Raw genomic sequence first — 57,671 nt, 5'->3', positions numbered from 1 at the left:
GGAATACCAAAGGCACCAGTTTTTCCAGTGCCAGTTTGAGCAGAGCCTAGAATATCTTTGCCTAAAAGAGCAAGTGGTATTGCTTTATTTTGTATGGGTGTGGGTTTATTAAATTGCATCTTTTGTAATGTATTAACTAAAGCTTGCGGAAGCTTCATATCTTGAAATGTATTCATTATTTTTCCTTAATTTATAATCGTTGTATTGAGTTGCAAACTTAGCAAGCTCAAACGCTTTTTTTTAACGGTGTATACTGCAGTTTAGAGTTTCAAACTTTCTATAGCTGAATGTGGATCGCAGAAATATCGCCTTGATCGGATTTTATTTTGTATGTAACTTTTTGCCCTTTGTAAATTTGGCGTTGATCAAGACTGGAAAAAACTTTATTGATCTTAAAAAAAATATCTTTTTTTATATTATTCTTATTAGGTCTAATAAAACCATAATCTTTTATTGTACTTATCCAACGAATTGTTCCTTCAAATATCATTAACGTGCTACCCATCTGTATTAAAATTTGAGCTTACATAAAATTAAGCAGCACCATGCTGCTGTATAAACTCTCTTATTTAAATACCTGGTATCAAAAAGTGTTAAGATAATTCTTAGATGACTTTTAAAGAAAGTGCACTGTGTATACTGTTCAGTGCTTGTAAAACTTGTCAAGACAATACCTTATACAAACAACAAAGGAAAGTGAATACTGAACACGGCTTTTTCAAACCCAAGTTTGTTTGCAAGCTGTGAGTATCAATTCAACTGAGTTAAGATATCTATCCTTTAATCCACGACCTTTTTAACAAACTCAGACTTTAAAGCCATAGAGCCAATGCCAGGAATTTTACAATTGATGTCATGATCACCATCAACCAGACTGATATTTTTGACTTTGGTTCCCACTTTTACCACCAAAGATGAACCCTTCACTTTTAAATCTTTGATCACGGTTACTGTGTCACCATCATGCAGTGGGGTGCCGTTGGCATCTTTCACACTGTTTTTGGAGTCATTTTTAACTTCAGATGTACGCACAGACCATTCATGTGCGCACTCAGGACAAATTAAAAGATGACCATCTTCATAAGCAAACTCAGACTGACACTGAGGACAGTTAGGAAGCTTACTCATGATTTAAACTGCTCATATCAATAACAAAGCGATGCGCAACATCACCCTTGTTTAAATGAGCAAAGGCGTTATTGATTTCTTCGGCAGTAATGATTTGGCACTCTGGATGAATGTTATGTTCAGCACAAAAATCAAGTACCTCTTGCGTTTGCTTGACTCCACCAATCAAAGATCCAGCCACTCTTCTTCTACCTAAAATTAAAGGCATCGTTACAGGCTCTTCCAAGGGGCCCACTTGTCCAACAATCACCAAAGAACCATCCACATCTAATAATGGTAAGTAGTGACTGACATCATGCTTAACCGGTACCGTATCAATAATCAAATCTAGGGACGACATAGCTTTTAGCATTGCTTCTTCATCCGTTGAAGCTATCATAGCTTTAGCACCAATGCTTTTAGCTTGTTCTTCTTTACTTTTTGAACGACTGATCACCGTTACATCTGCGCCCATGGCCACAGCAAGTTTAACGGCCATATGGCCGAGACCACCTAAGCCTATGACACCCACGCGTGTTCCTTGACCTACATTCCATTTTTTAAGCGGTGAATAGGTGGTAATCCCTGCACATAAAATGGGGGCCGCTTTTGATAAACCCAATTGCTCAGGAACATTCAAAACAAATTCTTCACGCACCACAATATGTTTTGAATAACCGCCCTGGGTTGTTTCACCCGATACACGATCAGGCGAACCATAAGTACCTGTCATCCCATGCCTACAAAACTGTTCTTCACCGTGTTGATTGCATTGGTCACAATCTTGACAGCTATCCACCATGCAACCCACGGCCACATTCTGACCCACAGTATAATGTTTAACCTCAGGCCCCACTTCAATCACTTTGCCCACAATTTCATGTCCGGGCACCAATGGGTACGGCTGTTCTCCCCAGTCACCATTAACCGTATGCAAATCTGAATGACAAATACCGCTGTATAAAATTTCTATGGCCACATCGTTGGCTCTTAAATCTCTGCGTTCAAAATGGTAGGGACTCATATGAGCATCTGTACCACGAGCAGCATATCCTATAGTTTTCATATTTAACTCCTTAAATTGGGGATTTTATTTTTCTGCAGGGAGATCATTGCACAGCCTAATTATTTAGCCAAGTATTTGATGCGATCCACTTTTAACTCAAATTTTTAAGATACTGATCTGCGTCTCTCCAGTTTGGCATCACTTTATCTAGCAACTGATAAAAACATTGACCATGACTAAAATACTGTATGTGGCATAACTCATGATAAATGACGCTTTTTAAACAGATCTCAGGCAAGTGCAGTAGTTTTAAATTTAAAGTAACCTTATGCTTTTTTTTACTGTAATTGCCCCATTGCCGCTTCATATTTTTAATATTCCATTGTGGATAAGTCGTATCATAATGGTTTTTAAAGTGAGTAAAACAGTTTTGCAAATAAGGCTCAAACATAGCCTTGGATAGTTCTAATAAGGTTTTATCAAAATAAGTTCTTTGGTTTTTTTCCTCAACTCGCTGTGAGCAATAAAAAATAAGCTGTTGTCCACTAAGTTTTATTTTGGTTTGTTTTGCAGGAACCACCAGTAAAACGTAGTTTTTTCCAAGTATAGGAATTTCCTGACCACTTTCAATTTGACTCGTATACAAATAGGCATGCTTGGCTAGCTGTATTTTTCTTTGCTCTATCCATTGCTGATGTCTAGCAACAAACTGATCAATGAATGCTCGAGACATTTTTAACGGCGCTCTGACCTCCACTGTTTGATCCGGTAAGACATGCAAAGATACCGTTTTCCTTTTTTTACGAATTAGAACATAATCGAAAGCCTGTGGCAGTTCTAAACCCTTGGCTTGATGTTTTGCAAAAAAATTTAACTCTAATTGTTCAAACATTTTATTTAAATTGTTCTAGCCCATGCTAGAGCAATTTACCAGCCCAATAAATAAGCAAAGATCAATGGTGCTACAATGGTGGCATCACTTTCAATGACAAACTTGGGTGTATCAATATCCAACTTTCCCCAAGTAATTTTTTCATTGGGTACTGCACCAGAATAAGATCCATAGCTTGTGGTAGAATCTGAAATTTGACAAAAATAACTCCAAAATGGAATGTCATCCATTTCATTATCTTGAAACAACATGGGCACCACACATATGGGAAAATCTCCAGCAATTCCCCCACCAATTTGAAAGAAACCAACACCTGCACCCTCTTTATTTTTTAAATACCAGTCCGCCAAATCAACCATGTATTCAATGCCTGACTTTATGGTTGATGCTTTCAACTCATTTTTAATGACATAGGAGGCAAAAATATTGCCCATGGTAGAGTCTTCCCAACCGGGAACCACCATACGGAGATTTTTTTCTGCCGCCGCCAACATCCATGAGTTCTTGGGATCAATCTCATAGTACTGCTCTAACTCTCCATTGAGTAAAACTTGATACATGTATTCATGGGGAAAAAAACGTTCCCCTTTTGACTCAGCTTCCTGCCAAACGTTAAAAATATGTTTTTGTAAACGCCTAAAAGCTTCCTCTTCTGGGATACAAGTATCGGTTACCCTATTAAGCCCTTGATCAAACAATTTCTTTTCATCTTGCCCCGATAAATCTCTATAATTGGGCACTCTTCTGTAATGCGTATGAGCAACCAAATTCATCAAGTCTTCTTCTAAATTTGCCCCAGTACAAGAAATAAAAGCAACCTTGTCTTGCCGGATCATCTCTGCCAGAGACATGCCTATTTCTGCCGTACTCATGGCTCCAGCCAAAGTCACCATCATCTTGCCATTATTGCTTAAATGATTTTGATAGCCTTGAGCTGCATCAACCAAGGCTGCAGCATTAAAATGTTTAAAATGCTGTTGAATAAATTCTGTAACGGGTCTTGTTCTCATTTGACGTGTATATCCCTAAATTTAAAAATATGCTCTTAAAATAAGTAAAATAATACGTCACTCAATCAAGCCCTTATGTTCCACAATAGGTGACATAATCCTGATCATTAGGTTTGGGTGGCCGTGTTAAATACTCACAATTATTTTGCTCTTCATAAGGCTTGGATAAATGCTCTAGCATAGCTTTAAATAAAGAATAATCATTTTCATTTTGTGCCTTTAGCAAGGCTTCTTCAACTTTATAGTTTCTAGGGATAATTGTAGGGTTGTAGCTTTGCATACTTTTTAAAGCTTCTGCTTCTGAATACTGTTCTAATGTTAGCCGTTGTTTCCAGCCTTGATACCAACGTTTAAACTCTGGATGCTCATAAACTTTATCGCATGCATGCTCACTGCTGGGTAAGCTGTTTTGCATTAAACAATAAAACGTATAAGTATAATCTACTTTATTTTTTTGCATCCAAGTCAATAAGTCTTTCATCAAGTGCAAATCATCTTTATGCTCACTGTATAAACCCAATTTTCTCTTCATCATCGATAACCATTTTTTTTCAAAACTGGGTAAAAAATGTTCAATCTGCTCTTTGGCAATGTTGTAAGCCTCTTGACTGTCTTTTGCCAATAAGGGAGACAAGCACTGTGCTAAAACACTTAAGTTCCATTGTGCAATATTGGGTTGTTGACCAAAGGCATATCGCCTACCCTGATCAATAGAGCTAAATACGGTATCCATATGAAAGGCATCCATAAATGCACATGGACCATAATCAATACTTTCCCCAGAAATCGTCATATTATCTGTATTCATAACTCCATGAACAAAACCTACACGCATCCACTCAAGCATAAGGTTTAATTGCTTGTTCATCACCGCCTGCAAAAAAACCAGGGCTAAATTTTTTGAATCTACTAATTCAGGAAAATGTCGTTCTACACTGTGCTTTAATAAAGCTTGTAAAACTTCAGGATCGTTTTGAAGGTAGGCAAATTCAAAGGTTCCCACTCGTATATGACTTTGTGCTACTCGGGTTAAAATAGCACCCGGTAGAACAGTCTCTCTGAAAACATCTTCTCCGGTTGTAACCACGGCCAAACTTCTGCTGGTGGGTATGCCCAAAGCATGCATGGCCTCGCTAATTAAATACTCTCTTAACATTGGAGCAAGCGCTGCTTTACCATCCCCTGCCCGTGAATAGGGTGTTTGACCTGAACCTTTCAACTGAATATCATAATACGAACCCTGATCAACAACCTGTTCGCCTATAAGAATAGCACGACCATCTCCCAGCATACCAGGATAACCAAATTGATGACCTGCATAAGCCATAGATATATAAGACCCTTGCTTAAGAAGATGCTGTCCACTTAATATCTTTGTCAGATTAGGTTGCGATGCCTCAATTTGTAATACATCTGAAAAAATATTTAAATCAAGCAAGAGCTGTTCATTAAGTACTTGCAAAGTGGGTTTACTTACCTGTTCCGGTTTGACTTTTGAGTAAAACACATGCGGTAGTTTTTCATAATTTGAAACAAGATTAAAATTCATGTCTTAATTAAACTAACACGACTTTTCTTAAAAAATAAACTTCATTGAAAACAATAAATCATTTATACTCAGTTTTAAAAAAAATGCTGTTATAGAATATCGGCTTAATAACCAAAAATTCTTTTAAAATAATTGTTTTCGGCTTGAATAAAACTCTCAATTTTTTCTGCACGGTTTTCAGGATAGATGGTCCAAAACAAATCATGTAGATTGAGACACAGTTGTTTGTACTGATAAGACTCTACATATTGATTCTGACAACTTATAGTATCAAAGCCAATTTTTATTCTTGAAAAGTGAAAAGAGCCTTCCATATTGTCCAAGCTATTTTTAATTTCCTTGAACACTTCTTTTAAGACTAAAAAGTCATTCGCCGCCTGTGGTGATCTTAAATCTAAACCTAAAGATCTAGAAAAAGAGCTTATATCTACTAAAACCTCAACACCTATTTTATTTAAATCTAACCATAACTGTTGAGCATCAAGATCTTCTTCCATCATTTTTAAAAAATAATAAGGCTCTATATAATTATAAACTATTGCTGCGGTTTTATTCATATTAGACGGATCTTCTTCAATTAGACTTAAATACTCTTTGGTGAATGGGCTTGAAATGATAAAATTATGTTCAGCTTTAATAAAAACTCCATTGCTATCATCTCCTTCAAAAACAATTTGATATTTTCCATTAAGCTCAATTCTATTTACTCTTAACCCTATACCCTTATAATAATTAGGTAGATTGTTTTCATCATTACTTGCGCCCAACATATAGTTAAGCAAGTTAATACTTTCTTGATAATGTCTACACACATTACGCTCTACATTTTGCCGTTTCTCTAAACGGCTACTTGAAGGGCGATGAAACCTTTTACATGTATATTGGATAGATTGCGCACTTGCTGATGCAAGCAAAAAAAAGATTAATACTATAGTAATTTTGCCAAGCTGTTTGCTTTGTCTCATTTCCATGCATCAAGCTTTAACATAAGCTATAGACTAGATTCAAGTAGGGTTTTTAATCATAAATTTTCCCAAGACTTGTCTTTATTATTTTGTTGGCTTTTTGATTGTTGATCAAGCTTCTGTTTAAACTGATTCAGTTGATCTTGTGTTTTTGGTGCTGTCTGTTAGTTCGCTTTTGATGGACGAGAAGGCTGAAAATATTGGTAACTTAAAAAGGCAATGATGACTAATACAAATAATAAACCAATAACAGAAAACCCTGCAGTATTTTTTCTCATCTTTTGATGTTAACAAACACATCGACGGTATGCAGCAAAAAACTAAACTATTTTTTTGATTCATTGTATAGAGACAAACATGCCTTATATTCAACACAAGCTTGGAAAAACATTTTATATTTCTAAAGGTCCTCAAAATTCTTCAACGCTTCCTCTTATTGGTTTGCATGGTGGTCCGGGTAGTACGCATAGCGGAAGACTTGCATTATTAAAATTATCCAAAAACAGAAAAGTCTATATTTATGATCAAATTGGTGGCGGCAAGAGTTCAGTGACTCAACAAAAACATTGGACCATTGATACTTTTACTCAAGAACTCCATACTTTAATCCAAGCATGGGGTCTAAATCAGTTTCACTTGTATGGCGGATCTTGGGGTACAACTCTGGCTTTAGAGTATTACTTGCGTTACAAAAATAATGGCGTTGCTTCCCTTATTTTTCAATCGCCTCTTTTTTCCGGCAAAGACTGGAAAAAAGATGCACAAATTTTAATCAAAAAACTACCGCAGAAACAGCAAAAAATTATTCGCTATTGTCATGAAATTGGTGCAACTGATTCTACTGTTTATAAACAAGCCATGCATGAATATTATAAACGCCATGTTTTACGTAATGAAAAAAAATTATCCCAAATGCTCAATCCTAAAAAAAGTCAAAATATTAACGGTAAAAATATTTATCAATACATGTGGGGAGAGTCCGAATTTTTTCCAACAGGAACACTTAAAAACTACAACCAGACTAAAGCTTTAAAAAAAATTACCGTGCCATGTTTGCTCATGTGCGGTCAATATGATGAAGCAAGACCCCAAACCTCTCAAAAATACACCAAGATGATTAAAAACGCTCAATACAAAACCATTAAAGGCGCAGCGCATGCTGTCTTAACTGAAAAACCTAAAGATGTTTTAAATTATATCGACAAGTTTATTTCTGAAGTAGAAAAAAAATAATTACTCTTCATCTTCATGGACGCCACGCAAAAGGTCTTTAAACCGTCCTTCTAAGAAGCGCGTCAGAACCAACACCGTTACACAACACACAGTGATAATGATTGCAGATGTATATTGTTCAAAACCAATGGCTGCTCCCACTGCTGCCAGTACCCAAATCACGGCAGCAGAGGTCATACCTAACACCAGTCCATCCTTGGTTAAAATAACACCCGCTCCTAAAAAACCTATCCCTGTAACAACCTGTCCCAACACTCTGGAATAGTCTGTAGCAATACCTTCAATTTGCGAAGATAAGTGAATAAATAAACACGTGCCAATAACAATTAAAATACTGGTTCTTATCCCTACGGGCTTACCGCGCAACTGTCTTTCAATACCAAAAATTGTACCACATAAAACACTGATTGAAATTTTTGTTACTAATTCTACATGGATGTCTAACATGGGCAATACTATATACTTTCCTATTTTCTGTGCAAGATCTGCTTTCTCAGCATTTAAAAATATTATTTAAACAAGCATTATGAAGAAAAAGCAATACCATGGTATATTGTATTGTGCCTTTAAAGTTAGTTTATAGAACCAGTGATTTATCTGAAGCAACATTAATTGTTGCCTATCTTAAAAGCTATGGCATTGATGCCCAAACATTTGATGAGCAAAGCAACAATCTTTCCCCCGGTGGAAACATTTTTGCCCCCATTAGAATTGTTGTTGCTGATTATGATTTAGAGCAAGCTTTAAAATATATTAAAATGTATCAAGAAAAAACCCCGCAAGCTTAAGCTTTTTTATTTTACTTTCTTCAGGGGGAATTGCTTCCCCCTCTGAAACAAAAACGTCGTTTTTGTTTCCTCTCCCCCTGCGCACAAATTCATGTAAAATGACTTTGTGTTCTTTATTCCCTAATCCAGTCTCATCTCACTCTTAACAGCTCTTTCCAGTTCGTCGTATAACTGGGTGATTTATAAATGTTGTTTTTTGGGGTTTGTTTGAGGTTGCCTTGGGCTGCTAAAAAAACAATATCTTTGCCAGCCTTTTGATTAATTTGATCTATAATTTGCATGGTCTTTTCATTGTTGGCTTGTCCATGGCTACAAAAAATATTATTTTGAATTTCATTTTTTTTAACCAAATCCATCAAGATAATGCCTGCCTTATGATAGCGCACTCCGGGTTTATAAAGTGCTCTTAAAGCCGGCTTAATCTGATTTAAAATAAAACTTACATCTTGTGAGGGTGAAGGCAGCGCAACCGAGCAGCCGTTTTTATAGTATTCATCATTGTGCAAATGTCTTGAGCTTCTAATAAAAATGTAAACTGATTGCGCATAACTATTTTGCTCTCTTAGTTTTTGACAAGCTCTAAATGTATAATTGGAAATAGCTCTATACAAATCAATAAGTTTTGTTACTTTTTTAGGAAAAGACCGTGAAGACATGATATTTTTTTTACCGCTCCTTTTTTCTCGCTCTAAGACGGCATGACCATTGAGCTCATAGACCAAACGTTCTCCCACAATCCCCATTTTTCTTCTGATGTAACTTGCTTCACTGTGCTTAATATCCAAAGGCGTATACAAACCTAAAGCACGCCAATGTCTTGCGCCTCTATGTGATAAACCCCAAAGATCTTCTAACTCGAAAGATTGCAAAACTTTTTCCACCAAAGCATCCTGACGCAAATCAAAAACATGCTGATCTTTTTCTTTTTTCGCTAAAACAGCGGCGGCTTTGGCCAAAGTTTTGCTGTGTGCCAAGCCAATAGATACTGGAATACCCGTCCATTGCCTGACTTTTTTTTCTATCATCAAACACTCTTTGAATACTTGCTCTGAACTTAGACCTTTGAAATAAAGAAAGGCTTCATCAATAGAATAAATTTCTATGTGCTCTGCCCATTGACTAAGACATTGCATGACCCGTCTGGACATGTCGCCATACAAAGCAAAGTTTGTTGAAAACAGTTTAACTTTATGCTTTTGAATGACCTGTTTATGTTTAAAGATGGGCGCTCCCATAGGAATATCCAAAGCTTTAGCTTCATTGGAACGGGCTATAATACAACCATCATTATTGGATAAAACAACAATGGGACGATGTCTAAATTGGGGTTGAAACACCCTTTCACAGGATGCATAAAAATTGTTGCAATCCACCAAGGCAATATGTTTTTGATTCATGATGGATAATTATGCCACTTTATAAAGCGTGAATCACATTAGTCACCACGCCCCAGATCATAAAACTTTCTGGGTCATGGACAACAATGGGTTTGTATTTTTTATTTTCAGGCATCAACTTTAACTCATTGTTTTTTTGATGCAAACGCTTAACGGTCAGTTCATTGTTTAAAACAGCAATGACAATTCTACCATGCTTGGCTTCAATGCTTCTATCCACGATCAATAAATCATCTTCATGAATGCCCGCTTCAATCATGGAGTCTCCGGATACACGCACAAAAAAAGTAGCTGCGGGGTGCTGAATCAAATGTTCATTGAGATCTAACATACCTTCTACATAATCTTCCGCTGGTGATGGAAATCCGGCAGACACCGTGCAACTGTACAATGGCAAAGAAAAACCCTTCATTTTAACATAATGATGCACTTGCTCAACCATACTCACAGGAATACGTACTGGCTTGGTGGCTTCACCATAAGGTCCTTGTCCAGCGGGTCTACCGGCACCTTTACGTTTACCACCCCACTGTTTTGGAACAGGTCTTAAAGTGTTGTTTTGTGACTGATGAGAAGACTTTTCTTTATCCATTTGATTAATGTAACAAAAATCAAATAAATGGCAATTGTTTTTTAGCTTTTAGTCATTTCGTGTTTGTCATAAAAACTCAAGTCAGCATTTTTTATTGCAGTGAAACGTAAATTTTTCTTGTCAGATAAAATACCAATAAACCTAAAAACACTTGCGCGGTGATATTGACTGCTGCCCAAGCAAGTTGCTTCATGTTGATTAACATATGACTGTGGGCTATAAAGCTTGAAAAGGTGGTCATTCCACCTAAAAAACCTGTAAACATGAACAAAGTAAATGCCACTGACCCGTCTTCTTTTAGAAAAGAACTCAACAGCGCAAACAAAAAACAACCCAAAATATTCACCACGGCAATACTAAGAACATTGGACCAAGAAAACAAATGCGCCCCTAAAAGTTCTAGTCCATAACGAACACTTGCTCCTAAGGCCCCACCAGCACAAACCGCTAAAAAATTAAATACTTTCATAACATAAAGTGTTAGACAAAAACTGAAAAATTTTCTACATAAATCAAGTTTTGAAAAACATTCCTCAACGCGAAATCAAAAGCAGAATCTATGATAGCCAACGGCAATTGCCCAGTTATCTTAATGTTCTTCCTGAGGCGGTTTCATTTTTAAAAAAAGACAATGCACTTGGCCTAGTTTACATCAATGGTAAAGCTTTATGTACTTTAGAAGAAAAGTACGGCAGCACCATTTTTGATGATATCATGATGAAAATTTCAAATATCCTCATGAATATGCGCGGTACGGTTATTCGCAAAGGCGATATAATCTCTTTAAATCGCGTTAAAGGTTATTCTTTTATTTTATTTTTGGGTGGAACCCGTAAAAACAATGAAGATTGCAACTACCTTTCTAAAGATGATGTTGAAGACACCTGTGAGCGTATTTTAAGCCATCTTCAAAACCATTTATTTTTGGAGCTGTATCATTTTATAGGCAGCTTGCCCAAAATCAATGTTGGTTACTCTTTTACTGTTCATAATCCTATTATTGATCCATGGCGCGCTATCTATAGACTCATAGAAGAAGCGCGTGAAAATGCAGAATTACAAATGTCACAAGTGGAACTTAAAAATCGTGGGCGTATACAGAAAGTTATTCTAGAACAAAATATTCACAGTGTTTATCAGCCCATTGTTAATCTGAAAGAAAAAAACACCTTGGGTTTTGAAGCACTATCTAGAGGTCCTCAAAGCACGGAACTGGAAGCTCCAGCAATTTTATTTTCTTTAGCAGAAGAAACCGGCATGTTGTATGAGTTGGATAGAGTTTGCCGCCGGCGGGCCATTCACTTTGCCACAGACAAAAAAGCCCAACTAAAACTTTTTATCAACACTTTACCCAACCTTATTCATAATCCAGAGTTTGAAGCCAAGCAGTTTTTACAATTCTTAGATTTGTATGGTATTTCCCCAAAAGACATTGTTTTTGAAATTACAGAGAGCCATGCCATTGATCAGTACTCTAGTTTTCGTCAGGCTTTAAAGTACTACACCAATGCCGGAATTACCTTGGCCATTGATGATGTAGGTACTGGTTACTCAAGCCTGGAAGCTATTATGGAAATCCAACCCAAATACATTAAAATTGATGCATCTTTAATTAGAGGTGCACACACCAACCCTGCCAAACAGGAAATGCTCAAGGCGCTTAAAACACTGGCAAAATCACTTAATGCCTTCACCATAGCGGAAGGCATTGAAATCCAAGAAGATCTGACTTTAGTTGAAGAAATGGATATTGATTTTGCCCAAGGTTATTTTTTTGCTAAACCTGCGGCTAACTTTACTGAACCCAGCTTCTGATTTTCCAAGAAGGAAAAATACTTTTTAGAAACTGTTGGGTGGAGCCTTTACAGTGTCTTGTGCAAAGCCCCCCATTTTAGTAAAAACGCGGTCTAGCTAAGGTCACCCTGTACGCTCATAAAACAACCCTTGCCATATTGCTCGTTCTTTATTGAAAATTATCGAGATCCATTATTTTGGGCACAGCTTGTCTGTAAAAAATTTCTTAGCGCCTCGCTCCTTGCATTGATTCAATAGCTCAGGGTCATTAACCGTATAGATACGAATTTCAGGAAAGCTTTTTGCTTTCTTATCTTGAGAAAAGATATCTAAAAAATACTCTTGCGACATATGCAAAGCTTCAATATTAAAATCTGCATTTTGATAAAACGACAAGGTAAAATTATTATCCACTAAACCGGCATAACGAAAGTCAGGGTACAGGTTATAAAACAAAGCAATCAATTCGTGATCAAAAGAAGAAAAAACAATTCTTTCTTGCAATTGGTATTTGCAAACATAGTCTGCAATGACTTTTAAATAGTCTTGTGAAAAATAACGCTGGTCTTTCTTAAGCTCCCAGTTCATTTGACAAAATGCTGTAGCTTCAAGAAATAAAGCAAGCTTTTCCAAGTGCGGTATAGATTCATTTTTATATTGGTCAGCCTTCCATAAACCGGCATCTAATTGTTCTATTTCGCTGGCCATATGGTTTTTAAATAAACCTTGACCACTACTGGTTCTATTTAATTTATCATCATGAAATAGATAGGGTTGATGATCTTTGCTAAACTGAATATCACACTCGATAAAATCAAAACCTTTGTCTATAGCTAATTTAAATGCTGAAAAGGTATTTTCAGGCGCTTCATAGGAATAGCCTCTGTGCGCAATAAGTTCTTTCATGCTTAGAAAAGAAAGTTATTCATACAGTGATTATTCTTCTAATGTTTCCAAATAACGTTCGCAATCAATGGCGGCCATACATCCAGACCCTGCCGCAGTAATGGCTTGCCGATAAACTTCATCTTGAACATCACCACAAGCAAAAACACCTTCTTTACTGGTTTTGCTGCCCTCTTGAGTAAGAATGTAACCGTTTTCACTGAGCTCTAACTGCCCTTCAAACAACTGTGTTACCGGCTTATGACCAATAGCAATAAAAACGCCATGTACATTTAACTCAGTTTTTTCATCTGTATTTCTGTTGGATAGTTTTAATCCGCTTACCCCTGAATTATCACCCACAATATCATCCACCACCGTGTTCCACAGCCATTCAATTTTTTTATTGGCTTTGGCTCTTTCTTGCATGATTTGTGATGCTCTAAGCTCTTCTCTTCTATGAATCACGGTAACCTTGTTGGCAAAGCGGGTTAAAAACATGGCCTCTTCCAAAGCTGAGTCACCCCCACCAACAACAGCCACTTCTTTATCTTTATAGAAGGCACCATCACACGTTGCACAAGTAGAAACTCCTCTACCCATCATGGTTTTTTCAGCCTCTAAACCCAACAGTTTTGCAGTTGCACCCGTAGCAATAATCACACTGTCAGTTTCATATTCATTTTGCCCTACCCACACTTTGTAAGGTTTACTTGAAAGATCTACTTTGCTCACATCTTTCGTTTCAAGACGTGTTCCAAAGCGTTCCGCTTGTTTACGAAACATTTGCATCATTTCTGGTCCCATCACACCCTCAGGAAAGCCTGGGAAGTTTTCTACATCCGTCGTGGTCATCAATTGACCTCCTGCTTGATAACCCTCAAACATCAACGGCTTGAGCAATGCTCTTGATGTATAAATGGCGGCGGTTAAACCGGCAGGTCCAGATCCAATAATAATAACTTTTTCTTTTGCTTTAGCTGTTTCTTGCATGCTATTTCTAGTACACAGAACTTAATATCAAATCAAGATTATGTTACAGACATATTCATTTTGAATGAACGATGAAAAAAAATATTAAACATTTTCCACTGCATCTAGGTTTAAATGCAAAAATCTTCTCTGAGCCTATGTTTACCGGGTTTGATTGGTATGAATCTTATGCTAAACGACATGCAAGTGATGGCAAAGAAGGTCGTTTGGTATCCTTGCATAGCTTTGAAGAAGCTTGGGATGTCTGGGAACAACACCCAGAAGGTGATGAAATGGTTTTATGTCTGGAAGGACACTTCACTCTTATCCAAGAAATTAAACCAGGAGAGAAAAAAGAAATTGTTTTAGAGCCTTATGACTATGCCATTAACCCAAAAGGTGTCTGGCATACTGCTGACACCCAATGTTTAAGCACAGCTCTTTTCATAACTGCGGGTTTAGGAACACAGCACAAACCTAGAACAAAAGATAAATAGCTTTTAGAAATTTTTCTAGACCTGTATTTTTTCGACGACTTAAAAAAATAATGCTAAATAAGCTTCTATGTCAGAAGATTCTTTTGCAAGTCGTCGTCAGAGTCAACGGGTTAAAGTTGAAATTGATGTTGATTTGGGCGCCTATGGGGAATATTTTTTAAGTAAACTGGATAACGTCTCTACGGGTGGAGCCTTTGTAAAAACACGTAAACTGCAAAATGTAGGGTCAGAAGTTAAACTCAGATTCAAACTCCCTGGGGATGACCAATTGATTGAAGCCGAAGGCATCGTTATATGGACCTATAACCAGGCTGGTCCCATTGATGGTAACTCTTCAGGAATGGGGATTCAATTTACTGAAATTTTACAGTCCGATCGTGATCGCATTAAGACCTTTGTTGCTCAACACACAAACCCTTAAGAACTCTTTGATTACCGGGTAAAAAATCAAATGTTTGTAGCGCATTGATGGGAACCCATCTCAGTTCTGCATGCACATTTTTTTGTAGTGCATGTGTTAAATCTAAATAACATTGGTAGAAAAATAATTGCACTTGTTTGTTTGGATAGTCGTAAGTATAGGCATCCAATAAACTTTCTATTTTGATGGCCTCAATGCCCAACTCTTCTTTTAATTCTCTCACAAGTGCCTGCTTATGACCTTCTTTTAACTCTATTTTTCCACCAGGAAATTCCCAACACTGCTTGCCATCTTTTCTTTTAGCAATGAGAACTTCCTTCTCCTGGTTGAAAACAACAGCAGCAACTACTTGTATTGGCTTTAAACCTTTATCTTGATTGACCTTAACACTCATAAAAATTATTTTTTTACTGTAAAACTTAAACTTCTTATAAAAAATATGTTTATACTAGCTTGGAAATGAAAAAGAAACCCATTATTGGCATAGGTCCGCATTATTTAACGAATCCAAAAAGAAAAAAAGTCATTGGTTGTTATGAAAACTACATCCGCTGTCTAGAACTGGCTGGTGCCAGCACACTTATTTTTACTGCTGACATGGATCATATTGATTACCACTTAAGTTTGGTCGATGGCATTATGCTTACTGGCGGTGATGATTTACATCCCAGCTATTATGATGAAAAAAAACTCCCAAAAATTAAATTTGAGCTCTCACCCAATGAACGCAGTGACTATGATATAGCCTTACTCAAAAAAGCTTTAAAACACGATATGCCTTATCTTGGTATTTGTCTTGGTTGCCAAACACTGAATGTCGTCCAAGGGGGCAACCTTTATCAAGACATGCCTTCACAGCTGGAAAAAGTGAATGACCATAAAAAAGGCCAACACTGGATTGATCTTGAGAAAAAAACTTTACTCCATTCTATCTTAAAAAAAGATAGGGTTAAAGTGAACTCTAACCACCACCAAGCGGTTAAACAAACGGGCAAAGATCTCATCATCACCGCAAAAGCCTTGGATGGTACAGTGGAAGCCATTGAGTCCACCAAACATTCTTTTGCTTTAGGCATACAATGGCATCCAGAAGAACTGCTTAAAACAGAAGTGAGCAAAAAAATTTTTAAAGCTTTTGTTAAAGCCTGTAAGAAAAATAAATCTTAATTTGATATCATTCACTGATTGTTATCAGATCGCCTCTGGCATAAGTATTTTTTTTCAAACTTTTATCCAATTCAACCAAATGTTTTCCACTTGCTGTACACACCAAGACACAGCGTTTGGGTTTGAGTTTTAACTCATTGGATATCACTCTTGCTTTAACTTGATGATTTTTTTGTTTGTGTAAATTTATTTTGCTTAAAACAATATAGCTGGCTTTGAGTGCTTTATCTTTATGCTCTAAAAAGCGTTCAATTTTTCTTCTTAAGTTTGGGGCATGCCATACAGTTTCAAAATGACACCAGTCTTTTTTATCGCTATTCATTGGACACTGGGCATGATGTAAACATGGAAACGGGGCGTAGGCTTGCCAAGCTTGAAGCCATTGATCTCTTAAAAATGTTAATTGTCTAGAAGTACTCATCAAAGCCGGCTCCATAATGGCAATGGCTCCATCTGCACTGAGATGGTACTTCCACAGTATGGTAAATACTCGATCAAGCTGTTCTTGGGTATTTTCATTCACTTCATTGATGGCATTGGCGGCTACAATTAGATCATAAGCGTGTTTTTGATGCAGTGACTTTAATGTTTTTTTGGTGTTTAAATCAAAAGCCTTGGTTGTCACTCTCACTTGCGTAAAAGACATGAAACTGAATAAGTTTTTTGCTTGTTCTAAAATTGCTTTATTATGATCTGTTAGAACAACTTCTGCCCGAACATGCGGCCAATGGTTTTTTAATAAAAACTCTAGCGCCCAAGCGGTTGCCCCCCAGCCTGAACCTAAATCCAAAACATATAATACTGTTTTTTCAGTATTTTTTTGAAAGTAAGCTTCTAAGTAAGAGTGTAAGCATGCCGCAACCCGCACCACATTGGCCAAGTGAAAATACATTAAGTAAGCCAACTGAACATCTTTCTTATTAAAGTACTTTGAATCAAGTTGTGTCCGATCCAAAGTGAATGCATTCGATAATTTTAAAGCATGTGCGCAAATTGATTTTACAATATCTTTGGGGATTGCTTGCCCATTCCACGTTTGCTGCCACTTCATTTGATACATGTAGGCTATTAAAGCATCTTCCCATGCCTGTAGCTGCTGCTCATTCAAGTTTTCTAAAGATCTAAGCATAGTTTCCTTCTTATTCAGAATAGGGTATGCCATAAGGGCATGAAAAAAACCAACAATGACCAAAAACTCTTCTTAATTGATGGCTCAGCTCTGGCTTATAGAAGTCATTTTTCATTTATCAGCAATCCCTTAAAAAACTCTGAAGGTATGGAAACCAGTGCGGTTTTTGGTTTTACCAATACACTTTTGAATCTTCTTAAAAAAGAAAACCCTTCCCATATAGCTGTTATCTTTGATGGTCCTAAAAAGACTTTTCGGCATGAGATGTACAAAGAATACAAAGCTACCCGCGAAAAAATGCCGGATGAACTCAAAATTCAATTGCCATATATTCGTAAAATTGTTGAAGAAATGAACATCCCCTACTTGGTTATGGATGGTTTTGAAGCCGATGATATCATTGGTACCTTGGCTAAACAGTCAGCCAAAGAAGGGATTCATGCCTATATGGTCAGTGGAGATAAAGACTTTATGCAACTCTTAGAAGACAATATTTCTATGTACACCATGAAAAAAGGTACGGTAGATATTGTAGGCGTTGAGGGCCCTGTTAAAAAATGGGGTGTCAAACCAGAGCAGGTCATTGACTTTATGGCCTTGATGGGTGACAGTTCTGATAATATTCCGGGCGTTCCTGGTATTGGTCCCAAAACTGCTTTAAAACTGATTGAGCAATTTGAACATTTACAGGGCATTTACAAAAACCTGGATCAAGTCAAACCTGAGAAACTTCAAGTAAAATTATCAGAAAACAAAGATCATGCATTTTTAAGCCAAGAGCTGGTTACCATAAAAACCGATGTCCCAGTTGATACAAGTTTTGAAGAACTCAGCATCAGCCCTTTTAACAAACCAGAATTAGAAAGTATTTTTGATGAATTGGACTTTCATTCTTTAAAGCGTTTTTTAAACCCTAAATCAGACAACTCAAAAAAATCAGAGCATAAAAATACGTCTACAACCCCTTCATCTGCAAAAAAAACAAGTCAAGAAGAAGGTCATGCCTTAGAAGTTCAAGGCAATTATACCTGTATAGAATCTCAACAGCAGCTGGATGATTTGATCAAAACTTTAAAAAAACAAAAGCTTTTTGCTCTAGACACAGAAACAACTGGCCTCAACCCTATTGAAGCTGAACTTGTTGGTATTTCTATTGCCTTTAAAGAACAAGAAGCTTTTTTTATTCCCGTTCACCCCGGTCACCTTGATTTTGAAAGCACCTTAAAAAAACTTAAGCCTATACTAGAAGATCCAAAAATAAAAAAAGGCGGCCAAAATATAAAATACGATATGCATATTTTATCCAAATATGACATTCATGTTACCGGAATCAGTTTTGATACCATGTTAAGTTCTTATGTTTTAGCCTCTGACCAACGCCAACACGGCATGGACCATATTGCTCAAAAATACTTAGGTTTAGAAAAAATTCCAACTGAAGCTCTTATCGGTAAAGGCAAAAAACAAATTTCTATGGATCAGGTAGAAATTGATAAGCTTGCGCATTATGCCTGTGAAGATGCCGATGTCACTTTAAGACTCTACAATTATTTTGATACGCAATTGCAAAACAACAAAAAATTAAACACACTTTATCAAGAGCTAGAAATTCCATTATTATGTGTCTTACAAAAAATGGAAGCACACGGCATGCTTTTGGATACAAAAAAGCTTAAGTCACTTTCTAATAAGTTGAGCAAACGTTTAATTCAACTTACAGAAGATATTCATCAAAAAGCGGGAGAGAGTTTTAACATCAACTCACCCAAACAAATGGGACCTATTTTGTTTGAAAAAGTTAAAGTGCAAGAAGGATCAGGTATTAAAAAGCTTAAAAAAACCAAAACCGGTTATGCCACTGACCATGCCACTTTAGAAAAGTTTTCTGACCATCCCTTGGTTGCACTTATTCTAGAATACAGAAACTTATCCAAATTGATGTCTACTTATATTGAGGCTTTGCCCAAGTTGATTGCTCAGCGGACAGGCCGCATTCATACTTCATTCAATCAAACCATTGCTTCTACCGGCAGATTGTCCAGTTCAGATCCCAACTTGCAAAACATCCCCATTCGCTCTGAGTATGGCAAAGAGATTCGTGAAGCTTTTATTGCCCCAAAAGACTCATGTTTGATTTCAGCAGATTACTCACAAGTTGAATTACGCATGCTTGCGCATCTGGCTGACGATGAAACTTTAATCAAAACGTTTGAACAAAACCTTGATGTTCACACCCAAACCGCAGCAACAATTTTTAACAAAGATCCAAAAGAAGTTGATGCCAATTTAAGAAGCCGAGCCAAAGCCATTAATTTTGGAGTCCTTTATGGAATGGGGCCACAGCGCTTATCCAAAGAAACAGGAGTAAGTTTAAATGAAGCCAAAGATTTTATTGCATCCTATTTTAACAGTTTTTCTAAAATCAAAGATTACTTAAATGCACAAATTGAATTTGCTAAAAAACATGGCTACATTGAAACCATACTCGGACGGCAACGACCTTTACCTGATATTTATAGCAAAAACCCAATGATCAAGGCCAATGCTGAACGGATTGCAACCAACACCCCCATTCAAGGTAGCGCCGCCGACCTGATTAAAAAAGCCATGTTGGATATTGATGCTGAGCTGAGTAGACAAAAACTTAAAAGTAAGTTGGTCCTCCAAGTTCACGATGAGTTAGTGTTGGAAACGCTGAATGAAGAAATTGAAGCGGTTAAAAAATTAACCCAACAATGCATGGAAAACGCTTTAAAATTAAAGGTTCCCTTAAAAATAGATCTAGGCCAAGGTGAAAACTGGTCACAAGCCCACTAGAAAAAGATGAACTGAAAATGAATTTTTATTTTTAAGCATCAATAAAAAGAATTTTTTATTTGATATTTTTTTTTTAGTAACGTTAAAACAAAGTGATGAAAATGAAATCTAAATGTAGTGTTTTTCTAATATTAAGTTTGTTGTTAAGTTCATGTACTCTTTTTACCAACAGGCCAGAGTTGGTTTCTTGGCAGGGCAACACCATCAACTTATGTTGTGAGGGTGTCAATTCATCTGCTTGCCCTCAAGAAGAGTGGGCTATAAAAGTTCAACAGCATTGCCCACAAGGCGCTGTGGCTATTGGAGGAGAAACACGTGAGCGTTTGGGGGATCGTATCATTGAAGAGTCGATTAAAGAAGATCATAGTTATGATGCATATGGCGATACAAAAAGAGTAACCCAATACAAGCAAGAGCGAGAGTTTTTAAGTTGTGTCACCTACAAGTGCAACGGCCAAGTCTATCCTTAGTGTTTCTAAATGCTTACGCTTAACCTTAGGCTTCTAAGTCTTCTTTCTTTTTCATTTTGCTTTAGCTTTTCTATCTCAAGCTACGCATCGCTGTTGCGATGCTTCGCATAAGTGTTTCTAAACGCTTACGCTTAACCTTAGGCTTCTAAATCTTCTTTCTTCTTCATTTTGTTTTAGCTTTTCTATCTCAAGCTACGCATCGCTGTTGCGATGCTTCGCATAAGTGTTTCTAAACGCTTACGCGTTAAGAAACACTAAAAATGCCAGCCCATACCTAACTTTAATAAATCTACTCTATAAATATCTTCGCTGTTGTTGATGATCCACTGACTAAAACCTATACCTGTATTTACTCTTAAATTATCATTTTTAGTCCAGCGTCTTAGATTCCATTCTAAGCCAAGGCCTGCAAACCAGCCTATTTCACGAACAGGTGAGTACAGGAAAGAAAAATGTCCCTGAATAAATGGACTAATCTCTGTATAACGACCAAAATATTTGTTAATTCCCAAAGAAACACTGTGTCTGTGTTGGTCATCAACACCAATATTCCAAGCTAGATTAAATGCGGTGGTTCTATCTAAAAAAAACAACCAGTCAAATTGATAGGCTTGGCTTAGGGTTTTATTTGTATTTTGGCTATGTGACTGCAGAACAAAAGAGTTACCAAATGCACTCATTCTGTCATGGATTTGCGCTTGAGCAAGACCTAAACCACAAAAAACTATCCACAAAAAAAGATGCTTCTTTGACAGTTTTACTAAATTTGCATTTAATCTGAAATATGACATTACAAAAACCCTTACTTTATTTTTACATATCTATCTATTGCTTTTTTTGCTCGTTTTTTTTCAGTTTTACCTCGCTTCATGCACAACACATTACCAATATCAATGCTGGCTACAAAGATGGTTTTTACTTGGCCACGCAAGATGAAAAATATTCTATGAAGTTGGGTGGAAGACTCAACTTTCTTTATTCTTCAGCTGTTTTAGAGCAGACTGAAAATATTCATCGCTTTGATGTCTTACATGGTAAAATTTACTTGGGTGGCCATGCCTACTCTCAAAATATTGAATATTTTTTACAAACTGCTTTTGGTGAATTTCAAGATACCAGTCCTCGGTTTAAAATACCCTCAGAAAGCATAGGCCAACAAATGCGCTTGGAAGATTTTTATGTTCGTTTAAAACAAGGAAGCTATTACTTACAACTTGGACAGTTTAAAGTTCCTTTTTCCCGCCAAGCTCTTATTTACTCTGGGAATCTTGTTGCACCCTTTAGAAACCATGTAAACAACGCCTTTACTTTAAGGCGTAGCCAAGGACTCATGTTATCCCATTACAAACCTACGTTTCATATGTCGGCTGCAGCATTTAACAATCAAAATCCAATTGCTCTTGATAATGGCTCACCTCAATATCCGGTAACCCAGGCTAATAATAATAGAATGTTGTATGTTGGAAGAATAGGCATTGCTCCTAAAGGCTACGTTGGTTTTTCCGAAGGTGACGTAGAAGATTCTCAAGTGGGAAAAATGGAGCTCAATGGTTCTATTGCTTTTTCTCAAAATAACTCTGTCTACGTTAACAATGACGATACGATAGACCTTAACAACGCCGACAGCCTATCGATTAATAGTGATTTTATTTGGAAAAAGAAAGGCCTGGCTTTACAAGCTGAATATTACTATAGAAAACTCATGCCTGACACAGGTTCAGATATTAAAAGTTGGGGCTTTTATATTCAACCTTCTGTTTTTGTTGTTCCCTCTCAATTGGAACTGGCTGGTCTCTATGCACGCTCAAGTTTAAACAATCAAATTGAAGATACTGCCATAGAAACAGGAGGCGGGGTAAATATTTATTTTTCAAAAAACCATCGCCATAAACTACAAACGCGTTATACCCTTAAGCAATATGATGACCAAGGACAAAACCAGAAGGACCATTGGATCAATATTGCCTTACAAGTCAGCCTTTAAAGCTTAAATCCTAATAATTTCCAAGAAAAGGTCAGCAAGAGCCTTGTTTCCTTGGCAATCTGAGCATCTTGATATAGCTTGTATGCATTCAAATTTAGCAATAGAAAGGATTGTTTGATGGATTATAAAGTTAAAGATATCAACCTGGCCGAAAGTGGTGATAAGAAAATTTCTTGGGCAGAAAGCAGAATGCCTGTTTTGATGACCTTACGTGAAAAAGCCAAAAAAGAACAACCTTTAAAAGGACACACTATTGCTGGGTGCTTACATGTAACCAAAGAGACTGCTGTTTTAATTGAAACCTTAAAAGCTGCTGGCGCTGAAATTTCATGGTCTGGCTGCAACCCTTTGTCAACACAAGATGATATCGCTGCTTCTCTAGCAAAACGTGGTATAGCCATTTATGCATGGCATGGCATGGGCAATGAAGATTTTTACAAATGCATTGATGCCACCATAGAAAAAAATCCTAATTTAACGCTCGATGACGGTGCTGATCTGATCTTCACTGTTCACAATAAATACCCAGATTTAGCCAATAAAATTTTGGGGGGAACAGAAGAAACCACAACCGGTGTCCATAGGCTTAGAGCTATGGCCAAAGACGGTGCTCTTAAATACCCTGTATTTGCAGTCAATGATTCTGCAACAAAATGGGATTTTGATAATGTTTATGGAACAGGACAATCCTCCTTGGATGGCTTATTAAGAGCCACCAGTGTTCTTATTGCTGGAAAAACTTTTGTTGTTGCTGGCTACGGTCATTGTGGACGAGGTGTGGCTATGCGTGCCCAGGGCATGGGAGCAAAAACCATTATCACTGAGGTTGATCCTGTCGCAGCATTAAGGGCTACTTTAGAAGGTCACACAGTAATGACCATGGACGAAGCGGCCAAACATGGTGATATTTTTATGACTGCCACGGGCATGAAAGACGTCATTGTAAAAAGACACTTTGAAGTCATGAAAGATGGCGCCATTGTTTCCAATACAGGGCATTATGACTGTGAGCTGAACCTGGCTGATTTAGAAACCATTAAAGAAAGTAAACGTGAAATTAGAACCAGTAATGAAGAGTACACTTTAAAAAATGGTCATCGTATTTATGTCATTGGTCAAGGACGTTTAATTAACTTGGTAGCTGCAGAAGGACATCCCTCAGAAGTGATGGATATGTCTTTTGCCAATCAATTTTCTGCCATGGTAAAACTTGCTCAAGAAGGAAATACCTTAGATAAAAAAGTTTATGTTCTTCCAAGTGAACTGGATGAAGAAATTGCCGGTATAAAACTTAAAACCATGGGCTTAAGTATTGATGAATTAACAGAAGACCAAATTGCTTATCTTACTGATTATGCTGCCGGTACCTGATTGTATCTTCAAAACAGCTTGAAAGGGAAGAAGTATGATTGGATCAAAACAGCTCAAAGTTGGCATGATTATCAAACATGAGGGTGAATTATGGCGGGTGATGAGTACCATGCACACTCAACCTGGTAAGGGTGGTGCTTATATTCAAACCAAACTGCGCAATGTTTTAAAAGGAACTCAAACCGAGTATCGATTTCGCTCAGGAGAACCTGTTGAACGCGTGGTTTTAGACCAACGAGACGCTCAGTTTTTGTATGCTGAAGGAGAAACGTACCATTTTATGGATAATACCTCATATGAGCAGATTCAAATGCAAAAAGACAACTTGGAAAATGCCCTGCCTTATCTTAAAGACGGTAGCAGTGTCATGATTGAGCTCTATGAAGGCAATCCTATTGGCATTGAAATGCCAAAAAGTGTGCGTCTAAAAATCATTGAAACGGAGCCATATATTAAAACTGCTACCGCAACCAACTCCTTAAAAGGAGCCAAGTTGGAAACAGGATATTCTGTCAAGGTCCCAGGCTTTATTGAGGAAGGCGAAGAAATAGAAATTGATACCAGCACTGGGGAATACCTGAGTCGAGCAAAATAATTTTTTATAGGGGGTGTTCTTATCACCCCCTATAAAAAATAAGTTAATTGTAAGCCGGATTCTGTATGCATTGCTGCATTGATCATCATTTATCTAGGCTTGTTGTTACCAACAGGCTCAAGCGATCTACCCAAAAGCTTCAGGCGGGACACCCTCAAACGCTTTTCTATTTGATCTTGCTTCAGATGGGGTTTACCGCACGGCCGCTCACACGGCTCTCGTGAGGGAGCTCTTACCTCCCTGTTTCACCCTTACCCATAAATAAATTATAGGCGGTTTGCTTTCTGTTGCACTTTCCTACAGTCACCTGCACTGGCCATTAACCAGCATCTTTCCCTATGAAGTCCGGACTTTCCTCCAACGTATAAATACATCAGCGATGACCCATTTAACTTTCATGTGGTTTTATCAAAATGTTTGGAAAAGAAAAAGCTTAAATTTAAAACTTCAAGCTAAAAAGCTTTACGGCTCTGTGTCTATGGATGCAATCAAGCTCTATTATCGAGTGCGCTATTGGCAAGTGCATCAGCACGTTTATTGTATTCTCGTCGCACATGCTCAATTTCAAATGAATCAAAAAACTCAATCTTTTGTACAGCTTGCAACCATAATTTTTTTAACTCTGGGTTTTTAACTTTATACATACCTTGAATCTGCCGAACCATAAGTTGTGAATCTGCATATATTTTTAATTCTTTACAGGAATGAGACTGAGCCAAATCAAGTGCTGACAATAACGATGTATATTCAGCAACATTATTGGTTGCCTGGCCAATGTATTTTGCAACTGTGGCGTGTTCTTGTCCATCTTTAGTACACAAACTGACACCAACAGCAGCCTCACCTGGATTACCCCTTGAGGCTCCATCAATATAAGCAATACACATGGCTAAAGAATTCTTTTTATCGTTCAATGTAATCTTCTAAATATAAAATTCTGTGGCAATTGGGACAATTGTACAAATCTTTTTTGGTTTGCATTTCATTGATCATTTGTGGAGGTAAACTCATATAGCACCCTTTACACACACCATCATCTGCACTAACCACAGCGTAATCCAATCGCTTGCGAATAAACTTATACTTACTTAACAGGGACTTTTCTATATGATCATAATATTGATCAACTTCATTTTGGCGTTTGGAAATTTCTTGTGCGTAGTAATCACTTTTTTCGTCTACCAAATTTTTTACATCATCAAATTTAGTTTCAACTTGCTCTAGCTCTTCCTTTTTTTGCTTTAAAGCCTCTTCTAATTTTTGCAACTCTTCACTATGAGACGCAATTGTTTGTTGTAAAGTGAAGTTACTCTTTTCAGTGGAATCAATTTCTCTGCGTAAAGCCTGATACTCAAAATTATTTTTTATTTCATTTAGTCTAACTTTACTTTTATTTAAGCGCGTTTCTTCTAAATCTAGTTTTTCTTGTAAACTTGCCTTTTCTGTTGTCAAGGCTTCTACACGATCATTAAGATTTTCATAATCTTTTAAAATCTTATCGTAACTATTTTTTACTGACTCTAGCTGATTTGGGTAGCCTTCTCTCTCGGATTTTATTTTATCTAACTCAATATCCAATGTTTGTAGTTTTAACAACTCTTCAAAATGCATCATTCACAACCCCATAAAATTATTAATTTAAACACTTTAAACTGTGTGGTGGGCCCTCCAGGATTTGAACCAGGGACCTGCCGGTTATGAGCCGGATGCTCTAACCACTGAGCTAAGGGCCCGTAAAACTTACGTTTAACCATCCTCGTTTAAAGCTTATGCATTAATTTCATAGTTCTTACATTTTTGCAATCATCTTTAGAGCTTATGCAAAAATAATCACTCTTAGACTAGTTATTGTCGGCTTTAATTGTCAATAAATGTCTTCAATTTTTTAGCACGGCTCGGATGACGTAATTTACGCAATGCTTTAGCTTCTATTTGACGTATACGCTCACGCGTCACATCAAAATCCTGTCCGACTTCTTCAAGCGTATGATCTGATTTTTCACCAATACCAAAGCGCATGCGCAATACTTTTTCCTCACGCGGAGTCAACGTTGCTAAAATCTTACGTGTTTGCTCAGACAAACTCATTCCCACAACAGCATCAGAAGGATTGATTGCATTTTTATCTTCAATAAAATCACCTAAACTTGAATCTTCTTCTTCACCAATAGGTGTTTCCAAAGAAATCGGCTCTTTTGCAATTTTTAAAACTTTGCGAACCTTATCTACTGGCAATTCCATTCTTTCTGCAATTTCATCTGGTGAAGGCTCCCTACCCAACTCTTGCACTAAAAATCTAGATGTTCTCACCAATTTATTGATGGTTTCAATCATATGCACAGGGATACGAATCGTTCTCGCCTGATCTGCAATTGCTCGGGTTATTGCTTGACGAATCCACCATGTAGCATAAGTAGAAAACTTATAACCTCTTCTGTACTCAAATTTATCTACGGCTTTCATCAAACCAATATTACCTTCTTGGATTAAATCTAAAAACTGCAAGCCTCTATTGGTATATTTTTTAGCTATGGACACAACCAAACGTAAGTTAGCTTCAATCAATTCTGCCTTAGCTATATCTGCTAAACGCTCGCCTTTGCGTATCCTATTGTAAGTATCTTTGAGTTGTTTGGCGGTCATGCCGGCATCCTCTTCCACCGTTACAACTCTTTTCTCAGCCACTCTAACTGCTTTCACTAAATCAACTAAAACCTCTAAAGAAATCTTTTTGAGTTTTTTATCTACTTTTTTAGCTTCAGCACTGCCTTTTTTAGATTCTTTAAATAAGGCTTTTAATTCTTTTGTCGTTTTTCCAGATCTTCTCTGTGCAGTTTTAAAAACTCTTTCTGATTGATCAATTTTTAAAATCATTGTTTTTAAGCGAGATACAATTCTATTGATCCACTTACGGTTAAGGTTAATCTCCTTCAGTGTATCAAACATTTTGATATAGTTTTTTTCTATTTTTTCACTGATTTGACGCTTTTTAAGGTTGGAACGACCCGCTGTTTTTTTATCTTTTAACTGTTTTTGATTATCTTTATCAATGCGTTTAATTTTATCAATTAACTTAAGAACAGCTTTTGTTGTACCTTCTTCATCAAATGTTTCGTCATCTTCTTCAATACCCCGGATAAGATCTTTAATTCTGATGGTTCCTTTTTTAAGTTTCTCACCAATATTTAAAATTTCTTTTACCCCTAAGATTGAACGAATCAAGATTTGAAGAACATCATCTTCTCCCTCTTCAATCCGTTTAGCAATCTCTACTTCACCCTCACGAGTCAGTAAAGCAACCGACCCCATACGCTTTAGGTAAACTCTTACAGGATCATTAGACTTAGAATCACTGTCATCAGAAGCTTCATCACCATCAGCATCATCTTTTGAACCTGCTTTTAAAGCTTGGCCTTCTTGCTCAGAGTCAACAATCGTAATATCCATTTCTCCAAACATGACCATGATATCATCAAGTTGGTCATTAACCACGACATCCTTAGGTAAAACATCATTAACCTCTTCATAGGTTAAATACCCTTTTTCTTTACCTGTCTCTATGAGGTTTTTGACTACATTTACATCTTTATTTTCGTCGTCTCTCATACTGCCTCCCTTGCTCATAAACCTTCTGATTTAGAACTTGTTTGTAAGGTTTTTTTTAAACTTTCTATTTCACTAAAAATAGCATGAACATCTTCTCTAGATTGATCATCTCTACTTTTGAGTTGCTCTGTTAAAAATTTAATCCGTTTGGTTTTCATTTTTTTAATACAATCGGACCAAATTTTTTCCCAATCTTGATGAATATCATAATTATCTTCTAAAAATGCTTTGCTTAGAGCGCCAATATGATCTTTAACAGGCCATAAATCTATGCTTCTAGCTAAGCTGATTTCATCAGTCGGGTTTTCACGGTTAGCGTCTAACCATGGCAAAATATGTTTTTGAAAACTTTGGTCAAAATATTGTTCAGCTTTATCCTCAATATAGCGGTCAAAACTTTGTGGAACTTGCAAAAGAACTCTTAACAATAAACTTTCTTCACGCCAAAACTTCTCTTGCACAACATTGTTATTTATAATTTTTTTTGTTTGCGTAGCAGGTTGTTTCGCTTTGATATAGCTACTTTTTCCATAAAAGATATCTTTGTCCACTGAAGTCTGGCTGACTAGCTGACTCAACAAGGCTTCCTTTAAATAAACATCGGAAGTTTGCTGGATAAGTTCAACCAGGGTTTCTATGGCCGAAGACTTTTTTCTAATATCTGAACTGTTTAAAAATTCTTTTTCGATATAATAGTCTAACAGTTTTTGAGGATTAATTAAGTCTTGTTTTAACGCATCTAATGCATCGGCATTTTTAGCAACACTGTCTGGATCTTCGCCTTCTTTTAAGAATATAACTCTAGCATCTAGGCCTTCACTTACAGACGGAACCAGAGATTTATAGGCAGCATTAGAGCCTGCTTGATCACCATCAAAGATAAATACAATTTGGTCCGTATAACGACGCAATATTTTAGCATGATCTTTAGTGAAGGCGGTTCCCAAAGATGCAACTGCATGGTTTAAACCTGCTTGATGCAAAGAAATAACATCCGTATAACCTTCTACAACAATGGCTTTCCCTTGTTTTTTGATGGTTTCTTTTGCTTGCCATAAGCCAAATAATGTTCGGCGTTTGTTGAATAAGATATGTTCAGGTGAGTTGATGTATTTAGGTTTGCTGTTGTCTAATACCCTAGCTCCAAACCCAATGGTTTGACCTTCAGCATCTGAAATAGGAAATACAATACGATTTCTATACATATCGTAAACTCCCTTTTCATTTTTTCCTATTAAGCCTGAAGTCAACATATGTTTTTCTTCAATGCCTCCTCTTTTAACCAAAGCCTCATACAAATGCTTGGTTCCAGCAGGAGCAAAACCAATGCCCCATTTTTTTTGAGTACTTTTAGAATAGCCTCGCTTCTCAAGATATTCTCTAGCAAAAGCTGCTCTAGGTGACTTTGCCAAACACTTTTGAAAACACTGATTGGCATAAGCAAACAAATCACCTATTTTTTTCTTTAGCTCTTTTTGCTGTTGATACTCTTGTGCTGACTGTCCTTGCTTGTATGGTCCTAAATCAATCCCTACCTTACTCGCCAAGCTTTCCAAAGTTTCTGGAAAACTTAAACGGTGATAGTTCATCATAAATGAAAATACCGTACCACTCTCACCACAACCAAAACAGTGATACAACTGCTTCTCTTCACTAACAGAAAAAGAGGGTGTCTTTTCTTCATGGAAAGGACAACATCCCATCCAATTGCTACCAGAACGCTTTAAACGCGTTACTTGCGAGATAAGGTCAATTAAATTAGTTCTTTGTCTAATTTCATCAACAATATCATTTGGAACCAAAGACTATCCCTCTCAAACCATTATATGTAGCGTAGTTAAACGGTACTTTCATGAAATGTAACACTAAAACCGAGATGACGATTTTCTTGCTGTCATTGCATTACGTTTACGAGCCATAATCGCTTTTTTCTTTCTTTTCACGCTTGGCTTAACGTAATGTTCTCTTTTTTTTACTTCGGCTAAAATCCCTGCTTTTTCACAGATTTTTTTAAACCGGCGCATGGCCGCTTCAAATGATTCGCCGTCTCTTACTTTAACTAAAGTCATTTTTATCACTCTCCTAAAAATTTCAATAACTTAGTCAGTTAATGCGGCAATGTTACATATAAAAGCACTTTAGTCAACTCTCTTTTCCAAGAGGGGAAAACGCTTTTTAGAAACTGTTGGGCGTAGCCCTTACAGTTTCTTATGCAAAGCCCCCCTCTTGAAGAAAACGCGGTTTCCCTCAATTCATCCCTTTGCGCTCGCAAGCGCTTTCGCAGTGCTTGCTCGTTTTTCGCTAATAGTTAAACTCTAGCTTTAAATATGATAAATATAGCTAACTATTCAAAAACACATTCTATGATTTCATAGAAACTTCAAAATCTATTAAGTCTGAGTAAACCCGAATATAGCAATCACTTTCAAACCTTATAAATATATGAGAGCTGTCTGAGCTTTGTTCTTGATTATGTATATAGTCTAAATCTTTGTCTTCAGGCTCTTTATACCCAATCTCAGACAAAACACGTCTGTACAAGATCTCACTGATCATGATCAAAACTTTTCAGCTCTCTCAATATATCTTCTTCAGTGGGCAATACGGTATTTGCTGCTGGACCTAAGGGTATGTATGACTCTTCAGCTTCAATCACTTTGAGTTGAATATTTTTAAATTTTTGTAGAATAGCGCGGCTTAAGCTGTCGGCTACGCCGCCATTTTTTCTACACTCATCTACTATTAAAATCTTTTCTGCTCCTAAATTTTGTAAGTGCTTCAATACACTATCCAAAGGCAGTGGATGTAACCATCTTAAATCCATCACGCTTACCTCTTTATTGCTCTCTTGCTTCAATTGCTGTGCCGCTCTTAAGCTCATGTAATAACCATTGGCATAACTAATAATCACCGTTTTTGATTGGCCGTGCACACTGCATTCTCCATAAGCAATTATTTCATTGGCTTGTGGATATTGAAAACTCCACGCTTCATCTTGATCTTCATACAAATCTTTAGTCATGTATAAGGCAATAGGCTCTAAAAAGAATACCACCTTTCCACAGTCTTTGGCCAAGTCATAACAGGTCCGCAGCATCTTTACGGCATCATCTCCCCGCGATGGAGAAGCAACAATCACTCCAGGTAAGTCCCTTAACACTGCAATGGAATTATCATTATGAAAATGTCCTCCAAACCCTTTTTGATAGGCAAAAGATGCAACACGAATCACCATAGGGTTATGAAACTGCCCATTAGAAAAAAAAGCCGTCGATGCCGCTTCACTGCGAATTTGATCTTGGGCATTGTGATAATAGGCTAAGTACTGAATCTCTGGAATAGGTAAAAAACCCATGTGTGACATACCCATGGCCAAGCCCAAAATGGACTGCTCATCCAAAACCGTATTGAACACCCGCGCTGGGCCAAAGTGTTCGTACAAGCCTTTTGTGACATGGTAGACGCCACCTTTTTTGGCAACATCTTCTCCAAAAACCATGACGCCGGCATCTTTTTGCATCAATTCTTTAAGCCCCATAGACAACAACATGGCCATATGCCTGGGCTTTGTGTTGAAGTTATTGTTTAATGAGCTGTTAGTCCCAGAGTCACTTACAAAACTTACACGTTTGCAGTCAATTTTTTTCAGCTTATTATTATAAGGCAGCGTCAAATTTTCTTTGTTTTGAATCTTTTCTAATTGCATACAGCGCTTACTCTTGTGATCAATGTCCTGAACAATATTCGTATGAGCTTCTACAATTTCTTCTTTGCTTAGAACATGGTTTTCTACAAGAGCTTTGGCCCAAGCCAAGAGAGGATCATTCTTTTCTTGTGCAAGAATTTCTTGTTCAGATAAATACGCTGCCTGAATATCACTGCCTGCGTGTCCCATCAGACGAGTTGTTTTTAAATGTAAAAAAACCGGTTTTTTATAAGCTCTACAATAATCAATAGCTTGCTTGACTTGACCATAGGCTGCTTGTGGATCATTACCATCAGTATAGATATATTTCATGGATTGACTGTTGGCATAATTATTTCTAATCCAATTATGCGGTGTTTTCACAGAAATACCCAAACCATTATCTTCACAGACAAAAAGAATAGGCATGGGCAGATTTTGATAAGCGGTCCATTTAGCTGTATTGATGGCACCTAAGGCCGTTGAATGATTGGCCGAGGCATCACCAAAACTACAACAGATAATGCTATCCTTACTTACACCATCCAAACACTCTTGATCTTTTAATTTTGCCAAAGCAAAGGCTGCCCCCACGGCTTTGGGTAAATGCGAAGCAATGGTACTGGTTTGAGGTAATACATTAAGTTTAACACTTCCCCAGACTTTATGCCGCCCACCGCTCACTGGTTCATTACGAGCGCACATAAAGGACATCAATGTATCTTCAGTATAATCTCTTTGTGAATCAAAACGATAGCGCTGAGCCATTAAAGCACCGCTGCGATAATGTAAAAAACAAGGATCATTCACATTCAACAGTTGTCCAAGTAAAACATTACTCTCATGCCCTGCGCTACTGATAGTGTAATAGGCCAAACCTTTTTTCTTTAAATCTCTAGCCGCGTAATCTAATGCTCTGGATAAGAGCTGATTGAAAAACATTGTTCTTAGAACTTCACGATGCTCAATATAAAATGAGGAAGAATTATGTTTTGAGTGTAGTTGACTTACAAACTCAAGAAAGCCATATTCAATGCTTTTTTGACGATCCAATTGCATTAAAGATATCCTAAACCAGGATACCCACTAAGCAAACAAAAAACTAAGCAAAGAAATTTTTTAGATCATTCACTTTATCCATTTTTTCCCAAGTAAAGCCATCTTCATTTCGACCAAAATGACCATAAGCAGCAGTTGGTCTAAAGCGGGGGCTGGTTAAATCTAAAGCCTCAATAATGCCTTTAGGTTTAAGGGGGAAAATCTCTCTAATTGCTTGCGGTAGTTTTTCAGCATCTACTTTTGCACTATTCATGGTATCCACCATAATAGATACTGGATCTGCTACACCAATAGCATAAGCCAACTGTACTTCACACTGATCTGCTAATTCTGCAGCAACGATATTTTTTGCAATATAACGGGCCATGTATGCAGCACTACGGTCAACTTTGGTGGCATCCTTACCAGAAAAAGCTCCACCTCCATGTCTTCCCCAACCGCCATAAGTATCAACAATAATTTTTCTACCCGTTAAGCCACAGTCTCCTTTGGGCCCACCTAAAACAAAACGACCCGTGGGGTTAACCAATATTTTTGTTTGATCGCTAATTAAGTGTTCTGGTATTAAAGGTAAAATCACCTTGTTTTTTATATCCTGAAAAATCATTTCATGCTCAATATCTTCATCATGTTGTGATGAAATAAGAACAGTATCAATATGAACAGGCTTACCTGCATCATATTGAATACTCACTTGACTTTTACCATCCGGACGCAAATACCCTAGAGTTTTGTCATGACGTACTTTTGCTAATTGCTTGGTTAAACGATGGGCAAAATAAATTGGCGAAGGCATAAAATCTTTGTTCTCGTTGCAAGCATAACCAAACATCAAGCCCTGATCACCGGCACCTTGTTCTTTGTATAAGCCCTCTCCTTCAGAGACCCCGGCGGATATATCTTGAGATTGTTTACCTAAAGAAACATGCACAGCACATGTATCACAATCAAAACCTTTTTCACTGGCATCATAACCAATATCTTTAACCACTTTACGGGCAACATCAGCAATTTCGACTTTTGCATTACTGGTCACTTCACCAGCAATATGAATAAAACCTGTTCCACACATGGTTTCTGCAGCTACACGGCTTTGCGGATCTTGCTTTAACATTTCATCTAACAAAGCATCTGAAATTTGATCACAGATTTTATCTGGATGGCCTTCCGTCACTGACTCTGATGTAAATAAAAATTGCTTCAACATACTAACTCCCGATAAGCATTAATAATTTTATAGGCGCCATACTCACTATTAATTGAACAATGAATTTTTTACGGATACAGTCTTATTTTTTTTAGGTCAAGCTAAAAAGCTTATAAAAAAGGATTCTACAGGCATACTGAAGTAGGTCTGCTTGTGAACAAACCCTATTAGGCGGGTCAAGATGTTCTATCAAGCATAACATCTCTATGCTTGATCGATACTGACTTATAGAGTTGCACAATTGACTTATACACTTGCTCAGCCATTGCAACGGATCTATGTTGTCCACCTGTACAACCAATGGCTACAGTTAAATAAGCTTTGGGCTCTTGTTCATATTTGGGAATAGAAAACCGAAGTAACTCTAAAACATGATTTAAAAACTTTTGTGCATCAACTTGCTGCATGACATAGTCTTTTACAGGCTCATCCAAACCACTGAGATTTTTCAAATCATCTTTAAAATAAGGATTGTTGAGAAACCTTACATCAAAAACTAAATCGGCATTATGTGGCAAGCCATGCTTAAATCCAAAAGACAAAATAGAAATAAACATATTTTTGTACACTGGCCATGATGAAAAAATTTCCATACAATGACGTTTTAATTCATGAACGTTATAAGCACTACTATCAATAACTTGATCGGCGACCATTTTTAACGGCTTTAAAATATTGAGTTCTTCTTCAATGGCAGAGCTAATGTCACCATTATTATCAATAGGATGTCTTCTGCGGGTTAAACGAAAACGTTTCAATAAACTTTCTTTATCCGCCTGTAAAAATAATAATTTTACTTTTTCTCCTGCCGCTTTAAGCTGATTTATTTTATCTGCAAAGGGCTTAATATTGGCTAAACTTTCTCTTGCATCAATGACCAAGGCTATATTTTCAATATTTTCTTTTGATTGTTTAAAGTACTGCACGCATTGATCAAACATTTGCACAGGTAAGTTATCAATACAGTAAAAACCAATATCTTCTAAAGACTTAATCACCGTTGATTTACCAGCACCAGACAAACCAGAAACAATAATCAAATTCAATTGTTTATTCTTTACACTCATTCTGTTGACTTCATCAATAACTATTGTCCTTGGCGGCCAAAGCACTTAAAACTTCTCGTTCATCACTGGCCTTAATTAACTGCTCTTTAAAAGATGTATCATGTAAAAATTTGGCAACTCTGGATAATAGCTTTAAGTGGTTTTCGGTTGCTTTACTAGGACTCAATATACAAAAAATAAGATGTACTGGTTTCTCATCAATGGCGTCAAAGTCAACTCCTTTAGCACTTTTAGCAATGAGAACATGGCTTTCTTTCAACAGCTTCAAGCGTGCATGCGGAATTGCTACACCTGCCCCAATAGCCGTTGAACTTAATCTTTCTCTATCAACCAAAGCCTGTGCAAGCTCAGAAGCATCAACATCATCTTTTTTTTCTGCTATATGCTTGGCCAGCTCCTTTAATATTGAAGCTTTGCTGTTAGACTCTAAATTAAGTACTACATACTTGTTCTGTGTTTTCTGCCAGACCGACACAGCTAACAAAATAGCTTAAAAATGAATATTGATAAAATTTTTAACCTTGTGCTCGCATTTTATCATTATGTTTTTTGATTGACAGCTCCAATTTTGCAACAGCATCATCTATTGAAGCGTACATATCCGTACTCTCAGCACTGACGGTTGAGGTAAACTGTTTTGCAGTAAAGTTAATCTCTGCTTGGTGTCGATGACCGTCTACACTTAAAACAATATGCGCTTCACTAGCTGGGTTATTGTATTTTTCCAGTTTTCTTAATTTTTCATAGGCATGGGTTTTTAATGCATCACTGCTATCCATATGTCTGAATGTTATATTTTTTTTCACTTTAAAATACTCTCCTTCTGCAACAATTACTCTAGCTTTACTTTATGCCTTTATACTTGTGATTGGCTGACTTTACTGTAAAGAAAAACCGAACCCTTCAAGTTCTAGCATGTTTAAGGTTTCTTAACTTGTTGTTAAATTATCTTCTAATTGGTCTTAGTTCAATAAAACTTGCTTTCTTTTTGAAGATGACAAAATACCTAACATTTCTCTATATTTAGCAACGGTTCTGCGTGCAATATCAATGTTCTTTTGCCTTAATAATTCTACAATCTCCTGATCACTGAATGGTTTTTTTGTATCCTCACTTTGTATGACCAGTCTTATTTTTTCCTTCACTGCTTCAGAAGCCATATTGGTACCTTCAACACGTTTGATTCCTGAATTAAAGAAAAACTTGAGTTCAAAAATACCTTGCGGTGTGTGCACATATTTATTGGTGGTCACACGACTCACAGTAGACTCATGCATACCGATATCTTCTGCAACATCTTTAAGAACCATTGGTTTTAAACCTACGATTCCTTTTTCAAAAAAGTCCCTTTGCATTTTAACAATGGACTCTGTGACTTTATAAATGGTTCTCTGCCTTTGATGAATGGAGCGAATCAACCAAATTGCAGACCGTAATTTTTCATTGATATACTCTTTTGCGCTTTCAGAAGTTTTTGCCCCTCTTAAAGCCTGTTCATACAGCTTAGATATTCTTAGTTTGGGCAAGCCATCCTCATTTTGACGGATCACATATTCACCATTAACTTTATCAACGTAAATATCTGGAGTGATATAGTTTGAGTTTTCATTGTAGAACTGTCTGCCTGGTCTAGGATCTAAAGATGAAATATAATCAATGCATTTTGACAGTTGCTGTTTTGACATCCCTGTAGATTTACATATTTCTGTGTAGTTTTTATTTTCCAGATCTGTCAAATGCTCACGAATCACCATTTTAACCAAGTGACTACTTTTTCTATGATGACACTGAGCCAACAAACACTCTTTTAGATTTCTGGCGGCCACACCTACCGGATCAAAGCGTTGAACATGCTCTAAAACAGCCTCTACATCTTCAAAGTCCACCTGCAGGCTCTGAGCGATCTCTTCACAAGATGTTCTTAAATAACCGTCTTCTTCCAAGTTACAAATAATGGCATTGGCAATCCTTCTGTCTGCATCAATCATTTTATTCACATTAAGCTGTTGCAGTAAGTGATCAATCATTGTTGTTTCTTTGACCAAGTTTGCTTCAAATGAAGGCTTATCAGGATCATAATCTCTGATGGCTCTTCCTTCAGAGGCTGTCCTATGACTTTGGCTATTTAAATAATTTTCCCAATTGATATCCTCTGAGCCTTGCTCTTTTTGCGGATCTACCTCTTTATTGGCTTCTTTTTCTCTTTGCTCTAGCTTTTCTTCTCTGTTCTCAGATAAATTAACAATTTCCTCCAACAACGGGTTCTCTACCAGCTCAGTCATACAGTGTTCAGCCAGCTCCATTCTGTTCAACTGTAACAATTTAATTGCTTGTTGCAATTGTGGTGTCATCACCAATTGCTGACTTAATTTTAAACTCTGCTTTAACTCTATGGCCATCTAGCTTCCTTCCGTTTACTTTCTTATTATTCTACTCTATCAAATAAAAAAAGGAACTGTAAACAGTAAAATTTAAACTTTTTTTAAAAAACTAGTTATTTCAGTAACTTAAAATGGTACATTTTTTGAATAAGCACATTTCAAACCAGTTCATTCCTTTTATTTTACTAGAAAGCAAACTTTATGCCAACTTTAAAAAACAGCCTATAAAAACTTCATTTCACAACAAGATATAAGCATACGAAAATACAATACTTCTATCTCAAGAACTATGCTGAAGGTAAAAATTGACCACTTTAAAAAACCATCTAGCGTATGAAAGCCAAACACCTGAACGTTTTTCAAACAGATAGACTGGAATTATTTCTTTAACTTGAGCGCTGCTCCAATAAAACTTAAAAATAAAGGATGCGGTTTTAAAGGCTTACTTTTAAACTCTGGATGAAATTGACAGCCTAAAAACCATGGATGATCACTTAGCTCCATAATCTCAACTAAATTACCCTCTTCAAGACGGCCAGTAGCTTTAAACCCAACGCTTTCTAAGGCCTCAACATAATCATTATTAACTTCAAAACGGTGCCGATGTCTTTCCTGAACGACAGACTCCTCATAGCAAGACTTTGCCAAACTATTTTCCTGCAAAGAACACGGATAAGCCCCTAAACGCATGGTGCCACCTTTACGGTAAACATTTTTCTGATTGTCCATCAAAGTCACCACTGGATTTTGTGCCTGCTCATCAAACTCTAAAGACGTTGCATTTTTTATATTTGCTAGTGATCGAGCAACTTCAATCACGGCACATTGCAAGCCCAAACATATACCAAAGAAAGGAAGCTGGTTTTCTCTAGCATAGCGTATACTCTCTACTTTTCCTTCAACACCACGGTTTCCAAAACCTCCTGGCACTAAAATACCATCCATCTGTGCAAAAACTTTATCCAGATCTTTATTTTTTTCCAATTCCTCTGAATCAAAAAACTGAATATTCATCTTACAATTATGACCAAGAGCCGCATGCGTCAACGCCGCATTTAAGCTTTTATAGGAATCTGCTAAATCAATATACTTTCCCACAACAGCAATATTGACCGAATGTTTTGGAGAACGAACCTTCTTAACCAAATCTTTCCATTGCGATAAGTCTGGTTCACGTGTCCACATGTTTAACTTTTCAACTATCCTATTAGACAAACCCTCTTGTTCAAACAAAAGTGGCACTTCATACGTGGTATCAGTATCTTTTGCTGTAATTACTGCCTCAGGACGTAAATTACAAAACAAACCTATCTTCGCTTTAATTTCATCGTCTAAATCACGATCGGTTCTACAAATTAAAATATCTGGCTGTATCCCAATTTGTTGCAAAGCTTTGACTGAATGTTGTGTAGGTTTGGTTTTAACCTCTCCAGCAGTGGGTAAATACGGCACCAACGTAAGATGAACGTACATGGTATTATCCCAGCCCATATCTCCACGACATTGACGAATTGCCTCCAAAAAAGGCAGGCTCTCAATATCGCCTACAGTACCACCTACCTCAACAATAGCCACATCATAGCCTTGGGCATTTTTCTTAACTCTGTCTTTGATTTCATTGGTGATGTGAGGAATTACTTGAACTGTTGCGCCCAGATACTCACCTTTACGCTCTTTTTCTAAGACCGTTTCGTAAACTTTACCAGTGGTAAAATTGTTGTCTTTTTTCATTACGGCATGCGTAAATCGCTCGTAATGACCTAAATCTAAATCGGTTTCGCCACCATCTTCAGTAACAAAAACTTCTCCGTGCTGAAACGGTGACATGGTTCCAGGATCAACATTGATATATGGATCTAACTTTTGAAAGGTAATGTTTAAACCTCTATTTTCTAAAAGTGCACCAATCGATGCTGCTGCAATCCCCTTTCCCAAAGAAGAAACAACCCCACCTGTAACAAAAATAAATTTTGGACCTTTCGTTTTCACACATCTCTTTTAACGTGATCAGAAAAATTGACAACAAAAAAAGGGGCCAAAGGCCCCTTTTTTGAAAACTGCCTGATAAGCAGTTGATATTGTAATGTTTTGTCTAACGTTTTGAATATTGGAAACGTTTACGTGCGCCAGGCTGACCGTATTTTTTACGCTCAGTTTCACGTGCATCACGCGTCAACAAACCATCTGCTTTAAGTTTTGGCCTGTTTTCTTCCTCATTAACAGCCAATAAAGCTTTGGATAGACCGTACATGATGGCCTCAGCTTGTCCGGTTATTCCACCACCCGCTACGGTAACTTTAACATCATATTTATTTTCTAAACCCAGCAGTGTGAAAGGTCTGTTAATAGAAATTTGATGCGTACGTGTTGGAAAATACTCATCATGCGCCTTTCCATTTACTGTCCATTGACCAGAACCTTCATTCATATAAATTCTAGCCACTGATGTTTTACGTTTACCTGTCCCTGTATATTTATAATGTGCTTTTGGCATAATACCCCTTAAAACTCATGTTTTTGTGGCTGTTGAGCTTCATGTGGATGCTCTTCACCCGCGTATACTTTTAATTTTTTAATCATGTCACGTCCTAATGACCCTTTAGGTAACATTCCCTTAACAGCGTATTCAATCATTCTGCATGGGTTATTCTCTAAAAGCTCAGATGCAACCACTTGCTTTAAACCACCTCTGTATCCTGTGTGGTGGTAATAAACTTTTTGGTCAAGCTTGTTACCGCTTAGTTTAATCTTTGCTGCGTTTGTAACCACCACAAAGTCACCCCCATCAACATGGGGTGTAAATGTTGGCTTGTGCTTACCTTTAAGAACACGAGCAACTTCAGTGGCCAAACGTCCTAAAATTTTACCGTCAGCATCCATAACTTTCCAATGACGTGTTACTTGCTCTTTTTTCTGACTATATGTTTTTGCAATCATAAAATACCTTAAATTGTTGTATTTATTTAAATACTCTTTTACCAAAAGAAATACCTTGGTCTGCGCTAAATATTGATACCCAAGCAAAATGTCAAGTTTCTTTTTGCCGGTTTTGGTGTTTTTATAAAGAAACACCCTTTTTTTTAAACAATATCACCTAAGACACCTCACAAAAGCTTAAAATCTGGGCTACACTTGGCAGACCTCTATTCAAACCAATAATTTGTAGCTCTAAACTGTAGTCGGTTTCAGCCGTTACAATATGCGGCGAAAAGTCATAACTGTAGGCTTGAACAGCATTTGCCTGCAAAATTTGGTCTCCAGACAATAAATCAAGCAACTCTTGATCATTCCATACTTTAAGCCGAGTAAACTCTTGATCTTCATTTTTTAACCAGAGAGAGGCTTCTACAAGTATAATTTGTTGCTGAATTAAGTTGCTCAACTGAAAACTGACGTTACACTCATTTTCTTCAGTTAAGACTTCAATGGTAAAATTACTTTGGCCAAGTAAAAAAGCTTGCTGCCTGCTGTTGTTTCCACATGCTACCAATAAAGCTACACTAAAAAGACTCAACCCTTTTTTTAAATATGCCCTAAGCATCATGCATAGATATTTATACGATCATGACTGTAAGTAAAGATTTATCTCTCTCAATACTTGCCAAGGTTTATCCTATAATCTTTATCTTTGCGCAGACGGCACATTTATGTCATAGCTTGAAGCATGCTCAAGCAAACTTTAATTAATAGAATATATAAAGATATTAAGTTTCGTCGCATTCCAAAAGTTGCTGTTTCTGAAATGCTTGATTGTTGCTTTGAGCAAGTTGTTTTATGCGCTAAAAACAATGAATCCACACAACTCAGTCACTTTGGCACATTTTATCCCAAGCAGTACCAAGAAAAAAAGGGACGCAATCCCAACACCGGTGAAACACTCATGATCAAAACTCAAAAAAAATTAAAATTTAAAGCCTCTGCAAAGCTACTGGACATTTTAAAATGACTGATTATTTAATGCATGATCTTATGCAGCCACTTAAATAAGTTTTCATACGGTGGCTTTAAACTGAAAAAGTCTGGTCCAATTTTTTGTGTATACGCACGGGTATAGCTAAAACTTTTGAAACCAAAATAACCGTGGCTATTACCCATACCGCTCTGACCTACACCGCCAAATGGTAAGTGAATATTACTGACCGATTGCATAATAGTATTGATATCAATACAGCCTGACTGCGTACTCTGAGCCAATTGATCTATAAAAGATTTATCTTTAGAAAACACAGAAAGGCTTAAGGGCTTACTCTTGGATTTAATATTGGCTACAAGTTCATCAAGAGAAGAAAAAGTGATGACAGGTAAGATCGGTCCAAAAATTTCTTCTTGCATAACAGCATCATTCCATTGAGTATCAAAAACCAGGTGCATTGGAAGATAAAGCTCTGGTACATCAGAATATTTACCTAAGGATATAAGATCTAATGTCTTGGACTTGGCCAATAAAGTTTTTAAACGTTTAAAATGACGTAAATTAATAATTTTAGCACTCCATTTTTCAATTGAATGCGGTTGATAAATTTCTTGATAGTATTTGAGCATGGTCTCTTTGAACCGATCTTTAATGGACTCTGCCAAGCATACATAATCTGGCGCAACACACGTTTGTCCAGCATTAAACAGCTTCGTACTCAGAATTTTTTTACAAGCGGCATCCAAGTCAGCTGAATGATCAATAATACAAGGACTTTTTCCTCCCAGCTCCAAAGTTACCGGTATGAGTTTCTTTGCAGCTTGCTGAGCAACTTTTTCCCCAACCACAGTACTTCCCGTAAAAAAAATCTTATCAAAATCATGCGCTAACAAAACTTGAGCTACTTTGCTGTCACCCTGGATACAGTGAACATGTTCTGGCTTAAAAGTTGCCTTAATCATATCGTCTAAAACCTTTGCGGTATAAGGAGTATGTTCTGATGGTTTAAGGGTAACAACATTGCCTGCAGCTAAAGCCGAAACCAAAGGCCCTAAAGTTAACTGTACGGGATAATTCCATGGCCCTATAATTAAAGTCTGACCATAAGGTTGATACTGATAATAACTTTTTGAGTAAAAACTAAAAAACGGGCTGGAAACTTTCTTTTTTTGCATCCATTGTTTTAAATGACGTTTTGCTAATTTTATTTCTGCATTAACAAAATAAACTTCACTTAAAAAAGCTTCTATTCTTGGCTTTCCACAATCTAAAGCCAAAGCTTCAAGAAAACGACTTTCATATTTTTTGATGGCAGTTTGCAATTTTGTCAGCGCATTGATTCGCGCTTGATAACGCTGGTCAAACTCTCCATAATAAAAGTAATGTTTTTGTTTTTTTAAAGTTTCTTCCATTTATCCAACCTTACTCTTTACGTACCATTCAAATCGACCTTTAACTATTTTTTTTATTCTCTAGCATTTCATTGACTTTGACTACCAGTGTGGGATTTCAGTTAACACAGATGATGAATAATAAGAGTAAAAGAAAAATATTTATTGTTGGTGGTGGTCCAGGTGGCTTAGCAACGGCTATGCTACTTGCTCACCGGGGTTTTTCTGTTGAACTGTTTGAAAAAAACAGTGTTGTTGGCGGAAGAAACGCACACATTGATGTTAACGGCTTCAAATTTGATATTGGTCCAACCTTTTTAATGATGAAATTTTTGTTGGATAAACTGTTTGAACAGGTCGGTTTAAATATCAATGACTACATGCAGTTTATTAAATTGGACCCCATGTACAGACTTCAGTTTGCTGACAAACATATTTTAATGAGTTCTGATAGAGAAAAAACCAAAGCCGAAATTGAACGCGTATTTCCAGGTCTTTCTAGTGGCTATGATAAGTTTATGAGTAAAGAAGAGGCCAGATTTAAACGACTCTTGCCCTGCTTACAAAAAGATTACCCCACCTTAATTTCATTAATGTCAAAAAGAAACATTAAGGCTTTACCCTACCTTTCTTTAGGCCAATCTGTATTTGACGTTTTAAAGTCCTACTTTCAAAATGATGATCTTTCCTTACTTTTTTCTTTTCAAAGCAAGTATTTAGGTATGTCTGCCTGGGACTGCCCCGGAGGATTTTCCATGCTCTCCTACATTGAACATGCCTATGGTGTTTATCATGTCATGGGGGGATTGAGTGAAATCAGTGCGTCTATAGCCAAAGCTGCGCAATCTTTTGGTGCTCAATTTCATTTGAATACTCCAGTTAAACAGTTGATTGTTAAAAACAAAAAAGTGATCGGTGTTGAAACGAATGACGGTCAATTTTTTGCTGATGAAGTGGTAGTTAATGCTGACTTTGCTTATGCCATGGATCAACTCACACCAAAAAACAGTCTTAAAAAATACGCTCCAAAAAAGCTGGAAAAGCTAAAATACAGCTGCTCTACTTTTATGCTTTATTTATGTCTGGATAAAATTTTTGATAGCGAACACCACACCATTGTATTTGCAGGAAACTACAAGAAAAATGTGGATGATGTTTTTAAAAATGAAACTTTGTCTGATGATTTTTCATTTTATGTACGCAATGCAAGCATCAATGACCCAAGCTTGGCGCCCAAAGGACAGTCATCTTTGTATGTTCTTGTGCCCGTGCCCAACTGCGATGCTCAAGTGGATTGGGAAACGACGCAACAGCATTATAGAGAGCTTGTACTCAATGCCATAGAGGAACGTATGCAGTTTAAAAATCTCAAACAACATATTATCAACGAGCGTATCTTTACACCCGATACCTGGGAAAAAGACCTCAATATTTACAAAGGCGCTACGTTCAATTTATCGCACAATCTTGGGCAACTGGCTTACTTCAGACCCAGAAATAAATTTGAAGAGTTAGATCAATGTTATATTGTTGGGGGAGGCACTCATCCAGGCAGCGGTCTACCTACAATATTACAATCATCTATTATTGCCAGCAACTTGATCAGCAAAAAACACAATGTGGACTATCCAAGCGAGGAACTCACGGTATGAAGTCAAAAATCAATAAGCAAATTGCAATTATTGGCGCTGGTTTAGGAGGCATGTCGGCCGCCATTGCTTTAAGGTCACACGGATATCATGTTGACCTTTATGAGAAAAATAACCATTTGGGCGGAAAGCTCAACCAACTGGAAAAAGATGGGTTTACCTTTGACTTGGGGCCTTCAATTTTTACTCTGCCCCAGTATTTTCGCAGCCTTTTTCAACGCGCTGGAAAAAACTTTGATGACTATGTCAAACTCACTGCCGTTAAACCGCATTGGAGAAACTTTTTTGAAGATGGCTTGGTTTTGGACTTATACAAAGAGCAAGATTTGATGTTTGAGGAACTTAAAAAGCTTTCTGGTTCTTTTGAACAACATAAACAAGAGTTTTTAGCCTTTTTACAGTACTCAAAACAGCAATATGATATTGTAGAATCAGGTTACTTTGCTAAAGGCTTAGATAACCTTATGGACTTTATCAAGCATTACGGCTTGTTTAAACTGTTTTTTAAAATTGATCATAGAAACAAAATGTCCCAGAGCATTGATCAACATTTTTCTGACCCCCACCTTAAACGAATTTTTGAGTACTTTATTAAATATGTAGGATCTTCCGCAATCGACTCCCCAGGATTCATGAATCTCATGCCCCATATCCAGTTTGAGTATGATCTTTGGTATGTCGATGGTGGCTTGTACAATCTAGCTCATGGTTTTGAAAAACTTTTGCATGATATTGGTGTTAATATCCACTTAAACACAGAAATCGATCGTATTGAACACGTTTCAAACAAGGTGACGGGTATTCAACTGAAGGGACAAGGCTTAAAGCACTACGACTACGTTGTCTCCAATATGGAAGTTATTCCTGCTTACGAAACACTTTTGGAGCAACCAGAGTCTTTTACAAACGGATTAAAAAAGTTTGAGCCGGCATGCTCTGGCCTGGTTTTACATTTGGGTGTAAAACAGCATTACCCGCAACTGGCACACCATAATTTTTTCTATTCTAAAGACCAAAAAAAACATTTTAATACTGTTTTTAAAGAGAAAAAATTACCTGATGACCCAACCATCTATCTGGTTGCGCCTACACGTACCGATGCCAGTAAAGCCCCTGAGGGCTGTGATAATATAAAAATTTTGCCACACATCCCTTACATCAATGATGAAAACCCCTATACACCTGATGATTATGTTGATTTCAAAGAAAGAGTCCTTGATAAGCTCGAAGGCATGGGCTTAGATAACTTAAGAAAAAACACCATTGTTGAAGACATGTGGACACCTTTGGATATTCAAAAAAAATACTATTCCAACAAAGGCTCGATTTATGGCGTTGTTTCTGATTGGGATAAAAATTACGCGTTTAAAGCACCTAAACAGTCGAAAAAATTTAAAAACTTATTCTTTGTTGGTGGCAGCGTTAACCCTGGGGGTGGTATGCCTATGGTAACTTTATGCGGTCAAAATGTTGCTGATCAACTGTTTCAATTTGACCAATCCTAGCATGATCATCCTTGTTCATTGTGGTATAAGCTTGTTGGCCTTGCTTTATGTATTCACACGATTTTACAAACTCCCCACAGCAAGCCATCAACATCACAACAGCTCACTCTTGGACAATTTATCTATTATTATACCAGCCAGGAATGAAGAACATAACATCACCCGCTTACTGCAAAGTATTCATGCTCAAGAAAAACAACCAAAAGAAATCATTGTTGTCGATGATGCTTCTCTTGATAATACCGGGCAAATATCCAAGCAACTCGGGGCTGAGGTCTTAACGGTTAAAAAGCCCGATAAAGCTTGGGTTGGTAAAAGTTATGCGTGTTATCAAGGTGCAAAAAAAGCAAGCGGAACGTTTTATTTGTTTATAGATGCAGACACTTGGTTTGATATGGGTGCCTTTAAAAAACTACCTAGTTTTCTCAATACAGACACTAAAATCGCTTCTGTTTGTCCTTACCATCATGTTCCTCAACTCTATGAGCAGTTTTCAGCTTTTTTCAACATCATGATGGTGTTGGGATTAAACACCTTTGAACCTTTATTTAAAAGCCGTAAGAAACAACAAAAAAAACTGTTTGGACAATGTTTGATCATTCACAAAGAGGCCTATTGGTCTATTGATGGCCATGCCGCTGTTAAAGACAAAATTCTTGAAAATGTCTTTATGAGCAAGCTCTTGTCTGCTAAAAAATACAAGCTCTCTAACTGGGGCGGGCAAAGCTTTATCAATATGAGAATGTTTCCTCATTCGTTTAAAGAGCTCTGTTTTGGATGGATCAAAGCCTTCACCTCTGGAGCAAGCCAAACATCTAAAACTACTTTGTTCAACTTAATTGTTTACTTAAGTGTCTGTATGTTTACAGCCATTTCCATGTTTTTTCTGTATTTACAAGATTCCACTACAATTTATGCTCTATGCGGCCTTTACACCCTAGTTGCCACATATACTTATTATCTGTTGAAACAGTTGGGCTCTTACAAAACAATAACTGCAATTGCATTTCCCATCCCCTTATTTTTCTTTATGATAATCTTTGGCTTTTCTCCACTGATAAAAAAATGCTTTACCGTTACCTGGAAAGGCCGGCATGTTTAAATTAAGCGTTGGACTTACAACTTTTTTAAACATCCTCTTATGGCCAATAATTCATATGTCTGTCTCATGGCTCATCACTCGACTGCCGTTAAAATATATTCCAAATCATACCTGGATATTTAATCCCTTAGGTTTTGAAAGCCACACTTGGTACAGAAACTACTTGTTGATTCACAAATGGAAAGATCGCTTACCCGATGCTGCAGCTTGGTTTGAACATGGTTTTGCTAAAGCCCAATTAAAAAGTTCCGAACCAAGTTACCTACAACGTTTTGCTATAGAAACTGTTCGTGGTGAGTTGGCTCACTGGCTCACCATGGCTTTTGCTCCGATATTTTATCTTTGGAACCCCACATGGGCTTGTATAGTGATGACATGCTATGCACTTATTGCCAATTTACCGTGCATCTTAATTCAAAGATACAACCGTTTGCGAATAAAAAAAGTCTTGAACACTTAAACTTTAATCTTTTTCAATACCAGATTTAATTTTGATATCCATGCTCATATTTTCAGCATCAAGCGTAAACAATGTCTGTTTGTATTTAGGAGGGCCATACTTACGCCAGGCATTGTTAGAAAACCCGTAGTCTTCTTTGGGTATACCAAGAATATTGGCATCCAAGTCCATATTTGAATTCTCATCATGGAAAACAGCAATAGAATATTCTCCATACGGCACATCTTTAAAAACATATTCTGCAGTTTTGTTTTTGATCATCACTTCTGCTCCCCTAAATGGAGCTTTCTTTTTTAAAAATGTTTTTTTAGTATTGTGTAAAGCTAACATTGCTTGCCCCTGATCTGATTTAAAACCAATAAGCATCACCTTGATATCCCCTAGCTCAGCCGCAAAACCACTAAAACTAAATAACAACCCTAAAATACCCAGCTTTATTTTTATAATTTGCATAAAGTTTAGCCTAGAGCAAAAACATAAAATTACAAATAAAATGCACCTGATGACTATTTTTCTTTATTGAGTCTGACATTTTTCTTAAGATGTAAACTATGTATCAATTGAATTTACAAAAAGGCCAAGATGATGCCATGCAAGTTGTACTTAAACAAAATCAAACCAGTGTTGGAAGAGCTGCAAATAACGATATTTGCCTCCCCGATGCAGATATTTCACGTGTTCACTTCATCATCACTAAAAACAATGATCATGAATTTGTTATTACCGATAAATCAACCAACGGTACTTTTTTAAATGATAAAAAAATAAGCAGTAGCATTATTCGACCTCAAGATTGTATTAAAATAGGTCAGTGGACTATTTTTTTCTTACAAAGCCAAGAACGATCTGAAGCAGCAACCCAAATTATTGACACTTCCCCAACCAAAGTGGTTTCTTACAAACCCAATAACGGGGAAATTGTTACTCAACTTTCTCAGCTAGAATGCTTGGATAGTCAAAAAATATACGATTTGAAAGACAGTATGATTTCTATTGGTAAAGCCAGCAGCAACACCATCGTCATTGATTCAGAGTATATCTCCAACTTTCATTGCAAACTTGAATACAAAAACAATCAATTTCATCTCAAAGACCTTAACAGTACCAATGGCACTTTACTCAACAATAAAAAAATTCTTGAAGCTCCGCTCGTTGATGGTGCCATCATTTCTGTAGGTAAACATAACTTTAGATTTTCCACAGAAGAAAGCTTAGAAACAATTAAAGCTTTACCCATCAAACAATATCATGGGATTATTTCTCAAGATAAAGCCATGCAGCAGATGTTTGCTTTAATTGAACGCATGAGTCAATCAGATGCCAATGTTTTAATTCAAGGGGAAACGGGTTGCGGAAAAGAGTTAATTGCCAAAGCCATTCACAAGGTAAGCCATCGTGCCCATCAACGTTATATTACGCTCAACTGCGGTGCCATTGCCAAAGACCTCATTGAAAGTGAACTTTTTGGCCATGAAAAAGGCGCATTTACTTCAGCGCTGAACCAACGCAAGGGTGTTTTTGAAGAAGCCAACCATGGAACACTTTTTTTAGATGAAATTGCAGAGCTTCCTCTTGAACTCCAACCCAAACTGTTGCGTGTTTTGGAAAACAATGAAATTAGACGTGTAGGCAGCAATAAAACCATCACAATCAATACCCGTATTATTGCTGCAACTCACCAAAACCTGCATGAATGTGTAAAAAAAGGAACGTTCAGGGAGGATTTATATTATCGCTTGTTTGTTATTCCGATCAACGTTCCTCCTCTGAGAAACCGAAAAGAAGACATTCCTTTGCTGGTTGATTATTTTCTAAACCAAAAAACTTCAATTTCTAAAAACGCACTAGAACAATTAAAAAATCATGCTTGGCCAGGTAATGTCCGCGAATTAAAAAACCTCGTACAAAGAGCACAAATAGCTGCTGGGGACGCTGAAATTGATAGCCAGCATATCAATTTCTCCCCACTAGGAATTGCTGATAAAACGGCCTATGAATTTGATAGCACACTCAATAGGATACCCAAAGTATCCAAAACCCTAAAAGATGTTGAAAAAGAGATTATTCTTGAAGAACTTAATAATAATAATTGGAACAAAACTGAAACTGCAAAAAAATTGGGAATTGCCAAATCTACTCTACACGAAAAAATTAAAAAGTATCAACTAGAAAACTAAACTTCATTGAGCTCTCTTTTAACCTTGGAAGAAGGTCTAAACACAACCTGTTTTTTTTCTTTGACTTCAATGCTTTCTCCAGTTCTAGGGTTTCTTGCCAGTCTTTTTAGACGTCTTTTGACCTGTAAAACACCTATGCCTGGATGACTTATTTTTTTATGCCTTTTTAACATGTAGACCATTTGGTCAGTCATGCTTTCTAAAAAATCTTTTATGGCTGCTTTTGAAATCCCTCTTTTTTTTTGCTGTTTATAGAGAACTTCTACCAGATCGCTTTTATTCATAATAAATATGTTCATAGCATGCCTTGAAACTTGGCTCCAGGCATTTTAGATGCCATAATGGTAAGTATGAGAAGATTAAGTTTTTTTATGACTGCTTTTGTTTTCTTGGCTTTGAGTGCATGCTCTAACTCAAAAAAACAGTTTGCAGAACCCTACGTTAAAAAAAATGACACTGCCGCTCATAGTACACAACAAATTTATGGTTACAGTTATAAAGATACTTGGGCAGCAACCAATGAAGTCCTTAATAACCTCAATACGCCTATATTGGTTAATCGACGTGAACATGGGCTCATCATAACTGATTGGATTACAGGCAAATCTTCAAGGTTATTTTCTGGTTATGGGAACTCAAAAATACCGTATAAAATTAGGTATAAAATGAAATTTACTGTTCAGCCCAGTAAACAAGGAACTGTAATCACCATTGACTCAAAAGAACAGTATTATACCGATGTAATTTCAGGACAGCTTGATTTTCAAGGCTCTTTGTACCGTTGGGTTGAAACCAAGCCTGGAGGCGAAATACAAAAAAACCTTCTCCAGGAAATTCAAAGCTATTTAGCACAATCTAGAGCTTAACGGCGATGAATGCGTAGAGAAAAATTAGTGTCAGAAGCAAAAGAACAACTTGGCAACTATATACTCTCTGAGAAAGTCGGCACCGGTGGGATGGCAGAGGTTTTTCTTGCTCACCATAAAAAGCATCCCAATAAACGTTTTGCACTTAAACGCATGCTCACCAAATTCTCACAAAATAAAAGCTTGGTTAATATGTTTATCCAAGAAGCTAGCTTAGCCTCAATTTTAAACCACCCAAATATTATTCCTATCTACGATTTTGGAGTCATAGACAACCAATACTTTCTAGCCATGGAATATTTAGAAGGGAAAGATTTAAAATCTATTCTTCGGGCGTGCATTATTCAAAAAAAAGCTCTTCCAGTGGCTTTATGCATTCATATCGCCTGCCAAACTCTACATGCTCTTGATTATGCACATAATAAGTGTGACCATTATCAACGTCCTTTACAAATTGTACATAGAGACATCTCACCGCAAAACATCATGATTTCTTTTGATGGGAGCATAAAAATTTTAGACTTTGGTATTGCCAAAGCCATTGCCAAACCTGGAGATGAAGAAAAAGGAATCCTTAAAGGAAAGTTTTCTTATATGTCTCCAGAACAAGCTTCAGGAAAAGCTATTGATCCTAGATCAGATGTTTTTGCAGTGGGCATTGTCCTATGGGAGCTGTTAACACTGCACTCCTGTTACACAGCCAATGAACCCATGGAGCTCATTAAAAAAGTGCGCCAAGCTAAAATTGCCCCTCCACACATTATTAACAGCAAGGTACCCCATGAGCTCTCTGATATTATCATGAAAGCTTTGGATAAAAATTTACAAACCCGCTATCAAAGTGCTCTAGACTTTGGTGTAGAGTTAGAAAACTTCTTACTGGATCGCTATGGTAGTGTAAACCATGCTGACATGATCTCATTTTTAAGTACAGTCTTCTATGAACCGAGGTTGAAAGAGACTTTGAATGAAGCTCTGCAAAAAAACAGCGCTTATGTCTCTTTTGATCAATTTAATGACAATAAGCATGGTCAATTTAATCATTCAAAATACTCCAAAAGCTCAAAATTAAAGAAACTTACTCCTTGGAAGATCGCTCCATCTCTACTTGAAAAGTATATTCATACTTTTTTAGTGCTTATACTTTACCTATTATCAGGCTGGTTTATCTATCAAAAAAAAGCGCTCCTTAAAGCCGCTTTTACCTCTCCTCCAAGCTTTATTCAATCAACCAGCAAGAGAATCAGTGCCTTTCTAACTGAAAAAGAAAGCTCCCAACAAAAAATCTCTTCATTAACCAGCGTAGCTTCAATAGAAAAAAACCCACCCATATTTTTCTTTAATCAACCTATTGCTAAAGCCATCAAAAACCTAAGGGTTAAAACCATTTTGGCTATCAGCACTAGACTTAGTGCTATCGCAGAAAAGCCAGAAAACTATTTTAAAGATACGCATAGCTATTATTTTTCTGAATCTGGCTACACCTTAGGCATTCTTTTTTCTCAAGAAACCAATACCCTCAATATCATGAGTGTTAAAAAGAATTAGATTTTTACTTAAAAATTCCGCAGTAAAGCCTGTAAATCATCGCTTAAAATCCCCATGTATTTTTACCTGAATCACAGAGCCAAAGTTTGGCGTGATATCAAGCCATAAAATTATATTGAACTTTGATGCTTGGTATACCATCGTTGCCAGTGGTATGCGCAATCACTCTGCTGATCAAAATTAGATTTTTTTATTGATAACGCATTATTTTCAACCAAACTTTTAAAAGCATTGCATACGTGAATTTTAAATTGAGACTGCATGTTTGTTCTTTGAATAAGCTTGGCTAAGGTATGAATTGATTGTTTATCATTGTACTGCACAATGACATCCAGCATACTTTTTAAAATACCCATTAAATCTTGTTCATTTTGTAAACGATTCTTGTCATCAAACATAGCTTTCTCTATGGCTTGAATCACTTTTTGACTGGGCTGCACAGATAAGGCTTGAATCGCCGCTTTTCTAACAACCAAAGAATCATCTTTCAAACATGAAATTAAATATGGATGATAGGTTTTAAGGTCTGTTTGTGATGCTAGGGCTTTAATACTGGCTAAGCGAATTAAAAACAGTGGATCTTGAAGCCCTTGAATAATTATTTTTTCTGCTTCAGGCATCATATGTTCTGCCATATACATCACGCTCAACCAGCGCCACTTCCATGGATAAGCTGGAGATTCCCAGACCACCAATAAAGCCTTTTTTTCTTGTTCTGATAGCGTATTGAGTTGAGTATATTCTTTTGAAAAGTCTTTTTTATGCTGAGCATCGGTAAAAATTTTTTTTAACTTATGGGTCAATAGCTGATGTTCATTGGCTTTTACTGACTTATACAGTGTCAGTGAAAAGAACAAAAACAAAGCTTGCATCCATCTTAAATCTCTTCTAATAGTAATCATCATGAAAAAACTTCTCCTAGCTTCACCTCGTGGATTTTGTGCTGGCGTTGTCCGTGCTGTTGATATTGTTGATCTTGCCTTAAAACATTATGGCACGCCTTTGTATGTTAGAAAAGAAATTGTTCATAACCAATCAGTTGTTCAATCATTTAAAGATCAAGGTGTTGTTTTTATTGAAGAATTATCTGAAGCTCCGCAAAATGCCAGAGTTATTTTTAGTGCTCACGGCGTCTCTCCGCAAGTAAGAGAAGAAGCAAAAGCTAAACAACTGAAAATTATTGATGCAACCTGTCCTTTGGTCACCAAAGTTCACTCAGAAGTTCATAAATACAAGAAGTTAAATTATTCAATCGTTCTTATTGGTCACAAAGAACATGAAGAGGTTGAAGGTACCTTTGGTGAAGCTCCTGATATTATTCAGATTGTGGGTTCCTTAGCCGATATAGAGCACTTAAAAAACATTAATCCTGAAAAAGTTGTTGCACTGACCCAGACAACATTAAGTGTGGATGAGGCTAAATTTCTAATTGATGCCTTAAAAGAAAAATATCCTAAGCTAACCACACCACCCAAAGGTGATATTTGCTATGCCACACAAAATCGACAAGATGCAGTAAGGGCACTGGTTAAAGCTGGTATTGATCTCTTATTGGTTATTGGTTCACAAAACAGCTCTAACTCAAAACGATTGGCTGAGCTGGCCAGCAGTCTTGGTGTCCCTGGTTACTTGATAGACTCTGCTAATCAGATTCAAGCATCTTGGATCAACGATAAAAAAATCATTGGTTTAACCGCCGGTGCTTCTGCTCCAGAATATCTGGTTCAAGAGGTTGTTGAACAACTCAAACCCTTAGGGTTCAAAGAAGAAGATTTTAATTTTATCAAAGAAGACGTCTTGTTTCAGTTACCCAAAGAACTACAGACTATTTCTAAAAATCAACCCACGCCCTTACCCACGCATTCATAGTTATAATATATATAGAAGGTAAGATACGTTTGTAGTTTACGAACAAAGTACTTTTTGCTATTTTCGTGTTTTATGAAACATTTGTTAACTTGCCTTGTTTTATTTTCTTCATGTGTATTGGCCAAGTCCTCAGGATTTGCCAACTTCAATCTTTACCCATATGACACAAGAAATCTGAGTGTTTATACTTTAGAGTTAGGAATTAACTTTTCATCAAAACTGAGTTATTTTTCGTTTACTAACTTTGAGTCTCAGTTTGGTCAAAGCAATGAAGATATTGCAAGTTTTTACAGTGAACAAAATATCTATTGGTCAATATTTAATAACGCTCCTTTACACTGGGTAAACCAATGGGCACTTGCTGGCGGCACTGATAACGACACCTTACGCACAGGCATAGGTTGGAAAATCTCACAAACACAAGCCTTAAGAAACTTTTTTAAATCTCTTTATCTTAACTATACTCTCAACTGGTTTCCACTACAATTTAACAGTCTTTCTGGTTACACCTGGCAATTAGAACATTATTATTATTGGCTACTTTTCCCCAAAACCTTAAGTAAGCGCATGTACTTGTCTGGTTTTTTTGACCATAACTTCATTGATGGTTCAACAACAACAGTAACTGAACATCAATTGGGGATTAATATTTATAAAAAAATGTACGCTGTTGCTGAATACAGATACAACGGTTTTTCAACAGACAAAAGTGGCTTGGGTTTAGGAATAGAGTTTAAAACAAAGCTTTAATCAAATCAATCAAGACTATACCCTTTGAGCCGTCAATAAGCTTTGATACGTAGATATAGGCATTGGAATTTCTAAATACTCGCCTAAAAGACGTACAATACTTGCTTGCTTTTCAGAAACATTGTGATCATAACTTATGATTTTATAGCATGCAGCCAATAATTTTTGCCGTTCATAAAAAGCCAGTTTTTTTAAATTTTCTAAGGCTTGCAACAATAAGTTATGACTAAACTCATCTTTTTTAAACAACTCATATTGTCCATGACGATAGAAAAAAGTGATCCCCGATAAAAATGCTTGTTTTTGTTCAACCGGATCTTTGCTTATTGAGGCATAACTTAAACTGGATAAAACAATCACCAAGGCTTCGTCTGTTTTTAACTGAGTTTTATTGTGAGAAACTTTGTTGGGTATACAGTTTAATTTAAAAATTTGATATGCAACACACTCAAACAAAGATATTTTCCCATCACAATCAATTACTTTTTTTAATAGACTGTTGATTTCAAACAAGAGATCATGTCTTTGTTTTTTAAGTATAGGGATAAGTAAATCTTGAATACCTATCTTTTCATTGTAGCTATGCTTATTAAAAAAATCCCTAGCCATGCTATAGGTTTTCAGCTCATCTTCTGATAAATACTTGTTTAAAAGCTTTTTTTGTAGCAAAAATACAGCTTCGTTTTTTGAACTGTATATGGCACAGAGTTTTGCTTTTAACTGCTCTTTAGATCTTAGCCAACGGTAATCTTTTAGGTTTAAATCTTTTAAAAAATGGGCTGCATACACGGTATCAATGGGTGAAATCATACCACCCAGTAAAATAGAGGGTTTGTCTTGCAGCCATTGTGACTCTACACCGGGAGAAACTTCTTTTTTTCTGGTTTGAGGGAAAACACCATCAAATTTTTTTTCATAGACCCTTATTCTATCTTCTAAACTTGGGTGAGAAGCCATGATCGGCAATAAAAAGTTTTGACTTAAATGAAGCTCACAAAACATCATATGACTCACTTTTTCAATCTTAGGATTAAACACCTGTGAGCCCCATCGATCACCACCAATTTTTTTTAATGCCCCAGTTAATGCACTGGGGTTTCGAGTAAATTGAACAGACAAAGCATCAGCAAGAAATTCTCTTTGCCGGGACAAAGCTGCTTTTATGATCTTAGAAAACATTTGTCCTAAACTCCCTATCACCATCAAAAGCAGACCAAGAAAAATTTGATACACTCCACCTTTACCGCGAAATGTTTTTTTACCTGGATAGACTAAAAACTTTCCAAACAAATAAATTGAACTGATGCTATTTAAAGCTGCCATCATCAACATATTGATACGCGTATCTCCAGATAATATATGGCCAAACTCATGCGCAATGACTGCCTGAAGTTCATCTCGGTTAAGATGATCTAAACAGCCTTGGGTAATAGCAATGGCACTGTCATGAATGCTATAGCCACTTGCCATAGCATTCATGCCCGTTTCATTTTCAAAGCAATACATATTTGGGCATGGTACTCCTGAAGCAATGGCCATTTCTTCAACACAATTTTTTAAAATCAATTCTTTTTGGCTTAGATCTTTATCCAAAAGCGATTTGGCACCAAGGTACTTCATGATACTGTTGGCATCAGAGGCTGGCCCCAAACGCATTTTTAGAAACGAAATACTTAAACCAATAAAAAATACACCGCTGATAAGAAAATATCGTTGAAACCGACCATCAACATAACTCTTTAGCACCCAATCTGAACACAAACATAAAGCAATATCTATCAGTACGACAGCCGTGATAAATAAAACAATATACAGTTTAGATACTTGTTTTCTTTTTCTTTGTTGACTAAAAAAATCCAAAGCTAAAATTTAACTTTTGGCGTGTTGCGCTCTTGTTCAGCAATCTTAAGCTGTGCAACTGGATTAAAAGCAAACATACCTGCAATCATATTATTGGGAAAAACTTCTCTTGCAGTATTGTAAACCATCACAGCATCATTGTAAGATTGCCGTGAAAATGAAATTTTATTCTCAGTGCTTTTGAGTTCTTCGGATAATTGTGCCATGCTTTCATTGGCTTTTAACTCTGGGTAATTTTCCATAACTGCAAATAAACGCCCTAAACCTGAACTTAATGAACTTTCTGCTTGCGATAGTTTATCCAACAAACCGCTATCACCTAAATTATTTTTTAATTGATTCGCAATACCAGAAGCTTGTTGTCTAGCTTGAATAACAGCCGTTAAAGTCTCTTTTTCATGTTCCATATATTTTTTACTGACTTCTACTAAATTAGGAATAAGATCATATCGGCGTTTTAACTGGACATCTATTTGTGAAAAAGCATTTTTATACCTGTTTTTTAAACGTACCAAACGGTTGTAAATTCCAAGTAAAATTCCAACACATAACAAGAGTAAAGCGAGCACAATATATATCATAAAATAAATTTTACTTTAATTTCATAAAATGTCTACTTGAATGCTTATTCTAAGCCTTGATTATATCTTTTTACCTTAAACTTTTGATAAAGCCTGTTCAAGATCTTGTTTAAGATCATTAATGTCTTCAATGCCAACAGAAATACGGACGAATGCATCGCTTATTCCCAAAGCTCTTCTTTTTTCTGCTGGCAGACTGGCATGGGTCATAATAGCGGGGTGCTCAATCAAAGACTCCACTCCACCTAAGCTTTCTGCTAAAATGAACAAGTTTAAGTGCCGTAAAAAAGCTTTGGTTTGCTCTAAACTCAAGTCAAGGTTAACACTTAACATGCCACCAGCATAGCCTTGCAT

Annotated in this window: 59 protein-coding genes, 1 tRNA gene, 1 other RNA gene and 1 pseudogene (2 of these 62 only partly in view); 21 read left to right on the top strand and 41 right to left on the bottom strand. The window is 36.8% G+C overall.

Features of this window, described 5'->3' with window-relative positions; translation table 11 throughout:
- The 7 genes from MRY82_04055 to MRY82_04025 all read right to left on the bottom strand — a co-directional run.
- Positions 1-176: the 5' portion of a DEAD/DEAH box helicase gene (locus MRY82_04055; GenBank protein MCI5072104.1), read on the bottom strand. It extends 919 nt beyond the left edge of the window; only the first 176 of its 1,095 coding nucleotides appear in the window; the start codon lies at positions 174-176; its stop codon lies beyond the left edge, outside the window.
- A 604-nt stretch (positions 177-780) separates the two neighbouring features.
- Positions 781-1,128 carry an alkylphosphonate utilization protein gene (locus tag MRY82_04050; protein ID MCI5072103.1) on the bottom strand — a complete coding sequence of 116 codons (348 nt, stop codon included), beginning with the start codon at positions 1,126-1,128 and terminating at the stop codon, positions 781-783.
- The gene (locus MRY82_04045) at positions 1,121-2,173 is read right to left on the bottom strand and encodes an NAD(P)-dependent alcohol dehydrogenase (protein MCI5072102.1); all 1,053 of its coding nucleotides are present in this window, start codon (positions 2,171-2,173) and stop codon (positions 1,121-1,123) included. The genes MRY82_04050 and MRY82_04045 overlap by 8 nt, the downstream gene beginning before the upstream one ends.
- A 91-nt stretch (positions 2,174-2,264) precedes the next feature.
- Positions 2,265-3,005 carry a M48 family metallopeptidase gene (locus MRY82_04040; GenBank protein MCI5072101.1) on the bottom strand — a complete coding sequence of 247 codons (741 nt, stop codon included), beginning with the start codon at positions 3,003-3,005 and terminating at the stop codon, positions 2,265-2,267.
- Between the two features lie 35 nt (positions 3,006-3,040).
- Positions 3,041-4,015, bottom strand: coding sequence for a deoxyhypusine synthase family protein (locus MRY82_04035; GenBank protein MCI5072100.1), 975 nt, complete (start codon positions 4,013-4,015; stop codon positions 3,041-3,043).
- A 73-nt stretch (positions 4,016-4,088) separates the two neighbouring features.
- Entirely contained in the window at positions 4,089-5,564 is a 1,476-nt protein-coding gene (locus MRY82_04030; protein MCI5072099.1) for a YdiU family protein, read from the bottom strand.
- A gap of 104 nt (positions 5,565-5,668) precedes the next feature.
- On the bottom strand, positions 5,669-6,535 hold the full coding sequence (locus MRY82_04025; protein ID MCI5072098.1) for a hypothetical protein: 867 nt from the start codon (positions 6,533-6,535) through the stop codon (positions 5,669-5,671).
- Between the two features lie 351 nt (positions 6,536-6,886).
- Here MRY82_04025 and MRY82_04020 point away from each other — a divergent pair, with 351 nt between their 5' ends.
- Positions 6,887-7,762: a proline iminopeptidase-family hydrolase gene (locus MRY82_04020; protein ID MCI5072097.1), complete on the top strand. Its 876-nt coding sequence runs from the start codon at positions 6,887-6,889 to the stop codon at positions 7,760-7,762.
- Here MRY82_04020 and MRY82_04015 read toward each other — a convergent pair whose 3' ends face one another.
- Positions 7,763-8,209 carry an MgtC/SapB family protein gene (locus tag MRY82_04015; protein ID MCI5072096.1) on the bottom strand — a complete coding sequence of 149 codons (447 nt, stop codon included), beginning with the start codon at positions 8,207-8,209 and terminating at the stop codon, positions 7,763-7,765. It lies immediately after the preceding gene.
- Positions 8,210-8,307: 98 nt separating this feature from the next.
- On the opposite strand from MRY82_04015, the gene MRY82_04010 reads away from it, so the two are divergent.
- Positions 8,308-8,550 (top strand): DUF2007 domain-containing protein, encoded by a 243-nt coding sequence (locus MRY82_04010; protein MCI5072095.1) that lies wholly within the window; start codon positions 8,308-8,310, stop codon positions 8,548-8,550.
- Positions 8,551-8,681: 131 nt separating this feature from the next.
- Here the strand turns inward: MRY82_04010 and MRY82_04005 are convergent, their stop codons facing one another.
- From MRY82_04005 to MRY82_03995, 3 genes are all read right to left on the bottom strand, one after another.
- A complete protein-coding gene (locus MRY82_04005) occupies positions 8,682-9,947 on the bottom strand; it encodes a Y-family DNA polymerase (GenBank protein MCI5072094.1) in 1,266 nt (421 codons plus the stop codon).
- Between the two features lie 19 nt (positions 9,948-9,966).
- Positions 9,967-10,389 (bottom strand): translesion error-prone DNA polymerase V autoproteolytic subunit, encoded by a 423-nt coding sequence (gene umuD, locus MRY82_04000; GenBank protein ID MCI5072093.1) that lies wholly within the window; start codon positions 10,387-10,389, stop codon positions 9,967-9,969.
- 241 nt (positions 10,390-10,630) lie between these two features.
- Entirely contained in the window at positions 10,631-11,008 is a 378-nt protein-coding gene (locus MRY82_03995) for a CrcB family protein (protein MCI5072092.1), read from the bottom strand.
- 50 nt (positions 11,009-11,058) lie between these two features.
- On the opposite strand from MRY82_03995, the gene MRY82_03990 reads away from it, so the two are divergent.
- Positions 11,059-12,354, top strand: coding sequence for an EAL domain-containing protein (locus MRY82_03990; GenBank protein ID MCI5072091.1), 1,296 nt, complete (start codon positions 11,059-11,061; stop codon positions 12,352-12,354).
- A gap of 171 nt (positions 12,355-12,525) precedes the next feature.
- On the opposite strand, the gene MRY82_03985 is transcribed toward MRY82_03990, so the two are convergent.
- Complete coding sequence (locus MRY82_03985) at positions 12,526-13,239, bottom strand: hypothetical protein (protein ID MCI5072090.1); 714 nt, start codon at positions 13,237-13,239, stop codon at positions 12,526-12,528.
- Positions 13,240-13,269: 30 nt separating this feature from the next.
- A complete protein-coding gene (gene trxB, locus MRY82_03980; protein MCI5072089.1) occupies positions 13,270-14,211 on the bottom strand; it encodes a thioredoxin-disulfide reductase in 942 nt (313 codons plus the stop codon).
- Between the two features lie 71 nt (positions 14,212-14,282).
- Between trxB and MRY82_03975 the strand changes: the two genes are divergently transcribed.
- Both MRY82_03975 and MRY82_03970 read left to right on the top strand, forming a co-directional pair.
- Positions 14,283-14,687 carry a cupin gene (locus MRY82_03975; GenBank protein MCI5072088.1) on the top strand — a complete coding sequence of 135 codons (405 nt, stop codon included), beginning with the start codon at positions 14,283-14,285 and terminating at the stop codon, positions 14,685-14,687.
- 67 nt (positions 14,688-14,754) lie between these two features.
- Positions 14,755-15,108, top strand: a complete 354-nt coding sequence (locus tag MRY82_03970; protein ID MCI5072087.1) for a TIGR02266 family protein — start codon at positions 14,755-14,757, stop codon at positions 15,106-15,108.
- On the opposite strand, the gene MRY82_03965 is transcribed toward MRY82_03970, so the two are convergent.
- Complete coding sequence (locus MRY82_03965; protein MCI5072086.1) at positions 15,074-15,502, bottom strand: (deoxy)nucleoside triphosphate pyrophosphohydrolase; 429 nt, start codon at positions 15,500-15,502, stop codon at positions 15,074-15,076. The genes MRY82_03970 and MRY82_03965 overlap by 35 nt on opposite strands.
- A gap of 65 nt (positions 15,503-15,567) precedes the next feature.
- Here MRY82_03965 and MRY82_03960 point away from each other — a divergent pair, with 65 nt between their 5' ends.
- Complete coding sequence (locus tag MRY82_03960; GenBank protein MCI5072085.1) at positions 15,568-16,275, top strand: gamma-glutamyl-gamma-aminobutyrate hydrolase family protein; 708 nt, start codon at positions 15,568-15,570, stop codon at positions 16,273-16,275.
- 7 nt (positions 16,276-16,282) lie between these two features.
- On the opposite strand, the gene MRY82_03955 is transcribed toward MRY82_03960, so the two are convergent.
- Complete coding sequence (locus tag MRY82_03955) at positions 16,283-17,404, bottom strand: small ribosomal subunit Rsm22 family protein (GenBank protein ID MCI5072084.1); 1,122 nt, start codon at positions 17,402-17,404, stop codon at positions 16,283-16,285.
- Between the two features lie 39 nt (positions 17,405-17,443).
- On the opposite strand from MRY82_03955, the gene polA reads away from it, so the two are divergent.
- Both polA and MRY82_03945 read left to right on the top strand, forming a co-directional pair.
- A complete protein-coding gene (gene polA / locus MRY82_03950) occupies positions 17,444-20,221 on the top strand; it encodes a DNA polymerase I (protein ID MCI5072083.1) in 2,778 nt (925 codons plus the stop codon).
- A 101-nt stretch (positions 20,222-20,322) separates the two neighbouring features.
- Entirely contained in the window at positions 20,323-20,691 is a 369-nt protein-coding gene (locus tag MRY82_03945; GenBank protein ID MCI5072082.1) for a hypothetical protein, read from the top strand.
- A gap of 254 nt (positions 20,692-20,945) precedes the next feature.
- Here MRY82_03945 and MRY82_03940 read toward each other — a convergent pair whose 3' ends face one another.
- A complete protein-coding gene (locus MRY82_03940; protein ID MCI5072081.1) occupies positions 20,946-21,425 on the bottom strand; it encodes a hypothetical protein in 480 nt (159 codons plus the stop codon).
- Between the two features lie 50 nt (positions 21,426-21,475).
- On the opposite strand from MRY82_03940, the gene MRY82_03935 reads away from it, so the two are divergent.
- The 3 genes from MRY82_03935 to efp all read left to right on the top strand — a co-directional run bounded on the left by MRY82_03935 (position 21,476) and on the right by efp (position 24,641).
- Positions 21,476-22,675 (top strand): OprO/OprP family phosphate-selective porin, encoded by a 1,200-nt coding sequence (locus tag MRY82_03935; protein ID MCI5072080.1) that lies wholly within the window; start codon positions 21,476-21,478, stop codon positions 22,673-22,675.
- 117 nt (positions 22,676-22,792) lie between these two features.
- Positions 22,793-24,046: an adenosylhomocysteinase gene (locus MRY82_03930; GenBank protein ID MCI5072079.1), complete on the top strand. Its 1,254-nt coding sequence runs from the start codon at positions 22,793-22,795 to the stop codon at positions 24,044-24,046.
- Between the two features lie 34 nt (positions 24,047-24,080).
- Positions 24,081-24,641, top strand: coding sequence for an elongation factor P (efp, locus tag MRY82_03925; protein MCI5072078.1), 561 nt, complete (start codon positions 24,081-24,083; stop codon positions 24,639-24,641).
- A 35-nt stretch (positions 24,642-24,676) separates the two neighbouring features.
- On the opposite strand, the gene rnpB is transcribed toward efp, so the two are convergent.
- From rnpB to MRY82_03835, 18 genes and pseudogenes are all read right to left on the bottom strand, one after another.
- Positions 24,677-25,037, bottom strand: an RNA gene (rnpB, locus tag MRY82_03920) — RNase P RNA component class A.
- A gap of 92 nt (positions 25,038-25,129) precedes the next feature.
- The gene (locus MRY82_03915) at positions 25,130-25,555 is read right to left on the bottom strand and encodes a ribonuclease HI family protein (protein ID MCI5072077.1); all 426 of its coding nucleotides are present in this window, start codon (positions 25,553-25,555) and stop codon (positions 25,130-25,132) included.
- Positions 25,545-26,255, bottom strand: coding sequence for a C4-type zinc ribbon domain-containing protein (locus MRY82_03910; GenBank protein MCI5072076.1), 711 nt, complete (start codon positions 26,253-26,255; stop codon positions 25,545-25,547). The genes MRY82_03915 and MRY82_03910 overlap by 11 nt, the downstream gene beginning before the upstream one ends.
- Before the next feature lie 43 nt (positions 26,256-26,298).
- A tRNA-Ile gene (locus tag MRY82_03905) sits at positions 26,299-26,374 on the bottom strand.
- A gap of 124 nt (positions 26,375-26,498) precedes the next feature.
- Positions 26,499-28,214, bottom strand: a pseudogene (gene rpoD, locus MRY82_03900) (RNA polymerase sigma factor RpoD).
- Positions 28,215-28,261: 47 nt separating this feature from the next.
- Entirely contained in the window at positions 28,262-30,049 is a 1,788-nt protein-coding gene (gene dnaG / locus MRY82_03895; protein MCI5072075.1) for a DNA primase, read from the bottom strand.
- Between the two features lie 63 nt (positions 30,050-30,112).
- On the bottom strand, positions 30,113-30,316 hold the full coding sequence (rpsU, locus tag MRY82_03890) for a 30S ribosomal protein S21 (protein MCI5072074.1): 204 nt from the start codon (positions 30,314-30,316) through the stop codon (positions 30,113-30,115).
- A 292-nt stretch (positions 30,317-30,608) separates the two neighbouring features.
- Positions 30,609-30,803 carry a hypothetical protein gene (locus MRY82_03885; protein ID MCI5072073.1) on the bottom strand — a complete coding sequence of 65 codons (195 nt, stop codon included), beginning with the start codon at positions 30,801-30,803 and terminating at the stop codon, positions 30,609-30,611.
- Entirely contained in the window at positions 30,793-32,991 is a 2,199-nt protein-coding gene (locus tag MRY82_03880) for a thiamine pyrophosphate-dependent enzyme (protein ID MCI5072072.1), read from the bottom strand. Before MRY82_03880 ends, MRY82_03885 begins: the two co-directional genes overlap by 11 nt.
- Positions 32,992-33,034: 43 nt before the next feature.
- Positions 33,035-34,198 (bottom strand): methionine adenosyltransferase, encoded by a 1,164-nt coding sequence (gene metK / locus MRY82_03875; protein MCI5072071.1) that lies wholly within the window; start codon positions 34,196-34,198, stop codon positions 33,035-33,037.
- 176 nt (positions 34,199-34,374) lie between these two features.
- The gene (gene rapZ / locus MRY82_03870; protein ID MCI5072070.1) at positions 34,375-35,265 is read right to left on the bottom strand and encodes an RNase adapter RapZ; all 891 of its coding nucleotides are present in this window, start codon (positions 35,263-35,265) and stop codon (positions 34,375-34,377) included.
- Between the two features lie 13 nt (positions 35,266-35,278).
- Positions 35,279-35,740: a PTS sugar transporter subunit IIA gene (locus MRY82_03865; protein ID MCI5072069.1), complete on the bottom strand. Its 462-nt coding sequence runs from the start codon at positions 35,738-35,740 to the stop codon at positions 35,279-35,281.
- A gap of 40 nt (positions 35,741-35,780) precedes the next feature.
- Positions 35,781-36,071 (bottom strand): ribosome-associated translation inhibitor RaiA, encoded by a 291-nt coding sequence (gene raiA, locus MRY82_03860; protein MCI5072068.1) that lies wholly within the window; start codon positions 36,069-36,071, stop codon positions 35,781-35,783.
- Between the two features lie 156 nt (positions 36,072-36,227).
- On the bottom strand, positions 36,228-37,664 hold the full coding sequence (gene rpoN, locus MRY82_03855; protein ID MCI5072067.1) for an RNA polymerase factor sigma-54: 1,437 nt from the start codon (positions 37,662-37,664) through the stop codon (positions 36,228-36,230).
- Positions 37,665-38,024: 360 nt separating this feature from the next.
- A complete protein-coding gene (locus MRY82_03850) occupies positions 38,025-39,635 on the bottom strand; it encodes a CTP synthase (protein ID MCI5072066.1) in 1,611 nt (536 codons plus the stop codon).
- A gap of 103 nt (positions 39,636-39,738) precedes the next feature.
- The gene (gene rpsI / locus MRY82_03845) at positions 39,739-40,140 is read right to left on the bottom strand and encodes a 30S ribosomal protein S9 (protein MCI5072065.1); all 402 of its coding nucleotides are present in this window, start codon (positions 40,138-40,140) and stop codon (positions 39,739-39,741) included.
- An 8-nt stretch (positions 40,141-40,148) separates the two neighbouring features.
- Positions 40,149-40,583 (bottom strand): 50S ribosomal protein L13, encoded by a 435-nt coding sequence (rplM, locus tag MRY82_03840; GenBank protein ID MCI5072064.1) that lies wholly within the window; start codon positions 40,581-40,583, stop codon positions 40,149-40,151.
- A gap of 157 nt (positions 40,584-40,740) precedes the next feature.
- Positions 40,741-41,190 carry a hypothetical protein gene (locus MRY82_03835; GenBank protein ID MCI5072063.1) on the bottom strand — a complete coding sequence of 150 codons (450 nt, stop codon included), beginning with the start codon at positions 41,188-41,190 and terminating at the stop codon, positions 40,741-40,743.
- 120 nt (positions 41,191-41,310) lie between these two features.
- Between MRY82_03835 and MRY82_03830 the strand changes: the two genes are divergently transcribed.
- On the top strand, positions 41,311-41,592 hold the full coding sequence (locus tag MRY82_03830) for an HU family DNA-binding protein (GenBank protein MCI5072062.1): 282 nt from the start codon (positions 41,311-41,313) through the stop codon (positions 41,590-41,592).
- 8 nt (positions 41,593-41,600) lie between these two features.
- Here the strand turns inward: MRY82_03830 and MRY82_03825 are convergent, their stop codons facing one another.
- Positions 41,601-42,971 (bottom strand): aldehyde dehydrogenase family protein, encoded by a 1,371-nt coding sequence (locus MRY82_03825; protein MCI5072061.1) that lies wholly within the window; start codon positions 42,969-42,971, stop codon positions 41,601-41,603.
- Between the two features lie 110 nt (positions 42,972-43,081).
- On the opposite strand from MRY82_03825, the gene crtI reads away from it, so the two are divergent.
- The 4 genes from crtI to MRY82_03805 are packed head-to-tail and all read left to right on the top strand — an operon-like array spanning position 43,082 to position 47,666.
- Positions 43,082-44,602 carry a phytoene desaturase family protein gene (gene crtI, locus MRY82_03820; protein ID MCI5072060.1) on the top strand — a complete coding sequence of 507 codons (1,521 nt, stop codon included), beginning with the start codon at positions 43,082-43,084 and terminating at the stop codon, positions 44,600-44,602.
- Positions 44,599-46,104 carry an NAD(P)/FAD-dependent oxidoreductase gene (locus tag MRY82_03815; protein MCI5072059.1) on the top strand — a complete coding sequence of 502 codons (1,506 nt, stop codon included), beginning with the start codon at positions 44,599-44,601 and terminating at the stop codon, positions 46,102-46,104. Before crtI ends, MRY82_03815 begins: the two co-directional genes overlap by 4 nt.
- Positions 46,067-47,206 carry a glycosyltransferase gene (locus tag MRY82_03810; GenBank protein ID MCI5072058.1) on the top strand — a complete coding sequence of 380 codons (1,140 nt, stop codon included), beginning with the start codon at positions 46,067-46,069 and terminating at the stop codon, positions 47,204-47,206. Before MRY82_03815 ends, MRY82_03810 begins: the two co-directional genes overlap by 38 nt.
- Positions 47,199-47,666, top strand: a complete 468-nt coding sequence (locus MRY82_03805; GenBank protein MCI5072057.1) for a glycosyl-4,4'-diaponeurosporenoate acyltransferase — start codon at positions 47,199-47,201, stop codon at positions 47,664-47,666. Before MRY82_03810 ends, MRY82_03805 begins: the two co-directional genes overlap by 8 nt.
- Before the next feature lie 3 nt (positions 47,667-47,669).
- Here the strand turns inward: MRY82_03805 and MRY82_03800 are convergent, their stop codons facing one another.
- Entirely contained in the window at positions 47,670-48,119 is a 450-nt protein-coding gene (locus MRY82_03800) for a DUF2141 domain-containing protein (protein MCI5072056.1), read from the bottom strand.
- A gap of 98 nt (positions 48,120-48,217) precedes the next feature.
- Here MRY82_03800 and MRY82_03795 point away from each other — a divergent pair, with 98 nt between their 5' ends.
- The gene (locus MRY82_03795) at positions 48,218-49,843 is read left to right on the top strand and encodes a sigma 54-interacting transcriptional regulator (protein MCI5072055.1); all 1,626 of its coding nucleotides are present in this window, start codon (positions 48,218-48,220) and stop codon (positions 49,841-49,843) included.
- Here the strand turns inward: MRY82_03795 and MRY82_03790 are convergent.
- Positions 49,840-50,127, bottom strand: a complete 288-nt coding sequence (locus MRY82_03790) for an HU family DNA-binding protein (protein MCI5072054.1) — start codon at positions 50,125-50,127, stop codon at positions 49,840-49,842. The genes MRY82_03795 and MRY82_03790 overlap by 4 nt on opposite strands.
- Positions 50,128-50,193: 66 nt before the next feature.
- On the opposite strand from MRY82_03790, the gene bamC reads away from it, so the two are divergent.
- Positions 50,194-50,709 (top strand): outer membrane protein assembly factor BamC, encoded by a 516-nt coding sequence (gene bamC / locus MRY82_03785; GenBank protein ID MCI5072053.1) that lies wholly within the window; start codon positions 50,194-50,196, stop codon positions 50,707-50,709.
- Positions 50,710-50,718: 9 nt separating this feature from the next.
- On the top strand, positions 50,719-52,257 hold the full coding sequence (locus MRY82_03780; protein ID MCI5072052.1) for a serine/threonine protein kinase: 1,539 nt from the start codon (positions 50,719-50,721) through the stop codon (positions 52,255-52,257).
- 110 nt (positions 52,258-52,367) lie between these two features.
- Here the strand turns inward: MRY82_03780 and MRY82_03775 are convergent, their stop codons facing one another.
- A complete protein-coding gene (locus MRY82_03775) occupies positions 52,368-53,162 on the bottom strand; it encodes a HEAT repeat domain-containing protein (protein ID MCI5072051.1) in 795 nt (264 codons plus the stop codon).
- Between MRY82_03775 and ispH the strand changes: the two genes are divergently transcribed.
- Entirely contained in the window at positions 53,161-54,126 is a 966-nt protein-coding gene (ispH, locus tag MRY82_03770) for a 4-hydroxy-3-methylbut-2-enyl diphosphate reductase (protein ID MCI5072050.1), read from the top strand. The genes MRY82_03775 and ispH overlap by 2 nt on opposite strands.
- A gap of 72 nt (positions 54,127-54,198) precedes the next feature.
- A complete protein-coding gene (locus tag MRY82_03765; protein MCI5072049.1) occupies positions 54,199-54,876 on the top strand; it encodes a hypothetical protein in 678 nt (225 codons plus the stop codon).
- Between the two features lie 15 nt (positions 54,877-54,891).
- On the opposite strand, the gene MRY82_03760 is transcribed toward MRY82_03765, so the two are convergent.
- From MRY82_03760 to MRY82_03750, 3 genes are all read right to left on the bottom strand, one after another.
- Positions 54,892-56,736: a M48 family metalloprotease gene (locus tag MRY82_03760; GenBank protein MCI5072048.1), complete on the bottom strand. Its 1,845-nt coding sequence runs from the start codon at positions 56,734-56,736 to the stop codon at positions 54,892-54,894.
- A 2-nt stretch (positions 56,737-56,738) separates the two neighbouring features.
- Positions 56,739-57,317: a LemA family protein gene (locus MRY82_03755; GenBank protein MCI5072047.1), complete on the bottom strand. Its 579-nt coding sequence runs from the start codon at positions 57,315-57,317 to the stop codon at positions 56,739-56,741.
- Positions 57,318-57,392: 75 nt separating this feature from the next.
- Positions 57,393-57,671 carry the 3' end of a PLP-dependent aspartate aminotransferase family protein gene (locus tag MRY82_03750; GenBank protein MCI5072046.1) on the bottom strand. The gene runs 885 nt beyond the window's last position, so 279 of the gene's 1,164 nt are visible here — the last part of the coding sequence; its start codon lies beyond the right edge, outside the window — the gene reads right to left on this strand; the stop codon is at positions 57,393-57,395.

Source organism: bacterium, assembly GCA_022763185.1.
Classification (GTDB): domain Bacteria; phylum Bdellovibrionota_G; class JALEGL01; order JALEGL01; family JALEGL01; genus JALEGL01.
This window is presented reverse-complemented; position numbering and strand designations above follow the sequence as displayed.

Coding starts and splice junctions, on each gene's coding strand:
- ispH (MCI5072050.1), top strand. CDS start 53,161: ATGAAAAAACTTCTCCTAGCTTCACCTCGTGGATTTTGTGCTGGCGTT.
- MRY82_03945 (MCI5072082.1), top strand. CDS start 20,323: ATGAAATCTAAATGTAGTGTTTTTCTAATATTAAGTTTGTTGTTAAGT.
- umuD (MCI5072093.1), bottom strand. CDS start 10,389: ATGGTTGAGCAAGTGCATCATTATGTTAAAATGAAGGGTTTTTCTTTG.
- MRY82_03795 (MCI5072055.1), top strand. CDS start 48,218: ATGTATCAATTGAATTTACAAAAAGGCCAAGATGATGCCATGCAAGTT.
- MRY82_03965 (MCI5072086.1), bottom strand. CDS start 15,502: ATGAGTGTTAAGGTCAATCAAGATAAAGGTTTAAAGCCAATACAAGTA.
- rpsU (MCI5072074.1), bottom strand. CDS start 30,316: ATGACTTTAGTTAAAGTAAGAGACGGCGAATCATTTGAAGCGGCCATG.
- MRY82_03975 (MCI5072088.1), top strand. CDS start 14,283: ATGAAAAAAAATATTAAACATTTTCCACTGCATCTAGGTTTAAATGCA.
- MRY82_03810 (MCI5072058.1), top strand. CDS start 46,067: ATGTTGCTGATCAACTGTTTCAATTTGACCAATCCTAGCATGATCATC.
- MRY82_04050 (MCI5072103.1), bottom strand. CDS start 1,128: ATGAGTAAGCTTCCTAACTGTCCTCAGTGTCAGTCTGAGTTTGCTTAT.
- MRY82_03935 (MCI5072080.1), top strand. CDS start 21,476: ATGACATTACAAAAACCCTTACTTTATTTTTACATATCTATCTATTGC.
- rpoN (MCI5072067.1), bottom strand. CDS start 37,664: ATGGCCATAGAGTTAAAGCAGAGTTTAAAATTAAGTCAGCAATTGGTG.
- MRY82_04015 (MCI5072096.1), bottom strand. CDS start 8,209: ATGTTAGACATCCATGTAGAATTAGTAACAAAAATTTCAATCAGTGTT.
- MRY82_04010 (MCI5072095.1), top strand. CDS start 8,308: ATGGTATATTGTATTGTGCCTTTAAAGTTAGTTTATAGAACCAGTGAT.
- MRY82_03995 (MCI5072092.1), bottom strand. CDS start 11,008: ATGAAAGTATTTAATTTTTTAGCGGTTTGTGCTGGTGGGGCCTTAGGA.
- MRY82_03765 (MCI5072049.1), top strand. CDS start 54,199: ATGAAACATTTGTTAACTTGCCTTGTTTTATTTTCTTCATGTGTATTG.
- MRY82_03775 (MCI5072051.1), bottom strand. CDS start 53,162: ATGATGATTACTATTAGAAGAGATTTAAGATGGATGCAAGCTTTGTTT.
- MRY82_04005 (MCI5072094.1), bottom strand. CDS start 9,947: ATGAATCAAAAACATATTGCCTTGGTGGATTGCAACAATTTTTATGCA.
- MRY82_03930 (MCI5072079.1), top strand. CDS start 22,793: ATGGATTATAAAGTTAAAGATATCAACCTGGCCGAAAGTGGTGATAAG.
- MRY82_03755 (MCI5072047.1), bottom strand. CDS start 57,317: ATGATATATATTGTGCTCGCTTTACTCTTGTTATGTGTTGGAATTTTA.
- MRY82_03910 (MCI5072076.1), bottom strand. CDS start 26,255: ATGATGCATTTTGAAGAGTTGTTAAAACTACAAACATTGGATATTGAG.
- MRY82_03790 (MCI5072054.1), bottom strand. CDS start 50,127: ATGAATAAAAGCGATCTGGTAGAAGTTCTCTATAAACAGCAAAAAAAA.
- MRY82_04030 (MCI5072099.1), bottom strand. CDS start 5,564: ATGAATTTTAATCTTGTTTCAAATTATGAAAAACTACCGCATGTGTTT.
- MRY82_03800 (MCI5072056.1), bottom strand. CDS start 48,119: ATGCAAATTATAAAAATAAAGCTGGGTATTTTAGGGTTGTTATTTAGT.
- MRY82_03885 (MCI5072073.1), bottom strand. CDS start 30,803: ATGATCAGTGAGATCTTGTACAGACGTGTTTTGTCTGAGATTGGGTAT.
- MRY82_04025 (MCI5072098.1), bottom strand. CDS start 6,535: ATGGAAATGAGACAAAGCAAACAGCTTGGCAAAATTACTATAGTATTA.
- trxB (MCI5072089.1), bottom strand. CDS start 14,211: ATGCAAGAAACAGCTAAAGCAAAAGAAAAAGTTATTATTATTGGATCT.
- MRY82_03825 (MCI5072061.1), bottom strand. CDS start 42,971: ATGGAAGAAACTTTAAAAAAACAAAAACATTACTTTTATTATGGAGAG.
- polA (MCI5072083.1), top strand. CDS start 17,444: ATGAAAAAAACCAACAATGACCAAAAACTCTTCTTAATTGATGGCTCA.
- MRY82_03780 (MCI5072052.1), top strand. CDS start 50,719: ATGCGTAGAGAAAAATTAGTGTCAGAAGCAAAAGAACAACTTGGCAAC.
- MRY82_03985 (MCI5072090.1), bottom strand. CDS start 13,239: ATGAAAGAACTTATTGCGCACAGAGGCTATTCCTATGAAGCGCCTGAA.
- rapZ (MCI5072070.1), bottom strand. CDS start 35,265: ATGAGTGTAAAGAATAAACAATTGAATTTGATTATTGTTTCTGGTTTG.
- rpsI (MCI5072065.1), bottom strand. CDS start 40,140: ATGCCAAAAGCACATTATAAATATACAGGGACAGGTAAACGTAAAACA.
- MRY82_03830 (MCI5072062.1), top strand. CDS start 41,311: ATGCTCAAGCAAACTTTAATTAATAGAATATATAAAGATATTAAGTTT.
- MRY82_03805 (MCI5072057.1), top strand. CDS start 47,199: ATGTTTAAATTAAGCGTTGGACTTACAACTTTTTTAAACATCCTCTTA.
- bamC (MCI5072053.1), top strand. CDS start 50,194: ATGAGAAGATTAAGTTTTTTTATGACTGCTTTTGTTTTCTTGGCTTTG.
- MRY82_03835 (MCI5072063.1), bottom strand. CDS start 41,190: ATGATGCTTAGGGCATATTTAAAAAAAGGGTTGAGTCTTTTTAGTGTA.
- crtI (MCI5072060.1), top strand. CDS start 43,082: ATGATGAATAATAAGAGTAAAAGAAAAATATTTATTGTTGGTGGTGGT.
- MRY82_03970 (MCI5072087.1), top strand. CDS start 14,755: ATGTCAGAAGATTCTTTTGCAAGTCGTCGTCAGAGTCAACGGGTTAAA.
- MRY82_03960 (MCI5072085.1), top strand. CDS start 15,568: ATGAAAAAGAAACCCATTATTGGCATAGGTCCGCATTATTTAACGAAT.
- metK (MCI5072071.1), bottom strand. CDS start 34,198: ATGTTGAAGCAATTTTTATTTACATCAGAGTCAGTGACGGAAGGCCAT.
- efp (MCI5072078.1), top strand. CDS start 24,081: ATGATTGGATCAAAACAGCTCAAAGTTGGCATGATTATCAAACATGAG.
- MRY82_03815 (MCI5072059.1), top strand. CDS start 44,599: ATGAAGTCAAAAATCAATAAGCAAATTGCAATTATTGGCGCTGGTTTA.
- MRY82_04040 (MCI5072101.1), bottom strand. CDS start 3,005: ATGTTTGAACAATTAGAGTTAAATTTTTTTGCAAAACATCAAGCCAAG.
- rplM (MCI5072064.1), bottom strand. CDS start 40,583: ATGATTGCAAAAACATATAGTCAGAAAAAAGAGCAAGTAACACGTCAT.
- MRY82_03880 (MCI5072072.1), bottom strand. CDS start 32,991: ATGCAATTGGATCGTCAAAAAAGCATTGAATATGGCTTTCTTGAGTTT.
- MRY82_04045 (MCI5072102.1), bottom strand. CDS start 2,173: ATGAAAACTATAGGATATGCTGCTCGTGGTACAGATGCTCATATGAGT.
- MRY82_03955 (MCI5072084.1), bottom strand. CDS start 17,404: ATGCTTAGATCTTTAGAAAACTTGAATGAGCAGCAGCTACAGGCATGG.
- MRY82_04035 (MCI5072100.1), bottom strand. CDS start 4,015: ATGAGAACAAGACCCGTTACAGAATTTATTCAACAGCATTTTAAACAT.
- MRY82_04020 (MCI5072097.1), top strand. CDS start 6,887: ATGCCTTATATTCAACACAAGCTTGGAAAAACATTTTATATTTCTAAA.